Genomic DNA, 56607 nt, shown 5'->3' with positions numbered 1-56607 from the left:
TCGCGTTGCAGCGGGCAGTGGATGGACCAAATGCTTCCTTCGGTCGCACCGCCGAGGCTATTGATCGACGCGTTCGGGAACATGGCCATGGCGCGTGCCGGAAGCCCCGCTGCGATGCGATCGCCGCTGAGCAATACGGTGCGCACATCCGGGAACACGTCGTCGTCCGCCGCCCGGACCAGGGCGAGCTCCAACAGGGCGGGCGCGGAGTTCCACAGCGTGACCCGCTCTTCCCGCAAGACGTCGAGGATTTCATCGGCGTCGCGTTCGTCTCCGACCATCGTCACCGTCGCGCCTGCCGCGAACGCACCGAACACGTCGTAGACCGACAGGTCGAATCCCAGCGACGACAATCCGATGATGCGATCGGCGGAGGTGACTCCATACCGCCGGTTCACGTCGAGGATGGTGTTGACGCAGTTGCGATGACTGATCCGCACACCCTTTGGACGGCCCGTGGTCCCCGAGGTGAAGATGACGTAGGCAAGGTCGTCAGGGGCAGTGCCGGGCGAAGAGTGCGCACCCGCGCTGCCCGCGCGGTCGCAGACTTCCGCGGCTGCGGGCTTGCCGACGCCCCCCACTCCGCTTTGGTCCAGTTCATCGATCACGCCGGTGTCCAGAATCGGGCCCGCCGCACCTGAGGCTTCCACGACGTACTCTTGTCGCTGGGTCGGCATGCCCGCGTCGACAGGCACGAATGCGGCTCCCGCACGCAATACGCCGACCATGTTGACGATGTCGTCGGGATGCTTGGTGTAGCGCACGATCACCGCATCCCCCGCCCCGACGCCGGAATCCGAGAGTTGGCGGGCGATGCGTCCGGCCCGGGCCCAGACCTCGGCGTAGGTGTACGAGATGCCCCGGGCAGCGAGGCGCACGGCCGGTGCGTCCGGAGTCGCCGCGCATGCGGCTTCGACAAGCGAAACCAGGGTGTCATCGTGGATCGGTCCCGCAGCGTCGTTGTAGCGGGCGACGGCCCCCTCCGTCTCCGCATGACGGATGGGCAGAGCCTCTCCACCCTCCGCCACCACGTCCAGGGCCTCCGCAACGGCCCCGAACATCGCATCTACCGCAGGGAAGTAATCGTCGACCACGTCCCACGACAACGCCATCCCGCCCGATGCCGGCATCACCTGAATGTCGAGGCACACCTGCGCGGTTTGCGTGTAGACGCGTTCGATGACCGGGCTGCGCCCGCTTCCCCGCTCGCCGCCGAGGTAGCTGGTGAACACCACCGGAGCAGTGGCCTGGGACTGATTGGCCGCGTCCCGAAGGAATCGCTGTAGCACCTCCACACCGGAAACGCCACGGTGGGACAGCCCTTCGCGGATGTCCAGGTCGATCACCTCCGCCAACCCGTCGATGGTCGCGGCTCTCCCGGCGTCGACGCCGACGAGCATCGATGAAGTGAAATCTCCCATCACCCTCGTGCCCGCAGCGAGGCCGCTGCGTTCGCTGACAGTCACATTGACCGTCAACGCGGATTCGGGCAGCCACCTGCAGACGACGGCGGCGTTGACGGCCATCACCAGCGACGACAGGGTAACTCCAATGCGGCGGGCACGTTCGCCGAGCTTGGCGGTGACCTCCGCGTCAAGCACCGTGCCCAAGCGCCGGGTCGACCAATCGTCGCCACCCTCCACGGCCGCCGGGAACTCCGGGCGCCGCGGCAGATCTGCGGCCTTCTTCTCCCAATAGGCGAGGTCCTCGGGCCGTTTCCCGTCGCGCCGGCGCGCGGAGATTGCCGCCACGGCATCCCCATATCTGGAAGCCGGAGCCGGCGACTCCCCGGCCAGCAGGGATTCGAGCTCGTCGAAGAACAGGTACACCGAACCCGCATCCATGACGATCATGTTGAAGTAGATGAACATCCTGCACCCGCCCGCATCTGCGAGCAGCCTCGCGGCGACCATGGGACCGTCCTCGTTCGACGATCGCGCCGCGGTTCTCATGTCCCGACGGATCTCCCCCACCGCCGCGTCGACATCGTCGCCGGACCCGACTACCTCGACGGTGGCGAGGCACGCGCCGGTCGGGCTCAAGACCCCGGCATCGACGTCGAGCCGATGGAACAGCACGTCGTGACGCCCGAAGACCGCCTGCACGGCCTCCTCCACCTGCGGCAACGGATGGTCGTGCCGGGATTCCGCGTAGATGTACGTCGCTTGGCCGCCAAGCTCGATGTCCTCGTCCGCGCCGAGCAGATAGGCGGTCTGGATCGGATTGAGCGGGACCGCATCCGCGGGATCGGCCCCATTTTTGCCGGCCCCGCCGTCATCCGACTCATCCGTCGCCGCAGCGGGGTCGGCAGCGGCGCCTGCGGCAGATCCGGCATCAGCGCCACCCCGGGCCGCGTCGATGGTGGCCGCCAAATCAGCGACCGTGGCCCCGGGGTCCATCGCCGCGTAATCGATGCTGACCCCGTACTCATCCTCCAGCGCCAGCAGCATCTGGAGGAAAGTCAGGGAGTTCGGGATGTGGTCGCGGAGTTTCACGTCCGCCGAATCCAGGTGCACGCCGATGGCGTCGGCGATGGACTCCGACAGCCGTTCGGGGGCGACTCGGGCCCCGGTGCGGGTTCCTCCCACGGCGGTAGATGCGACGGCCGGCGCGATCGTTTCATTGGTCATGGTCATCGCCTCAGAGCAGAGCCTCGAGCTTGCGGCGGAGCTTCTTGCCGTTAGACGCGACGGGCAGCTCGTCGACCCACAGAACCCGGGAAGCGGGCACCCCGGCGACGCGCATCAGCTCGGTCATCGCGGAACGGGCCACCGCCTGTTCATCGATCGGAGTTTCATCCGCGTCCGATTGCCCGACACCGGTCGCACCGTCGGCCGCACGATCGGTCGGGGTCTGCCTGGCCAGGAACACGGCGATCTCCTCTTCGCCCGTGGCTGGGTTGCTCCGGCCGAGAACGGCGACATCACGGTCAAGCACATTCTCCAGCACGGCTTCCAAATCGGCCGAATAGTAGTTCCGGCCGTTGACGAAGATGATGTCCTTCTTCCGGCCGAGGACGAACAACTCGCCGTCGCGGAGAATGCCCATGTCCCCCGTGGCGAACGCCCCGTCATCGGTAAGCTCGTGCTCCACGATCCCCTCTGCCGTGATCGCGGCGCGGGTCATCGGAGCGCCGGCGATGTGGATTTCACCGACGGTGCCGTCGCCGAGGACCCCGCCCCCGTCATCGCGGATGGTCAACGAGATCCCCGGGACGGCCTGGCCCAAGGCGACGAACTCAGCTCCAGACTCGCTCTTGATGTCCTCGAAACGCTGCCCCGTGGCGATGCCCGTCCGGTCAAGCCGCACCGTGGACAGACCCGAGTAGATGTCCCGGGTCGTGACCAGCAGGCAAGCTTCGGACATTCCGTAGGCAGAGGTCAGGGCATCCTCCCGGAGGCCCATGGCGGACATCGCCGCGAGGAACTTCCGGGCCAATGGAGCGTCGATGGGTTCAGAACCGCTCATCAGCTTCTGGACGTTGGAGAAGTCGTAACCGTGGTCGTGCCCGAGGGGCCGGCGCTCGAGATGGCGCAGGAAATGCTTGAACGCGAAGTTCGGGCACACGGTCACCGTCGGCCGGTGCCTGGTCACGGCCTCGAACCAACTCCGGGGATCGGCGATCACCTCGGAAACCGGCAGCAACACCTGGTCGTACCCACGGAAAAGGGCGTAGACGTGGAAGCCGATCAGCGAAAGGTTGTGGGTCAAAGGCAGCCACGTGAGCATCTTGTTCTCGTACCGGTGCGCGTGGCGTGGGATCGTCGCGCGCAGACCGTTCAGCACGGACTCGTTGGTTACGATGACGCCCTTCGGCGATCCCGTGGAGCCGGACGAAAACTGGATAAGGGCTTCGCCGCCCGTCCCACCCCGCACCGGGAACGCGGGGACCGCGCCGGCGCCCTCCCCGGAATCCACATCCCCCGGCTGAGAGAAGTCCGATTCAGCATCACCCGACATCGCCGTCCCCGGCTCCGCGGCGGCGTCATTGACTATGGACACGTCGAGCAGCCGGTCCTCGTCCACGACCACGGCACCCTTTGCGCCGGTGAGCAGCGTGTGACTGCGTTCATCGACCAAGATCGGGGCCCCGGGCATCATGTCCAAGAGCGTCCGCACCCTGTCGACGTCAGCCGGGCCCGACACCGGCGGCGCAAGCGCCGGAACCGCGCCGACGTAGACGCAGCCCCAGAACGCCCGGATGAGCCCGCGGTTCTCCGAAACCTGGAAGATTACGCGGTCGCCGGGGCCGATGCCGGCTTCGGCCAACCGAGTCGCAGCCGCCACCGCCTCCGTATGGACCCGGCCGTACGGGACGAAGACGTCCCGCCGATTCTCGACGAAGGTGATCCCCTTCTTCGTCTCATCGGCCTTGTCCCGAAGCGCGTCGCTGATGGTCCGGATCGTGTTCACTGGTACCTCTTTCGGTTGTCGGCGCCATGCCGGTGCCGGGCGGACCGGGCCCGCATGGCGCGACCCGGAGAATGTGTCTGAAGGGTTGAAGCAACTGGGTGGGGCGCGTCTCCGTACAGGCTCGGAAACGCTCGCGGGCTCGGGGCCCGCCGGTTCCGGGTGCCCGTCAAGTCACTGCGGACACCAGGGCGGCAACGAAGGCCGCGGCGGACGCTGCGGCCGCGAAACCGTCACGCACTCGCCAGGGGTGATCGGTGCGGAAGGTACGCCGCGGATGGCGGCCGAAGTTGCGCATCGCCAGGGTCAGGGACAGCTTTTCGGCGCCGCGCACGGCGCTGACGAACAGGGGAAAGGCGATGCGCGCGGGCGTCGTCGCGCGAATGAAGCCGGAGCGGAAAGACTGCCCTGGTTGCATCGAGCGCAATCTAATCGCCCATGTCAGCTGGGGGATTTCGCTGCGCAGGAACGCCGCGATGCTCACCCCGGAAATCGCTATGGTGCACCATGTGTAGGGCACCCGGAGGCGTTGCACCATGGCGTCGAAAAGCTCCTCGACGCGCATACACGCGGAGACCAGGACCGTCCCCGCAAACACGGCCGTCAGCAGCAGTCCGTGATGGATGCCGTGGCGGACAGCCTCCGTCGGATCCCCACTGCCGTAGAACTCGGAGCGCCACCCGAGCAGGCCGAAGAACACCCCGATCAACAGGACGAGGAGGACCTTCCCCGCCGTCGCCCGAACGTCGCGTTCCGCGATCGCAGCGAGTGCGAGGAACGCGACCACCGTCAGCGCGACAACGGCGTCTCCACCGGAGAGCAGCCCGGCGGCGACGACGAGCATCACCGCCCCGACAATCGTGATGGCGTTCAACCCTGCGCGCCTTCGAGAGGCGGATTCACTGGTCCAGGGGCTTTCATTCCCGGACGTCCCTGCGCCGGCCGCGGGCAGTGCGCGATCCCGCCGGGACGACTCCGGGGCAGCCGGCACGTCGGCCGCGGGACCAGACCAGGCGACCTTCCCTTCGGCGACGATGCTCGCCCGATCCGCCCACGTTCGCGCGGCACGGCGGTCGTGGCACGTGAACACAACGGTTCCGCCGGCCCCGGCGTATTCCGCCAGCGTATCCAGTACGATGCGCGAGCTCGGCGAATCCAGGTGCGCCAACGGCTCGTCGAGAAGCAGCAAACGGCGATTGGCCGCCACCGCCAGGAAGATGCCCAACCGTCTTTTCTGTCCGCCCGACAGGACGAACGGCGAGACAGGGTCAAGTGCCCGGGGGCACAAGGCTTCCCGCAGTTTCCTCAGCTCATCGGCGCCGAGTGGTCCGTGCGGGTCCGTGCCGGCCAGCGCGGAGGCGATTTCCGCGGCGACGGTCGCACGGGTGAACTGGTGCTCGGGGTTCTGGAACGCCCACGACGCGAAGGCGTCGGGGGCGCGCCGGGCGGACTCGCCGTCGATCCGTATGTCCGCTCCCGCCTTCATCTGGCCCGACAGCACCGCCAGCAAGGTGGACTTACCGGCTCCGTTGGCGCCGACTAGAGCATGGATCTCGCCCCGTTCCAGTGTCAGATCAGCCCCGTTCAGGATCCGCTCCCCGCCCCGGGCCACGTTGGCTCCGGTCAAGGCCAGCAGCGGAACGGCATCCGCCTCCGATTCCGGATCGGCGCCATTCCCGGCTCCCCGGGACCTTCGCCGCCAGTCCGGACTGAGACGGTCCGGTGCCCCCGTGCCCGGCGTACTGGCGTCCGGCGCTCCGGCGGTCGCGGCCGACGTCGCAATGCCCTTCACCGCGATGTCATCCGGCGCTCCGTGGGCGGCGACGCTCCCGTCCGCATCGAGGATCGTCACCGTGTCGACCCACCCGTCGAACGGGCGGAGGTCGTGCTCGATGAGCAGGATGACGCGCCCCGGGGCCCGCAAATCACGGATAGCGGCGAACAGCGACCGGCGACCATCCTCGTCGACGTGGGCCGCGGGCTCGTCGAAGATCATGACCTCCGGCGCACTGGCCACCGCGCCGGCGATGGCCATCCGCTGGCGTTGCCCGCCCGACAAAGCCCACGGATCCTTCTCCGCGAGCTCTGACAGCCCGAGCTCTGATAGGGCCGCGGCTGATCGCTTGGCGACGATGTCGGCTTCCACGAGGGAAAACTCGAGGGCCATGGATACGTCATCGACGACTCGAAGCGTGAGCACCTGCGTCGCCGGGTCTTGCCCGACGAAGGTGACCCGGTCCCCGTCCACGGGGCATTCGGTGCCGTCGACATCAACGATATGCACGGATCCGGCATGGTCGATGGGGATGTGCGAGGGGATCAGTCCAGCGATGAGGTGGGCCAGGCTCGTCTTTCCGCATCCCACGGGTCCCGTGATGACATTGATCGTACCGAAGTCGAAGGAGAGATCCACCATGTCGGGTGCCCATCGCCCATCGGCGTGCCGCACGCCAGCGCCACTGACCCGTAACCGGGCCGGGGCCGTCCCACGTGTCGCACCGGCGCACGCAGGTGCTCCGCCGGTCACCGGGTGACCTCGCGGCTGCGAAGCCCCTTTGCGACGGCAAAGCCCAGGACCAAAAACACCAGGCTCGATGCCAAGGCTACGGCGAAGCTGATCAGGGTCATGGGCGTGGTCGGCGAGTCGACGCCAACTGCGCGCGGGGCCATCGTTCCCATCATCGCGGAGAACAACATCGCCGACGCCACGAACTGGGTACGCGTCCACCGCCGGTACAGGGTGACCATGAATGGAAGCTCGATGAGCAATCCTTCCATGATCAGCGCCCCGATCGCGGCGACGCCGAACGGGGTGGTCGCCGCGGACACGACGCCCATGGCAAGGCACGCGATGAGGCTCGCGCCAGGCTTGCGGACGACGATGAGGGGAACGACGCACTGCAGGAACCACAACCCGAGCGTCGCCGCGACGAGATAAACGTGGGCGATGCCGGCGAACACCTGCAGGTAGGTCAGGGGCACGACGACGAGAGACCCCGCGACGCCGATCGCGGCGGCGACGAGCATATCGCGGGTGGATGGTCGGCCACCCGCTGCGACCGGTGCGACGTGTACCAACCGCCCGTCGTCCGTCTGCGACGCCACCGCGTCGCCGTCGCCCGTCCCGTCCGGGCCCGCGTCCCCGACTCCCCCTCCGGAGAGGGGTTCTCTGGTCGATCCACGTTTTCTGTTCATCGTCGCCGCCTCGCTTCCGTTGCCGATTCCCGATCGGGAACCTAACTTGAAACAGTATTAGGTTAGGCAATCCTTAGCAACTTATGCCAGACTCGAATTATTGACTTTGCCCCCGCTCCCCCCATTACGTTGTTAGCAGTTCCACCTCAGGGCACCGAAGATTCATAACCTGTCCGCCCGATTGGGCTGGTTATGTTTATTTCCGTTCCCTCCGTCTGAAAGGACAGTGGAACTAGTCGCTGGCTTCGGTATGGCTTATTCCCGCCCCTGTCTGAAAATGATCCGGGGGTGATGCCGCCGAAGACAGTGACATACTCAAACTGCTAATAGGAACCTGACCCAGCCCAGGTGGTATGAGGTCTCACAGTAATGTGGATGCCAGCGCAAGCTTGTCCGACAACCCCAGCGATGAAGCTTAAATAGTCCAACTTCTAATTCATCGCTAGGAGGCATACACCCATGGCCTATGACTTCGTCATTGGCGTAGACGTCGGCAAATACTTCCACCACGCCTGCGTCCTCGATCCCCAAGGCAGGCAAGTCCTGTCCAAACGCATCAATCAGCATGAAGGCTCGCTACGCAAGCTCTTCGGCCAATTCCTCGCCGACAACGCCTCGGTCCTTGTTATTCCCAACAACATCGGCCGGTTGACCGTCGCAGTGGCCCAAGACATGGGGGCAGATGTTCGCTATCTACCAGGGCTTGCGATGCGACAGCTCTCTCGCATCCACGTCGGCAACTCCAAGACCGATGTACGCGACGCCTACGTCATCGCCCATGCCGGTCTTAACCTTCCAGATTCCCTGCGCAGTGTCGACCGCGTTGAGGAAGTCTTTATCCAGCTGATTTAGGCCGTGACAGCGGCATCCTCCGAGATAGGCTCGATACCCAGGCGGTTGAGCATGTAGAGCACTCGGGCGCCGAGGTCATCGGCCAACTCGCGGGTCTCTTCCACCGTTTCAGCGGTAGCAATATCCCAAATCTTGATGTCCTTGCCTGCCTCATCGCGTGGGAGGTCGCGGCCAAGGTACACAATGTAATCCGGGATGGTCAGCAGACGCAGGTCCTCGAGGTAGCGGTCCGGATGCTCAGCCATACCGCGCTCCTGGAGCACGTGGGCCATGTGGGAATCGGACTCGTTCTCCGGGTGTGCCACGGCAGCGTCCACCAGCAGGGCATCGCCGGCGTACTTCTTCGTCAACGCCACTGCTGCCTGGGCCAGCGCATGGTCGGCGCCGGCAGCAAAACGCACGTGGATACGGTGGCCACCAAAGTGCTCACGCACCTCGCGCTCCACCATGACGGGCACAAAGTCCTCGAGAGTAGCGCCTTCCTCGTGGCGCTTAATGGCAGCATCCAAGACAGAGTTGATCTCGTCGGTGCTGCATTCGTGACCGTAGTCGGCCTGAAGATCCTGGCGCAGAGTATCGAAACGACGGGAATTCGGGGAGGTCATTTTAAACTCACTTTCTGTTCGCCTATTGTTAACCTGGAGTTTACTTTAGCGAGTTGTTGTCCCGACCTCAAGTTTTACTTTCACACCGCTCATGATTGGCGCCGGCGATGGTCTTCGGGGCCCACAAAGGCCAAAGGCCTGCCGGGTGTTCCGGCAGGCCTTCTTTGCTTGCTGCTTTTTCTTATCGGGAATGCGGGTCGCGCGACTACGTAGCTTGAGATGTTCCTCAAGCCGCTCCGGGGACATCTTCCACATGCTGCGGTCCGCAGCCCCGGGCGCGCGCTTCCTCTTCTTGCGCTGGGCCATGCCGTCACCTCCTTCCATCGAGGTGTTTCAGCATAGCGCGCCGTGCCGCACTATAGGGAGCGGCCGGGGGGCAGCACTGCGGCCTAGTGGCCGCGCTCCTGCTCTAGGGCCTTGCCCTCGTTCCAGAACGGAGCCAGCTTGTTGTCGAACATGCTCAGCGCGGAGGCGATGGCCATGTGCATATCCAGGTACTGGTAAGTGCCCAGGCGGCCACCGAAGAGGACGTAGTTCTCGCGGGCCTCAGCAGCAGCGAGCTTGCGGTAGGCTTCCAGCTTGGCGCGGTCCTCCGGAGTGTTAATCGGGTAGTACGGCTCATCGCCCTTCTCGGCAAAGCGCGAGTACTCTTTCATAATGACCGTCTTATCGGCAGGATATTTATCCTGCCGCTCCGGGTGGAAGTGGCGGAACTCGTGGATACGGGTGTAATCCACATCCGCATCGTTGTAGTTCATCACCGGGGTGCCCTGGAAGTCACCGGTTTCCAGCACCTCCAGGTCGAAGTCCAGCGTGCGCCAGCCCAGCTCGCCCTCGGCGAAATCGAAGTAGCGATCCAGTGGGCCGGTGTAGACCACCGGCGCGCTTGGCGACGCCCCCCGCACCTCCTCGCGCACGTCGAACCAGTCGGTGTTGAGGCGGACGTCGATAAGCTCGTGCTCCGCCATCTTCTCCAGCCAGGCCGCGTATCCGTCGACAGGCAGGCCCTCGTAGGTGTCGTTGAAGTATCGGTTATTGAAGGTATAGCGCACCGGCAGGCGAGTGATGTTGCCAGCCGGCAGCTCCTTCGGGTCGGTCTGCCACTGCTTGGCGGTGTAGTCGCGGATGAAAGCCTCATAGAGCGGGCGGCCAATCAGCGCGATGGCCTTCTCTTCCAGGTTCTGCGCCTCATCTACGGCAAACTCACCGGCCTGCTCCTTAATAAGCTCGCGCGCCTCATCCGGGGAGTAGTAGCGACCAAAGAACTGGTTAATCAGGCCCAGGCCCATGGGGAACTGGTAGGCCGTGCCATCGTGCATGGCGAAGACGCGGTGCTGGTAGTCGGTGAAATCCGTGAACTGGTTGCAGTACTCCCACACGCGCTTATTCGACGTGTGGAAGAGGTGCGCGCCATACTTGTGGACCTCGATGCCGGTCTCCGGCTCGGCCTCCGAGTAGGCGTTGCCACCCAGGTGCTCGCGGCGCTCCACGATGAGCACCTTCTTGCCCAGCTGGGAGGCTGCGCGCTCGGCCACGGTTAAGCCAAAGAATCCAGATCCAACAACGATGAGGTCATATGCAGTCATGGGCTCCAGCTTAAAACAGCGCTACCCCTGGTGCCGCGGATGACGAGCACGCGCGTGTCACACCTCCGACCCCACACGCAACTGTCGTAACATGTGTCCCGTTAGTTAACTTTTTGCGCTCTTTTTAACCTGCAGATAGCCCCTAGGGAGTAACAGTGCAACAGAAACGTCGTCTCGTCCCCGCGAAATCTCGGTGGTCTACGCCGATTATCGCCGCGGTCACCTCCATCGCCGTGGTCACCACCGCCGCCTTCGGAGGGCATACCATTCTCCAGACCCAGGAGGCTGGCAACGGGCCGATTGAAGTTTCGTCCCACAGCGAGTCCTTCGGTTCGGGCGAAGCGGTCGTCGTCGATGACCCTGCCATCGCCTCCCAAGGTGACGGCTCTGGGCCGCGCGCGGTGAAGCAGTTCCACCGTGACGAAACCTTTTCCTCCTTCGCCGTGACGTGGAAGGGCCCGCGCGATGTCGCCGCCTTCGTGCGCGCGAAGCAGCCGGACGGGTCCTGGTCCGAGTGGTACGACATGGACGCGATGTCCTACTCCGGCGATGACCCCTCTGCCACGAACGGTACTGAGCTCATCTTCGTGGGCGACACTAACGATGTGCAGGTTTCCATCAACAATGTCGATCTCGTGACGGGGTCCAACCTCGATGAATCCTTCGAGGAGACGGAGGTTGAGGAGGACGCCGCGCTTGACGACGTCTCCCCCTCCCTCGCCGCCGCCAATGCTGCCGCGGAGCGCTCCGCGAACCCGCTGCCGGCGCCTATTGCGTCCAATGTCGGTGACATTGCGCCAGTAGCGGACGTCGAGAACACCGCCAGCATGGAGGGCCTTGAGGCCGTGTTTATGGACGGCAATGCTCAGGAGGGCGAGGTTATCGAAGCCACTGCCGATACTGACGGTATGCCGCGCGTGGTATCTCGTGCTCGTTGGGGCGCGGATGAGAGCCTGCGTTGTAAGGACGCTGATTACGATGATGGCGTGAAGGCTATTGCGCTGCACCACACTGCAGGTTCCAATGATTACACCCGCGCGCAGGCAGCTGCACAGGTCCGCGCGGCATACCAATACCACGCACAAAACCTGGGCTGGTGCGATATCGGCTACAACGCCTTGGTGGACAAGTACGGCACGATTTACGAAGGCCGCTATGGTGGCCTCGACGAGGCCGTGCAGGGCGCCCACATCGGTGGCTTCAACGAAAACACGTGGGGCATCTCGATGATTGGTAATTACGAGAAGACTCAGCCGACCGCTGCCCTGCTGAAGTCAGTCACGGACCTGGCGGGCTGGAAGGCCGCTATCTCTGGTGTTGATCCGGAATCCCGCGTGAACCTTCGCTCGCAGGGCTTCTCCGGTTCGAGGTACCCGGCCGGTGCTTATGCCCCGGTCTACGGCTTCTTCGGCCACAGTGACGCTCACTTCACTGCATGCCCGGGCCGCTACACCATTGCGCTCTGGCCGCAGATTCGTGCAGCAGCGCATAAGAAATACAAGGCCATCAGGTCTGGGGCATCTGGCTCAATCGATTGGTCTGATGACTTCGAAGGGTCCACTGCAACCGACACAGCGACAGTCACCGATGAACCAGCACCGCGCCCGAACAAACCGGCAGCGCAAGAGCCGATGTCCTCGATTGGTGATTCCGAGATTCCGCTCAGCACCATCACGGCACTCCTCGGCCTAGCTGCCACGGTCTTCGGCATCATGTACAGCCGCTCCGATAAGCAGATTGACATGGACCAAAAGGTCGGCGGACTGCCGGTCGAGCAGATTCCGGGCATCGTGACCAAGGTGGTGTCCTTGAGCAAGAATGAGGGCCTCAAGGAGACGTGGACCGCGGTGCTCAACAACTTCGGGCCGGTCCTGGGGCTAGCCGTGGGCGGCCCGGATGAGACGTCGGGTATCATTTCGCAGCTCTTCCAGAACGGCGTGGTCCTCTACTCCGAGGAGACTGGCGCCCACGCACTGGTGGGCCAGATTGCCAAGGAGTGGGCAACCGGCGCTAACGCCGCCAAGCTTGGCTTGCCGACGTCCGACCAGATCCTCACCGGCAACGGCAAGGAAGTCCGCGTTCATTTCCAGGGCGGTTCCATCGTCTACAACCCAGATACCGAGCAGATTCACGTCTTTACGGACTAATCCTCAGCTCGAGTGAGGCTCTGCACAGCGCAGGGCCCCGCGTTGAGGATCGCCAACGCCGCGGAGGCCCTGTGGGGGCGTCCGCGTGGGCGGTGTGGTGCTTGGGGGGTTTAGCCTGGCCGGGGGAGGTTGTTCTGGGCTTGTTGGTAAGCCGCCTGGGCAGTGATCGGTTCTGCCCAGGGTGGGATGTAGCCTACTTCACCGCGGAGGCGGAAGACGTAGCCGGCCCCGGTGGGTTTATCCGGGTCATCATCGTTAATACCGTTGTGGTAGGCACACAGCATCGTTAGATTCGGCGGGTCGGTAGTCCCGCCTGCTTTCCACGGCACCAGGTGATGCACGTGGGCATAATCAGCCGGTTTGTTACAACCTTTCCTGGCACAGGTCGGGTGCTCAGCACTGGCCATGATGCGCTGCTCAAACCCGGCGAGGCGTTTCATGCGGTGCAGCCATACCGGCCCGATGGTGGGGTGGATGAGGGTGACGTAGCCGATCTCAGCAAACTTGTAGTTCAAAAACTGCGTGCCGGTCATACGCCCACCATTGGTGAGCTCCAGGACGATGTCATCCCCGTCGCCGGAGATAATCTTGTCGAGCTTGTCTAAGGTTACGACCACGCTGGTGAATACGGCGGGTTTGGTTCCGCCGTGGGACTTGTTGAAGAAGACCTGTTTGGCTGCTTCCAGCAGGTTGTTCTGGTTGAGAGATTCTAGAACGCCGCGCATTTCGGTGACGGTCATGGGGTCATCGGTAATCGTGAGTGAATGCGGCCCATCAGCACGATAGGTCATGCGTACCCCAGGTTTCGGCACACGTTTAGGTTTGAGTTCTTTTAAGCGCTTGGCTGCTACGGCTGGGATGTTGTGTGCTGGGGTGCCGGCAAGCTTGAGGCGTAGGTTCCAGGCATGCAGCTGATTGTTGAGTTTCTTGGTGTAGGACTCAATCAAGCTTAATGTGGCTAGGTCGTGGCGTTGCTCTGCGGCCCGGTGGCGGGCTTGTCGTTGTTTGCCCGTGAATTTCGTGGCGCCGAAGTAAATGTGGTTCAGGCGTGCCAGTTCGGTGGCGTCGGCAGGTGAAGCGCCGAGTGCGCGTAAACGATTCTCGCCTCCTACCGCTTGCTCCACCAACGTGATCCCCGAGTTGCGGTAGGAGAAATAGGTTTCTAAATCCCCCATGACCCAGAACCCTAAAACACCCCAACCAACCCTGCAACCGGAAGATTAAAACCAGTGCTCAAGCACCTTAGCCACCCCGGCCTGGTGATGGGGCAGGGTGGTGGCATCGGAGACGTCGGCAAGCGCGGGGTGTGCGTTTCCCATTGCGACGCCGCAGCCTGCCCACTCCAGCATTTCGAGGTCATTGGGCATATCGCCGAAGGCGATGATGTCTTCGCGTGAAATACCGTGATGTTCCGCCAACCACTGAACCCCGCGGCGCTTGGTCACGTTCGGCGCAGCGACCTCGAGCACGCCCTCCGACATCGAGTACGTGACGTGGGCAAGCTCTGGATCGATGTGCGGGGCAACCAACTCATAGAGCTCCGGGGCCGAATAATCAGTATTGCGGATCAGCAGTTTCACGGCTGGTTTCGACACCAATTCCCCCACGCTGACCAGGCCGAATCCCTCAAACATCGCGTTCTCCGAATAATGCGATTCCACCACGAAGAGTTCGTCCACGGGATCCAGCAGCGAGCCGCCAGCGCGCTCTGCACCGAAACCCGCGCCACCTAGGGGCTGGAGGGCTCTGGAGGCGACGTCGACAGTTTCGGCCAAAGCCTCCGGGGACAACTCGTGGGTAGAAAGGACGCGGTCCTCGGCAGAATCATAAATCACCGCGCCATTCGAGGTCACGCACACCGGACGCACCGTAAGCTGCTCCAGCACCGGCATAATCCAGCGGAAAGGCCGACCCGTGGCCAAGGCAAACTCGGCTCCGGTGTTGACAGCCCGGGAAATGACCTCCCGATTGCGCTTAGGCACGCGGTGATTGCGGTCCAACAAGGTTCCGTCGATATCGCTCACGATGAGGCGCGGGGCGTGCTCCGGGAAAGTCATAACCTTGAGTCTACGTCAGGGGCTGCAGCAAAAAGGCGGCCGCAACACATGTTGTCACGGCCGCCGTGGGGAAGACGTTAGAGCTTAAGCGATGACGTCATCATCGTCGACATCTTCCCAGTTGAGGGAACGCTTAATAGCGCGCTTCCAGTCGCGGTAGAGAGCCTCGACCTCCTCCTTTTCGCGCTGCGGCTTCCAGACCTTGAAGTCGCCCTGCTGGGAGCCCAGCACGCTGAGGTCATCCCAGAAGCCGGAGTCAAGGCCGGCGGCGAAAGCCGCACCGGTGGCGGTGGTCTCCACGTTCTTCGGGCGGTGGACCTCGACGCCGAGCATGTCTGCCTGGAACTGCATGAGTAGCTCGTTCATGGTCATGCCGCCGTCGACGCGCAGCTCGGTGATCTCCACACCGGAGTCGGCGACCATGGCATCGGCGACGTCACGGGTCTGGTACGCGGTGGATTCCAGGACCGCGCGGGCTAGGTGCTTGCGGTTGGCGTAGCGGGTCAGGCCCACGATTACACCGCGAGCGTCCGGGCGCCAGTACGGAGCGAAGAGGCCGGAGAAGGCCGGCACGATGTAGACGCCGCCGTTGTCCTTGACCTCGCGGGCCAGGTTCTCGATGGACGCGGAGTTCGGGATGAGTTGCAGGTTATCGCGCAGCCACTGCACCAGGGAACCACCCATGGACACGGAACCCTCGAGCGCGTAGACCGGACGCTCGCCCTCGCGCTGGAAGCACACGGTGGTGAGCAGGCCGTTGTCGGAGAACTTCGGGGTGGTACCGGTATTGAGGAGGAGGAACAAGCCGGTGCCGTAGGTGTTCTTCGCAGAACCCGGGCGGAAGCAGCCCTGGCCGAACATGGCGGCCTGCTGGTCACCAAGGATGGCGCGAATCGGCACGCCAGACAGGGAGCCGCGCTCACGGACGGTGCGGAAGTCACCGAGGGAGGGACGAATCTCCGGAAGCATGGAGGTAGGAATACCCATCTCCTTGCACAGATCCTCATCCCACTCGAGCTTCTCGATGTCCATGAGAAGGGTACGAGAAGCGTTGGTGACGTCGGTGGCGTGGAGGGCTTCTTGGCCGTTGTCGCCGTCGGCGCCGCCGGTGAGGTTCCACAGCAACCAGGTATCGATGGTGCCGAAGAGAAGCTCGCCAGCCTCGGCGCGCTCGCGAGCACCCTCGACGTTATCGAGGATCCACTTCACCTTCGGGCCAGCCGGGTAGGAGTTGATGATCAGACCGGTGCGGCGGCGCCACTTGTCCGCGCCTTCGTCGCCAGCCAGTTCCTTACAGATTTCAGTGGTGCGGGTGTCCTGCCACACGATGGCGTTGTAGACCGGCTTGCCGGTCTTCTTGTCCCATACAACGGTGGTCTCACGCTGGTTGGTGATACCCAAAGCGGCGATGTCTTCAACGTTGATGTCGCCGTTGGCCAAGGCCTCACCCACCGCGCGGCGGGTATTGCTCCAGATTTCCTCTGGGTCATGCTCGACCCAGCCCTTCTCTGGGAAAATCTGCTCGTGCTCGAGCTGGCCGACGGACACCTGCTCGCCGTCGTGGTCAAAGATGATGCAGCGCGTGGACGTGGTGCCCTGGTCAATCGCTGCAACGTAGCTCTTGGTGGACATAACTTTCTCCTTGTCGGGGGTGTTTTAAAGGGCTATGGACAGCAGGCCAACGGCGACGGCCGACAGCATCGGCGCGACGACCGGAACCCAGGCATAGCCCCAGTTTCCAGTGCCCTTGTCCTTGATGGGCAGGACGAAGGCGTACATGATGCGGGGACCAAGGTCACGGACCGGGTTGATGGCGTATCCGGTGGGGGTACCGAGGGACAGACCGATAGACACGATGACGAAGGCAACACCGAAGTAGCTCAGCGGGCCGAGCTCGCCGCCGGTAGGACCGAAGGCGATGAACATGAGCAGCACAGTGGTAGCGATGAACTCCGTCACTGCGTTCCAGCCGTTATTCGGGTGCGCCGGGTTCGTGAAGAAAATACCGCCGGTGTTCTTGTTGGCTCCGGTGACGTTGCCGGCTTCGTCGACATTGTTGGCGTCGAAAAGCTGCTTAAACGTTGCCCACGCCAGGAAGGCACCAAGCATGGCGCCCAAGATCTGACCCAGGAGGTAATAAGGCACGAGGCTCCATTCAAGAGAGCCGTTGACAGCGAGCATGATAGTCACCGCTGGGTTAAGGTGACCGCCAGTGGGGTCCGCGATGCTAGCGCCCAAGTAGACGCCGAGGCCCCAGCCCATTGCGATAACGATCCAGTCTGCACCACGCGCCGCGGAGGTGCGGAGGTTTACAGTGGCGCAGACGCCGTTACCCAACAGGAGCAGCACTGCCGTGCCAAGGAACTCCCACAGGAATGCATCAGTTCCGGTCATAACTTGTCCTTTCTCTTTTGCCTAGGCCAAAGGCCCAGCGAGAGACAGCAAACGTCCTCGCTGGGCCCGTGATGCTTAGGCTTCTTCCTTAGTGGCTCGTGCGCTGCCAGCGCGCTCGAGAATGTCATTTGCCTCACGGTCGGTGAGGGCAGCCTCGGCGGCAAGTTCCGCCTCGGTGTGCTGCTTGAACTGGCTAACCTCGCGCTCAATGTCGCTCTGGTCCCAGCCCAGCAGAGGCGCAACGAACTCAGCGATAGGCTGAGCAGCGGCAACGCCACGGTCGGCGAATTCGATAGCCACGCGCAGACGGCGGGTAACGATGTCGTCGATGTGCAGAGCACCCTCGTGGGTGACGGCATAGCGAACCTCAGCCCAGATGTAGCTCTCAGCGCCCGGAATCGGCTCAAGGAGGGAAGCGTCATCGGCGGCCGGAGCCAGCACCTCGCTGATGAGCGAACCGTAGCGGCCGAGCAGATGCTCGATGCGCTCCTCGCTGAGGTTGTAACGGCGAGCGAGCGCCGGAACCTGGTTGGCCAGCGCGTGGTAGCCGTCCGCGCCCAAGATCGGGGTGCGCTCGGTGACGGATTCTGCCACCTTGAAGCCCAGTTCCTTGGCGGCCAGGTCCACCGCATCCTTACCGATGACGCGGTAAGTCGTGTACTTACCACCAGCAACGGAGACGAGACCCGGGGCTACGCGGGCAACGGCGTGGTTGCGGGAGAGGTTGGTGGTGGAGTCGGACTTACCGGACAGCAGCGGGCGCAGACCGGAGTAAACACCGACGATGTCCTCGCGGGTAATCTTGTTGCGCACGCGCTGGTTGACCTGGTCCAGGATGTAGTCGATATCTGCCTTGGTCGGGGCCGGGTCCGGCAGGGACAGGCCCTTTTCCCAGTCAGTATCAGTGGTACCGATGATCCAGTACTCGCCCCACGGGATGACGAAGAGCACGGACTTTTCAGTGACGAAGCACAGAGCGGCGTCGGCATCGAGGGCGTCCTTCGGGACAACGATGTGCACACCCTTGGAGGCGTGAACGGTGAACTTGCCCTCCGCGCCGGCCATCTCCTGAATCTTGTCGTTCCAAACACCCGTGGCGTTGATGAAGACCTTGCCCTTGACGGTGGTCTCGCGGCCGGTCTCGAGGTCACGGACCTGCGCAGCGGTGATGCGGCCGCGGTTATCCTTCTCGAAACCGATGACCTCAGTACCGGTGCGCACACTTGCGCCGTATTCAGCAGCGGTACGCAGGACGGTCATGGTGTGGCGGGCGTCGTCGACAAGCGTGTCGTAGTAACGCACGCCACCAACGACGGCATCCTCCTTGAGGCCCGGGGTGACCTTGAGCACGCCCTTGCGGGTGAGGTGCTTCTGCATCGGAACGCTCTTAGCGCCACCCATGAGGTCGTAAAGGGTAAAGCCACCGAACATCATGACGCGCTCCCAACCGCGGTGGGTAAGGGGGAAGATGAACTTCAACGGCTTGACCAAGTGCGGGGCCAGGGTCGACATGTTGAGCTCGCGCTCCTTGAGGGACTCCGCAACGAGGCGGAAGTCAAACATGGCGAGGTAGCGCAGGCCACCGTGGAACATCTTGGAGGAACGCGAGGACGTTCCTGCCGCAAAGTCTTGGGATTCCAACACGGCCGTCTTCAAACCGCGGGTGGCTGCATCCACCGCAGCACCAGCACCTACTGAGCCGCCGCCAATAATGACGACGTCATAGTCTTCAGTGGAGTAGTCGTTCCAGGTCTGTTCAAAATACTCGGGGTTAAAGCTGTGGTTACTCGTCGTGGTCATGGTTGACCGAATCTCCTCTCTCGCTGCTTACCACTGCGCGGAAAAGATTTGTTCACATGACAAAGGCGCAGCTCAAGCAAATGTGCTCACCCACCGCGCGAGCAACGATGCCTCGGCATTGTCCACCACGGTCATTGCTGTGCGGCTGAGATGAAGAAGAAGTTATCTCCCAAACCCCATGCTATAGGTCACGCCTTTTTCGTTCTGGAGACACTACTCACACGTAAGTTCCGGAGGGGTAAGCAGGACTTTTTCACACCACTCAGTAGGCGCACAAAAAGAAAACCACCCCCATCAGGGGGCAGCAAAGAGGCATGGGGAATCTCCCAAAAGTGGGAGATGTAGCGACTTATTTCTTCTTCGACTTCTGCAGGCGGGCCATCGCCTCAAGCACTTCTGCCATACCGAAGCGCTCGGCGGAATACGTCACGGCCCGAGCCGCCTTAATCACCTCGATGGGGGCGGTCTCTAGAGCCACCATATGCACGGCAACATTCTCGTCGCCTTCGGCAAAGGTTTCATCACCGGATTCGTTCGCAAAGAAGAGAAGGTCCTTCGGCTCGGCTCCAATCTTCTTCACCACCGCGGCCAGCCCCTCGGCCGGAGAGGCGGCGGTCGCGACGGGACCACCGGGAGCGTCGTTAAACTGCACGCCTTCAGCACCTTCGGCACAGGCAATGCGCCAGACGTTCTGCGGGATGTCCTCCACGGCAGCGGCATCAAGTACTGTGCCCTGCTGCGACATAATCACCAGATGCTCAACCTGGGGATGCAACTGCGCCAGTGCTCCCTGGAGGCGCTTGGACACTTCGCCGCCCTCCATGCTCATCGCGCTCTGATCCGCCACAACAATGCGCGGCACAGCGGAGTATTCCGCCTTGATGCGGTGTGGCAGACGGGAAACGATGAGGCGAGACTGCGTGGCGGCCGAGAGCAGGCCCTGCTCCACGACGGACCCCGCGAAGATCTCCTTACCGCTCGCCGTCATCGACGCCTGCGCCTCGGCGACGTCCGACTTGAGCTGCGCCATAACCTCCGTCACCTTGTCGCGACCCTCCTCCAGGCCACGAGTTGCCTCCTCCACCACGGAGTTGAGGTTCTCCTTGATCCATTCCAGGGTTTCCGGCGCGGTACGCGGCCGCTCCTTGAGCTGGTCGGCGTCGGTGGTGCTGTCGGCGCTGTCGGTACTGGGGACGTCGGCAAGCACGGCGTCATCGTCAGCCTCCGGCGCGGCCGATTTTTTAAGCATCATGCGGTCACGGACCAATTCTATGGTGGCGGCGGAGACATAGCCTTTGAGGTGGGCCAAGTCATCGCGCAAACGACGCACGCGGTAGCGCTCGTCCTCCACCACGGCGTCCTGAGCCTCAGCCTCCTCCAAGGTCGGCGCACCGCCGCCCTTGCGGGCAGGTACCCAATACTCGCCCGCGGGCATCGGCCCGAACTCGGACTCATACTGCTTCCACAGCTCCTCGAGTGCTTCCTGCATGCGGCGACGCACTTCCGCGATATCGGCATCGGGGTCACCCGTGGTGTAGTAGGGCTCCAGCGCCGTGATGAGGATCGGAGTATTCGTGCGGCCCAAGTGCTTCTTCTGCCCCTTGGTCCAGAGGCGCTGGGAGCCAAAAATAATCTGCGGGATAATCGGCACACCCGCCGCGTGGGCAATGCGCGCAGCACCATTGCGCATGGACCTGATTTCGAAACTGCGGGAAATGGTGCCCTCCGCAAAGACGCCGACCAGCTCGCCATTCTTGGCCAACTCGGTGCCCTTCACAATCGACGCCCCACCATCAATGCGATCCACCGGAACGTGCCCCATCACTTCGAAGAGGCGGCCCACCATTGGAGCCTTGAATACCGAGGCCTTGGCCAGGTAACGCACAAGGCGCTTCTTCTGGTACGCCAAGTACGCTCCGAAAAGGAAGTCCATATAGCCCGTGTGATTGCACACGATGACCGCGCCGCCCTCATCCGGAATGTTCTCCACGCCCGACAGGCGCATCTTCAAACCTTGGGCCACGGTGACCCCACGGCCTACGTGTGTGATCTGCCGGTAGACAAAATTGGTCACAGCGCTCATGGTGCTCCAAACAGGTAAGAAACCTCGCCGCCTGAAGGAGGCGGCGAGGAGGGACAAGGGAGGGCGACGCGGGTGAAACCCCGCGCGTAGCGATCTACTGGGAGTTTACGGGGTAAAGCACATCCTTGCCCACGAAAGGACGAAGAGCTTCTGGAACCACGACAGAACCGTCCGCCTGCTGGTGGTTTTCCAAGATGGCCACGAGCCAGCGGGTGGTGGCGAGGGTGCCGTTGAGGGTAGCGGCGTACTGCGTCTTGCCGTTCTCATCGCGGTAGCGAGTGGAGAGGCGGCGGGCCTGGAAGGTCGTGCAGTTGGAGGTCGAGGTCAGCTCGCGATAGGTCTGCTGAGTAGGAACCCATGCCTCGTTGTCGAACTTACGGGCAGCGGAGGAACCCAGGTCACCACCGGCGATATCGATGGTGCGGTACGGCAGCTCCATAGCGGCCAGCATGTCCTTCTCCATCGCGAGCAGCTTCTGGTGCATCTCTTCGGCGTCTTCCGGCTTGCAGTAGATGAACATCTCCAGCTTGTCGAACTGGTGCACGCGCAGAATGCCGCGGGTGTCCTTACCGTGTGAACCGGCCTCGCGGCGGAAGCAGGAGGACCAGCCAGCGTACTGAATCGGGCCGTTGGACAGGTCGATGATTTCGTCCTTGTGATAACCGGCCAGAGCCACCTCAGAGGTACCAACGAGGTAAAGGTCATCTTCCTGGAGGTAGTAAACCTCATCCGAGTGCTGGCCCAAGAAACCCGTGCCCTGCATGACGTCCGGACGCACAAGCACCGGCGGGATCATGAGCTTAAAGCCAGCCTCACGGGCCTTCTGCGCGGCCAACATGAGCATGCCCAGCTGCAGGAAGGCGCCGTCACCAGTGAGGTAGTAGAAGCGGGCACCGCCGACCTTGGCGCCCCGTTTGACGTCGATAAGCCCCAGCGTCTCACCCAACTCCAGGTGATCCTTCGGCTCGAAGTCGAACTCCGGCTTCTCGCCTACTTCCTCAATCAGCACGAAGTCATCTTCGCCACCGGCCGGCGCGCCTTCGACCACGTTGGAGAGCTGGTACTGCAGCTCCTCCACCTTGGCCTCAGCGGCAGCCGCTTCCTCGCTAGCTGCCTTCACCTTCTCCTTGAGCTCATTCGAGCCCTCCAGAAGTGCCGGGCGCTCCTCCGGAGAGGCTTGGCCAATCTTCTTGCCAAAGGCGTTCTGCTCAGAACGCAGCTGGTCCGCCTTCACAATCGCCGCGCGGCGCTGCTCATCGGCGGCAAGCAGCTGGTCCACCAACTCGGGATCCTCCCCACGGTTAACCTGGGAAGCGCGGACTACATCGGGGTTTTCGCGAAGAAACTTGAGATCAATCACGCCTCATAGTCTAGCGCATGCACTACCCTTTGCGGTGGTAATAACCAGCGGCCTATCATAGTGTTATGGCGCCTCACATCATCACCGACGGCCCCGTGCCTAAGCACGCGCAGCTGCGGGATATTCTCTCGGAGCTCTGCCGCACCACGCTCAAGCCGGGCGATATCCTGCCTGGCGAGCGCATTTTGGAAGAAACCTATGGCGTTTCCCGCATCACGGTTCGTCGCGCCATCGGGGATTTGGTGGCGGAGGGCCGCCTGCGCCGCGTGCGTGGCAAAGGCACGTTCGTGGCGCCGAACCCCCTGGTGAGCCGCCTGCACCTAGCGTCATTCTCCGATGAGATGGGGATCCAGAAGGTCACGGCATCCTCCAAGATCCTGCTCGGTGAGCGCAGCACCGCGCCGGACGAGGTGTGCGAATTCTTTAATACCGCTCCCACCGTGGCCCATACCCACCTGCGCCGCCTGCGCTTGGGCGATGGCGAGCCCTATTCCATCGATGATGGCTGGTACAACTCCACCTTCGCGCCGACGCTGCTGGAAAATGACATTTACAAGTCCGTCTATGCCATTTTGGGCTCGACCTTCGACGTCCCCATTACAGAGGCCGAACAAACCGTGACGGCCGTAGCGGCAGAGGAAGAGATCGCCGCGCTTCTCGACGTCTCCCCAGGCACCCCCCTCCTCCACATCACACGTTTCGCCCGCTCGGGGGACCGGCCGGTGGAATGGTGTTCCTCGGTCTACCGCACCGACCGCTACCGGCTGACCTCCCGCGTCGCCCGTGCTTCTCAGTAAATGTCACGGTGGGCCGTAGGAAGCGCCTAGGAGCCGCTAAGGCTAAGGGGGTACTATGAAGAGTTCTATGAGCACTACTTCTGCCTGGCGCTCCGCCTCCTCCATCCGCGTCGTCCTCGTTGCCGCCTTGGCTGCGGCCGCCTTCATGGCTGCCTACGGTGTGTTCAGCGGCGATTCTTCCAGCAGCGACACCACCGCGGGCAAGTCCACCGCTCCCAGCGTCGACGGTAGCCAAGCCGCCGACCCCTCTGCCCCGGACGCAGCGGCAGCATCCTTCACATCCGCTTCCGCGGGGGCATGCGTGACGTGGGATATTGCGCCGGATGGCACCGCCACCGGATTCGAGCAGACCAGCTGCGATAAGCCACACCGCTTTGAAATCTCCGCGCGCGAGGACTTGAGTGCCTACCCCACCAGTGAGTTCGGCCGCAATGCCGAGCGCCCGGACATTACCCGCCAGAATGCGCTGCGCGATGAGCTCTGCGAGGCACCAACGGTGAGCTACCTCGACGGCAAGTGGGATCCCCATGGGCGCTACGACATTGCTTCTATCCTGCCGCCGGCGGCCTCGTGGGAGAAGGGCGACCGTACCCTGCTGTGCGGGCTGCAGACCACGGACGCTGCGGGTGTTCCGCAAGAGTCCACAGGAAAGGTGGCGGAGGTGGACCAGGCGGTCGTCGCCAAGCCAGGCGAATGCCGCAAGGTCGATGAATCACAGGTGGTCAGCACCGTGCCGTGTACCGAGCCGCACCAGATGGAGACCGTCTCCGTCATTAACCTGGCGGAGCGTTTCCCCGATGGCTACCCCAGCGATGAGGAACTGGACAAGCACCTTTCGGAGACCTGTACCCAGAACGCCATGGATTACCTCGACGGCGAGGAGAATCTTTACCAGTCCACTCTGCAGCCCTTCTGGGATGCCCTATCGCGCGAATCCTGGGAAGGCGGATCACGTTCGGTGAACTGCTCCTTGATCCACGTCAACCGTGGTTTCTTCTCCACCGTGACGGGCTCGGCCAAGGACGGGCGTGACGGTCTGATGATCGATGGCGCCCCGCCTACCGAGCAACCCAAGCGCAACCCTCTGCGCGATCCGAATGAGCAAGGCGGTGGCGAGACCCCTGCCGCTCCTACCGAAGACCCGGCTGCCGCGCCAGCACAGTAGGCGCCCGAACCACAAAAGGGAACAGCAATGTATGAGGTCAGCGAGGAGCGCTTTGAGGAGCTCGTAGGCGAGGCCCTCGACAAAATTCCGGACAGGTTCGTCGATCAGATGCGCAACGTCGTCATCCTCGTCGAGGACCAGAATCCAGAAAATCCCCACCTGCTGGGCCTCTACGAGGGAGTCATGCTGACGGAACGCACCGCCTCGCACACCGGCTACCTGCCGGATGCCATATCCATTTACCGCAAGCCGCTGCAGTCCATCTGCAACTCAGAGGAAGAGCTAGCGCACGAGGTCATGGTGACCGTCTTCCACGAGGTGGGTCACTACTTTGGCTTCGAGGAGGACCGCCTCCACGAGCTGGGCTGGGGGTAGGCGCCCCGAGACACCTACGCTGGCTATAACGAATTAGACGTCGGTATCGGCCCAGCGCTTCAGGGTCCACTGACCAAAGTGCTGGCCGTGTGGCTCCATGAGGGTAAAGCGGCAGTTGGGCATATAGCCGGTGTAGGCAAAGTCCGGGTCCACGCCGCAGGCATGGGTCGTGACCACGCGGATAGCCGCGCCGTGGCTGACAACGATGACATCTTCGTCGTCGCCAAGCTCCGCGGCAATATCCACCAGCACCGGTTGATAGCGCTCCAGCACGTCGGTGTAACTTTCGCCGCCCGGCATGCGGGCTTCCGGATCACCATCGACCCAGCCGCGCAGGGCCACCATGTATTCGCGGTGGGTATCCTCGCTGCCGCTCATCTCGTGCTCGCCGGCGAAGACCTCGTGCAGACCCACGCGGACCTCGACGGGAACGTTGCGTTCATCGGCAGCCTCGGCATAAGCCTTGGACGCCAACATGGCCGTCTGCTGGGCTCGCAGCGCAATGGAGCAGACGAAGCGTACGCGGCGGCCTTCACACAGCTCGGCCAACTCCCGGCCCACGTCCTCTGCCTGACCGCGGCCGCGCTCGGTCAGCTCGGCGCCCGGCGGGCGAGTATCCATGATGCGGTCAATGTTGGAAAAGGTCTGGCCGTGGCGCAGGAGAATGATTCTTCCGGTCATGCTTCACACATTATTGCCCGGTGCGCGCCTTCGCTACCCATTCATCAGCCTGCTTAAGACGGACCAGATCCAGCTGGGCCTTCGGTGTTGCCGCAGCGGAGGGCCACGAGCCTACGAAGACCACCTCTTCTGCGCGCAGCCACAGCGCCCGCAGGGCCTCGGCCACCGGCTGGTCATCAATGTGCCCGATAAGATCCGCGTGGAAACGGTAGTTGCCAAAGACGGTACGCAGCGGACGGGACTCGATGCGGGTGAGGTCCACGCCGCGGTGCGCAAACTCCTGCAAGGCGCCCACGAGCGAGCCAGGTTCGTTGGGCAGGGTAAAGATGACGGACGTGCGGTCGTGGCCAGTGCGCGCGGTGGGTTGGCCGGCGGGGCCTACTAGGACGAAACGAGTGGTGGCGCCCTCGACGTCGGCGATATTGTCCGCTAGTGCATCCAGCCCAAAGACCTCCCCGGCACGGGCGGGGGCTGCTGCTGCATCCGCCTCGCCGCGCGCCACAGCCTGGGCAGCCGCGCCATTCGACGCCGCCGGGACGTACTCAACGCCCGGCAGGTTCTCCTCCAACCAGCCGCGAACTTGCTGGTAGGCCACCGGATGAGTCGAGAAGGTTGTGATCTCCTGGGCGCTCTTGCCCCGAGTCAGGATGGAGAAGGACACCGGAAGGTCCACTTCGCGGTAAATCTGGACCGGGGAACCATCAGCCAGCGCATCGAACGTGGCCGTAACTGGGCCGTCCACCGAGTTTTCAATGGCCACGCAGGCATAATCGGCGTCGCCTGAACGCACCGCGGCCAGCGCTTCCTTCGGCGAACCAACGGGAAGCGGTGTCGTTTCGCCCAGTTCTGCGGCAAAACGTTGCATTGCCGCCTCCGTAAACGTCCCGGCTGGTCCCAAGAATGCGATGGTGGTGCTCATGCAGGCAACCTTAGCCCACTAGACTGGGCCGCCATGGACGTTAGCGAGTTCACCCTGGAGAAACTGCGCGAGGATCTTGCGGGGCTAAGCCCCGAGGAGCACGGTTTCACGCACATTGATCTGGAGCGCCGGCCGCAGCGCCACGGGCGCTTGAGCGGGTGGATTCTCTCTGCCAAGGATCTCAATGACGTCGCCGGTATGCCCACTACCCACGGCCACGCTGAGCGCACCTACCTCGCCGAGGAGACAGATCCCTTCCTGCAGGAGCTTATCGACGCCGGCGCGGTCATCATCGGCAAATCCGCCGCCCCCGAACTGGGCTTGCGCGTCGATACGGAACCCGTGGGCCTTCCTCATCCAGATAATCCCCACTACCCAGGCCATACGCCGGGCGGTTCCTCCGGCGGGGCTGCCGTGCAAGTAGCGCGGGGTTTGCTGCGCGCGGCCCATGCCTCCGATGGCGGCGGTTCTATCCGCGTTCCGGCTGCCGCCTGTGGAGTCGTGGGCTTCAAACCTGCCGGCGAAGATCTCTCCGTGCCCGGTTTTATTACCCGCTCCGTGGCTGATAGCGCTACCCTCCATGGGCTAACTCCGCGCACACCGCGCGCCCGCGTTGGAGTGCTCACTGATCCTCTTTTCGCTGAGGTAGAGGTGGCTCCGCACATGCTCCGCGCCGTCAGCGAGGCCACTGCCCGGTTGGAGGGCGCCGGGTTCGAGACCGTCGCCATCTCGCCTTACCCGCAGGCAGCCGCAACGTTTGAGGCCTTCCAGCACATCTTTACCCACCGTCTGGCGGATCTGGAGTTCGCTGAAGGCTACGCCGAATGGATTCGCACCCAGGGCCGCCGTGTCACAGAAATGGAACTCTTACTCGCGCGCAGTCATGCCATCGTTCTGCCTGGCGTTCTTCGGAAGTTCTGGCAGGTCGACGCCATCCTCTCCCCCACGCTGGCCTTCGATCCGCCGCGTCGTGGGCACTTCCTTGACCGCGACCATCAGGAGAATTTCGACGAGCAAACCCGCTGGTCGCCGTGGGGATCACTGTTCAATGTAGCCAAGCTTCCGGCGATCTCCGTGCCGTGGCCGGTGCCCAACCACCCGCCAGTCGGCGTTCACCTAGGCGGCATCACGCTGGACGACGCCTCCCTTCTCGGCCTGGCCCAGGTGCTCCACCCATGACCATGACGCGCTCTCGCCTCCGGGCGGAAATTCTCATCGTCCTCACCATCACGTTCGGCATCTCCGGGGTACGCGCCGTCCTTCGGCTCGCGGATTCCCTCCTCAACCCTACCCCGCTCAACGAGCAATCCGTCACCATCAACTCCTCGCAGTCCACGACGACTCTGCTCGACCTCGCCTTCCAGCTGTGCAGCACCGCCATCTTGGTGGCGTGGGGCGCGCTCGTGCTCTACCTCCTTGCCTGGCCGCCGCGGCCCCGTTGGCGCGATGGCCTCCATGGCGCGGCATTAGCCGCTATCATTGGCCTGCCGGGGCTGGTGCTTTACTACGCGGCGCTGCACTGGGGCTGGACCAAGGAGGTCATTCCGGGCGCTTTTGATACCTGGATTGAAATCCCCGTCTTGCTGCTCAAGTCCTTCGCCAACGCCTGGGCAGAGGAGCTCGTCGTGGTCTATTGGCTCATGACCAGACTCAAGCAGTGCGGCTGGGCTCTTCCTGCCTCGCTAGCGGCGACGTCCCTCCTGCGCGGCTCCTACCACCTCTATCAAGGAATCTCGGCCGGGTTTGGCAATATCATCATGGGGCTGCTCTATGGCTGGTATTTTCACCGCACTGGACGGGTATGGCCGCTGGTCATCGCGCACTTTCTTATCGACGCCGTCGCGTTCGTCGGTTACGCTGCCCTCTTTGGCGCTTAAAAAATAGCTGGAAAAGGCTCCGCGCACGCCCTGTGAACTCTGGGGCAGGAGTGATTAGGCGGTACAGTGTTCCCCATGACCTATCAAGGACGCGATCCAGAGCGCGAGGCGCGCCGCGCGGGCAAATCCCCCGGCGATTACCGCCGCGCGGGTTCCGGCAGCTCGGCTCAGTCTGCTGGCGCCCATGCCAGCGATGCCGAGCTGGGCGATTACGTCCTCGGCGCCGATGGCCAGCCCCTGCGTGACCGCTATGGCCGCCCAGTGCGCCGCCGTCCCCAGTCCTCCCAAGCACGCCGCCCCGGCGCGCGGTCCGCAGAGCCCTACCGCGGCCGCCCAGCAGCGTCGCGCCGCGAGGAAACTCGTTTCGACGTCGATGCCTACATGGCCCAGAACCCGCCGCGCCAACAACCGCGCCCCTACGCGGACCGCGCTGCGCAGCAGCAGTACCAACCCCGCACTGAGCAGCCACCTCGCAGCTATAACCCCGATGATCTGGGGCGCGTCTCTCGTCGTCGCGCTGAAGGCCGCCCGCACAGCCGCCGCAAGAAGGTCAACCCCCTCAAGCAGGTTTTTGGCTGCGCGGGCTGGCTCGTTGCCATCGCGCTCGTCTTCACCGTGGTGTTCACCTTGTGGACGGATAGTCGCTTGACCCGCATCGATGCGCTGCCTGAGGAGCAGGTGGCGTCGACCTCCGGCACTAACTGGCTACTCGTGGGCTCCGACTCCCGCCAGGGTCTTACCGAGGAACAGCAGGCAGAGTTGGGCACCGGTGGTGACGTGGGCGCGGGCCGTACGGACACCATCATGCTCCTGCACATCCCGAAGTCCGGCAAAGCCAAGCTGGTCTCCATCCCCCGCGATAGCTACGTGGACGTCCCCGGCTTTGGCATGGACAAGATCAACTCTGCTTTTACCTACGGCGGCCCTCAGCTGCTGGCTCAGACCGTGGAGCAGTCCACCGGCCTGCACATCGACCACTATGCGGAAATTGGCATGGGCGGCCTGGCCAACGTGGTGGATTCCGTTGGCGGCGTCGAGATCTGTGTGCAGGAGCCCATCAACGATCCGCTGGCCGGTATTGACTTGCAGGCCGGCTGTCAGAAGCTCCGCGGGCCGGATGCCTTGGGCTATGTGCGTACCCGCGCTACCGCGATGGGTGACCTTGACCGCGTGCAGCGACAGCGCGAGTTCTTCGCCGCCCTGTTGGAAAAGACCACATCCCCGGCGACCATCGCGAATCCCTTCAAGGCCATCTCCTTGGTCAACCACACCGCGGACTCCTTCATCGTGGGCCGCAAGGACCACGTCTGGCACTTGGCACGCGTGGCGCTATCCATGTCCTCTGGAGTAGAGACAGAAACTGTACCGATTGGCGGTTTCCAGGACACCGTGGTGGGCAACGTCGTCCTTTGGGATGACGCCGGCGCCCAGGCCCTGTGGGATTCGATGCGCTAGGACTTCGACTGGTCGTTTCTAGCGCAGGGTCACCTGACGGGACTTGATGTTCTGCAGCTGCTTGCGCTCGTCAGCGTTGAGGTTGACATCGTTGGAGATTTCTTCCTCCAATGCCTTGTTCACGCGGGAGAGCTCGGCCTCGTAAGAGTCGTGCGCAACGTCCGGATCAAGGTCGAAGACCGGAGCGATAAGGCCGTGGGTGCGGAAGACACCGGCGAACTTGGTACCTTCACCCAAGTTGAGTTCACCGCGTGCGGCAACGCGGGACAGGGCGTTAAGGAAGGCATTCTCATCATCGCACGGGCGGACCCAGCGGATGTGAGCCTTGCCGCCACCAGCATTAGCCCAGAAGGCGGTGCCGATGAGGCCCTCAGCGTCCTGGCCCACCTGGTAGGACTCGATGACGGAATCATTGGCGCGCTGCAGAGCCTGTGCCATGTGCGGCGGGACCTGTGCACCCTCCGGCATCCACCAGGAGAAGTCCTGGTAGACGGTGATGTCGAGCTCAGCAGATTCGTCCAGAAGCTCGGACAGCTCCGGCTGGGATCCGTCGGCAGCAGTAGACTCCAGGGTGGACCCCGGCGCGTTGTTCTTTACCCAGTTGAGCGCAAAGGCCAGGTCGCGGCCCGGGTTGTGGGTATGGGACTGCACCTGCAGACCCACGAAAGCATCTCCGCCAGACTCCTCATCACGGATGAGCGCTGCAGAGGCACCCGGCAGCACGGTCGCAACGTAAACGTCCTTGTCAAAGCCCTTGACGGAGAGCTTCGCCGTTGCGGAAGGAACGAATTCCTGCAGGGCAACGAGGCTAGCCTCAGCGGCGAGACCACCAAACGGGCGGGGATCCTTTTCCAGGGCAGCGCGCTCGGCGGCGCGGGCAGCGAGCTTAGCTTGGCGGCGGGACATACCCTCCGGCAGCTGTTCGTTCTTCTTTTTCTTCTTTGCCATACCCAACAACTTACCTGTTCGCTACAGCTCAATGGCGTGCAGGGCCACTTCAGGTTCATTCGTCGCGAGAATATCTACCCCGTTGGCCCACGCCCACTTCATGTCTTCCGGCTTATCGATGGTCCACATGTACGTCGGCAAGCCATGCGCACCGATGGCATCAGGTTGGATTTTGCCGCGGAGAATCGACATCCCCAAGCCCGTGGGCTGGGATAACAGGAAATCCGGCCGGTTGACGTGACGCTCCCAATCGCGGCGCAAATAAACGCGGTCGATCTGGGGAGCAAGCGCGGTCATGCGGCGGATGGCGCGGTGGGAAAAGGAAATCATGTGGATACGGGGGTCGTCGATAAGCCCCGCGTAGCGCAGCCGCAGCACCATCTGCTCCTCAAGGATGTCGCCCTGCCCCGAGGGGTGTTTGGTTTCGACGTAGAGGTGGTGGCTCTTGCCGTCGAGCATTTCCAGGAGTTCGTCGAAAAGCAGCATTCGCTGGCCGCCCCCAATGTTGAGGCGACGCAGGTCCTCCCACGTTTGGCGGGACACACGGCCCGAACCGTTCGTGGTGCGGTCCAGCGTGGGATCGTGGTGGACCACCACTTTGCCATCGCTGCTCAGGCGAATATCGCACTCGATGCCATGGATGGGCAGCTCGAGCGCTTTCTCAAAGGCAAGAGGGGATAACTCCGGATATTTCCCGGAGTATCCCCTATGGGCGACAATCTTCACTATCCGAAGATTTCTTCCTTAATCGTGTTCAGCGTATTGAAGGAGTGGTCGAAGCGCTCCTGCTCGTGCTCATCCAGCTGCAGTTCGATGACACGGTTGACACCGTTGCGGTCAACGATGGCCGGGGTACCGATGAAGACATCTTCCTTACCACCGTATTGGCCCTCCAGGTAAGCAGAGACCGGAAGGGCGACGGCCTGGTTCTGGATGACCGCGCGGGTAATGCGGGCCAGGGCCATGCCGATGCCGTAGGAGGTGGAACCCTTGGCGTCGATGATGTGGTAGGCGGCATCGCGAGTGTCTTCGAAGATCTTCTCGATGCGCTCGTTGTATCCCGGGTCCTTCTCAGAGCGGCGGGCCAGGGAGACACCAGCGATGTTGGCGGAGGAGACGACGGGCAGCTCGGAGTCGCCGTGCTCACCGATGATGTAGGCGTGGACGGAGGTCGGAGCGACATCGTCCATCTCTGAAAGCATGTAGCGGTAGCGAGCGGAGTCCAGCACGGTACCGGAGCCGATGACGCGCTCGTGCGGGAAGCCCGAGGCCTTCCATACAGCGTAGGTGAGCAGATCCACCGGGTTGGAGGCAACGAGGAAAATGCCGTCGAAGCCGTTCTTCATAACGTCGCCCACAATGGAGTTCATGATCTTGACGTTCTTGTCCACGAGCTGCAGACGGGTCTCACCCGGCTTCTGCGCAGCGCCGGCGCAGATGACGACCATGGCGGCGTCCTTGCAGTCCTCATAGGTGCCCTTGGTCACGCGGGTGCGGGACGGGGCCCAGACGACACCATGGTTGAGGTCCATGACGTTGCCTTCGAGCTTCTTCTCGTCGATGTCGATGATGGCCAGGTGATCAACAGTGCCCTGGTTCACCAGAGCGTAAGCGTAAGCGACTCCAACATCGCCTGCGCCGATGAGTACTACTTTGTTTCCAACATGATTTCCCATGACTCCTATTCTGCCCCCAATGTCCGAATTTTGCTCGTTATGCGCCCGACTTCACAGGTTCAATAGCCTGATCTCACATTTCCCTGCCCGATCGGACATCCCTTGACGGCCATCTGCACGGCAGCGTTAAAGCTGGTTCAATGGCGACCATGCGCACAGTCCTTCGCCGCATCGCTCTCAAGACCACCCAAAATGTTCTTCACGCTGCAATTTTTGGCTTGGAGTTGGTCAGCGATCTTACCCCGGGCGTGCGCATGACGGGGAGGAGACGTCTGCCACAAAACATGTGGCCCGGCCTCTTCGGCGCCGAGGTTGCCACGTGGGCAGCCGTCTCCCCATCGCTTCTTCCGCGCCCGTGGTGGGTCACGGCGGCCAACGTGGCCATGGGCCAAGGCGCAGGCCACCTCGCCGCAACGACCGCAGCCTTCGCTACGAAACAAGCACTGCGCCTAGTAGGACGCCGACCCCAAGACCATGTCGGCCCTACTACTCGCCGCTATTCCTACTACCTCCTCGGGCTGGGCACCTTCGTGGCAGGTCTCCGGTCCCTCCGCAACCAGACGGCGCAGGCCCGGTTGGTCAGTAAGCTCAATGACCGCGGGCCCCAAACTGCGGCACTTGGCATGCTTGTAGGTACCGCTGGTTATGGTGCGCTCTTGATTCTTGGCGAAGCTACCCAGCTCACCGTCACGCAGCTTTCCCATCAAGTTCAACGTTGGCTTCCCCGGTGGATTGCCTGGCCACTGGCGGGCGGCGTGGTGGGCTTTGCCGCTGCCGTCCTCAGTGACCGGATGGTGTGGCGCCGGATGCTGAGCTCGGCGTCCATCAACGCACTGGAGCTCAACAGGTTGGTCTACCCTGGCTCCTCCATGCCGTGGGAGCCGGAGCGTTCCGGAAGCCCGTGGTCCCACGAGCCGTGGACAGCAGTTGGCTCACAGGGCAGGGCTTTCCTTGACCGCGGCCCGCGTGCCAACGACATCCGGGAGGTCATGCACTTCGAGCGAGCCCGCGAGCCAATCCGCATCTACATTGGGCTGATTCGCGGCCGCGGCCCACAGGCAGCTGCGCGCCAAGCCGTGGCGGAGATGGATCGCACGGGCGCTTTCCACCGCAACACCATCGTGGTGCAGCTCCCCTCTGGTTCGGGCTGGATCAACAACTACTCAGTGAGCAGCTACGAGTTCCTCACGCGCGGAAATTGCGCCACGGTGGCGCTGCAGTTCGATTATTTGCCCTCGATGTTTTCCTATCTCGTGGACAAGGACCTTTCAACCACCTTTGCCCGCGAGCTCATTACTGCTGTGCGGGAGCGCCTTGAGCTCCTCCCAGAGGACAATCGCCCCAAGTTCTACCTCAGCGGCGAATCCCTGGGGTGCTATGCCATTGTTGAAAACTACGAGAACCTCGAGGACCTCCTCGCCGATTGTGACGGCGCAGTCTTCACTGGACCACCCCGCATGACCAGCTTCATGCGCCGCCTGCACCGTGAGCGCGGCTCCCTAGAGCGCCTGCCGCTTATCGACGGCGGCCGCCACCTCCGCTTCGCTGCCGTCCCCGAACACATGGAGCACGACGCGTTCGGCGAACCTTATGGCCCGTGGGAGCGCCCGCGCGTAGCGGTGGGCCAGCATGCCTCCGATCCCATCGTCTGGTGGGATAAAACACTCATCTATGCCCGCCCCAATTGGATTCACGAACCTACCCCGAAGACGCTGTATGCCGATACTTTCGAGAACCTCCACTGGCACCCCTTTATTACCTTCTGGCAGGTAGCCCTTGACCAGATCAATTCACTCAACGTGCCCGGCGGTCACGGCCACAACTATTTCGAGGAAACCTTCTGGTACTGGGATGCCGTCCTCGGCTCACAAACGCGCGCCCAGCTCACCCCCGAGCTAGCCGAGCGGATGCGCGCTTTTGTCGAGCGCGACCAGCTCAACAAACCGACTGACTTCCGGACGCAGGTACGCGCGCAGCTCTAGTCGCACTTCACGCCAGTGCTGTGGTGCGGACAATAACCGTTGGGTACCTTGTGCAGGTACTGCTGGTGTTCGTCTTCCGCCAAGTAGTACTCGCCTGCGTCCGTCTCACGGAGAAGGGTGATTTCAGTCGTGGTGTCACCAAAGTTGGCTGCGGCAAGCTTGGCGGCATAGTAATCCACCAGCTGTTGAATCTCCTCGCGCTCCTCTTCCGTCTCTGGATAGAAGGCGGAGCGGTACTGGGTGCCCACGTCGTTGCCTTGGCGGAATCCCTGGGTCGGGTCGTGGGCCTCAAGCGCCTTGACCACGAGGTCACGCAGGCTAATGCGCTCCGGGTCATAGGTGATTTGGACAACCTCTGCATGGTTGGTCAGGCCGCGGCAGACTTCGTAATAGGTGGGGTTCGGGGTCGCGCCGCCGGCGTAGCCCACGGAGGTGGACTCCACGCCCTCGGTTTCCCAGTACATTTTCTCAGCACCCCAAAAGCATCCGATAGCAATGAGGAGGGACTTCTGACCTTCCTTCCACGGGCCGGTAATCGGCGTGCCAAGCACGGCATGGGGCTGCGGATTGGTCAGGACAGGCTCTGCTCGCCCGGGGAGTGCGTCGCCCTTCGAAACGAGCGCGGGCTCTGGTTTGTAGAGGAACATGCAGGATTCTCCTTTACGTGTCGATGCATCCTCTTATACCCCTCGGCCCTGTGGAGGAGCCACTTTTTGTTCAGGGTGGTCCGCGCCCGGACAACGCTGCAGGGTGTCCACCCTGCAGAAAATATTGTGGCCAAATTCTCAATCTGCCCCTACCATGGGCCGCGAACCCAATAGAAAGGATTGTAACAATGGCTGTTTACGAACTTCCGGAACTCGACTACGCATACGACGCACTGGAGCCGCACATCTCCGCTGAGATCATGGAGCTGCACCACTCCAAGCACCACGCCGGCTACGTTGCTGGCGCTAACGCAGCGCTCGAGGCTCTGGAGGAGCAGCGCAACGGCGAGGCTAACGCTGACGCTATCCGCGCGCTGTCCAAGAACCTGGCCTTCAACCTGGGTGGCCACACCAACCACTCCATCTTCTGGAAGAACCTTTCCCCGAACGGTGGCGGCGAGCCGACTGGCGAGCTGGCTGAGGCTATTAACCGTGACTTCGGTTCCTTCGAGAAGTTCAAGGCTCACTTCTCCGCTGTTGCTACCGGCCTGCAGGGCTCCGGTTGGGCAGTTCTGGGCTACGACCACATTGCTGGCCGCCTGGTTATTGAGCAGCTCTCTGATCAGCAGGGCAACATCTCCGTGAACTTCACCCCGCTGCTCATGCTGGATATGTGGGAGCACGCTTTCTACCTCCAGTACAAGAACGTGAAGGCTGACTACGTTAAGGCTGTGTGGAACGTCTTCAACTGGGAGGACGTTGCTGAGCGTTACGCTGCCGCTACCAAGTAAGCAGCTCACCGGCTTTAATTAAGGCCAACTAGCACGACACCGCGCCGACACCCTCGGACTTTCTGAGGCTCTCGGCGCGGTGTCGTCGTTTTTTCTTCGACCACACGGCGCACCCCCTCCTGCCCCACCCATCACATCTTTCCCTATAGAGGTTTAGAAATTAATGCCACCTTCGCAATTAGGCTATGGCATAATTCACACCACCTGCACATGTGGTGACGCATCACTGGCGTGATTTCTAGGAATGTTAGCTCCGATTCGTCACCATTGCCTGTGGTGCTATCTCTGGCTTCCACGGTGTGGTGAGCTCTGGTACCTCATCGAAGCAGCTGGACAAGGAAACAGATGCCCGCTTCGTCGGCTACTTTGGTTCCGTTGGTGAGGGCCTCCTGGCACTTGGCACCATCGTGGCTACCACGTCTGGTTTCAAGACCGCCGCTGACTGGGAGAACATCTACAACGAGTGGAACGCCGGCGGCGTTGGCGCCTTCGTCCAGGGCGGTGGCTCGCTCCTGAATGAGGGCCTGGGTATCCCCACCTCGCTGTCCGCCACTATCTTGGCCACCATGGCCGTTCTCTTCACCGCCACCACGATGGACTCCGGAGTGCGCCTGCAGCGCATGGTCGTCTCCGAAGCCGCCGAGCTCATGGGCCTGAAGCTCAGCGGCCTCGTTGCCACGATCATCGCCGTGGGCTGCGCGTTGGGCCTGACCTTCTCCACGGGTGTCGATGGTTCCGGCGGCATGCTCATCTGGCCGCTGTTCGGTACCACGAACCAGCTCATGGCTGGCCTGACCTTGTCCATCATCGTGGTCATCCTGACGCAGTTGCGCCGCCCGACGTGGCCGGTCATCATCCCGCTCGTTTTCGTCACGGTCATGTCCCTGTGGGCAGCGGTGCTGCAGCTCAAGACACTTTTCCAAGCAGAGAACTGGCTGCTATTGGCCATCGATATCGTCATCATCGTTGCTGCCGTGTGGGTCATCGGCGAAGCCATCGCCGCCATCTCCCGCGCACGCAAGGCGCCGCAGGTGACCTGGGACGACGAGGACGTCGAGCCTCCACTACCGGTTAATGCTCGATAAATTCAAGGCCTTTGGGCGCGGACTTACCGAGTTCTACTCCGCGCCCTACCGACGGTCCTTCGCCAAGGCACAGCAGGAAGAAGATGACCTCTTCATGCTGCTCGTCATGTCGGAGGCCCTCGGCGTGCCAAACCCAGCCAGCTATTACACCCTGGAGTTGCTGCCGCTTATGTACGAGGATTTCCATGCCTGGCACACGCGCAAGGGCATGGAGCGCTCACCGTTGAACGGAATTTCATGCTGTTAGCCCCCATCATGTTCTTCGGCGGCAAAGGTGGCGTGGGCAAGACCACGCTGGCCACCGCCACCGCGCTGCGCCTAGCCCAGGAGGGCAAGAACGTCCTGCTCGTGTCCACGGATCCGGCCCACAACTTAGGCCACATTTGGGACGCCGCGCTTTCCGACGTCCCCACGACCGTCCGCCCCCACCTCTCCGTCGTGGAGATCGACCCGGCGCGGGCCACGGAGGAGCACCTGGGGGACGTCGGCAAGCAGATGCGTCGATTCATGCCCGAGCGCCTACACCGCGAGGTCGATCGGCACCTAGACCTTGCCCGGCACTCACCTGGCACGCATGAGGCGGCGATGCTGGAGCGCATCGCGGAGCTCATCGAGGACCGTGCGGACTACGATCACATTGTTTTCGATACCGCGCCATCTGGGCATACCTCGCGGCTCATGGCGCTACCGGACATCATGGCGGCCTATACCGATGGGCTGCTGGCGCGGCGCGAGAAGTCCGATAAGTTTGGTGCCGTGGTGAGGGGGATGACCTCGGCGGAGAAGTCGGTATCCGCCAGCTCCATGGACCCGGTCGATCGCCGTAACCAGGAGATTCGCTCCACGCTGTTGAAGCGCCGCCGCCGCTTTGAGCACCTGCGCACAACACTGACGAGCGCCTCGGTGACCTCCTTCTATCTCGTCCTCACCGCCGACCGCACCCCGGTGCTGGAAACAACCGAGTTCTTCGAAGAGCTCACCGCCAACGGAGTACATGTAGGCGGGCTCGTGGTCAACCGCCGCACGCCGGAAAGCCAGGATGCGTTCTTGGCACAGCGCCGCGCCTCCGAGGACGAGGCTCTCGCACTCTTGGCACAGGCGTTGCCTGGTCAGCCAATCGTGGAAATCCCTTGGCTGCCACACGAAGTGTCTACGCCGGAGGCGCTAACTGCACTGGCGGATTCCCTACCACAAAGTCTTTGAAGCGTTCCACGGGTGGTGCCTCATCGCCGATGCGCCACACGAGGCCGAGCTCACGGTAGGCCGCGGGCTGTAGCGGGATGAGGTTGCTGGTCTGCAGGTACGGATCATCCAGCGGCAGCAGCGCCGAGCCGAGCCCAGCCGCGACGAGCCCCGCGACGGTTGTGAGCTCCATCGACTCGAAGACGAGGCGCGGGCTAAACCCGGCGTGGGCCGCGAGGTCATCGAGAAGCATGCGCGTTCCGTACCCCGGCAACATGCCGATGAAGGGCTCATCAGCAAAATCTTCGAGGCGCACGTTGTCTCGGCCCGCCGCCCAGTGGCCCTCCGGCACCGCTAGGCCAAGGCGCTGCAGTTTGAGCTGGTGCCAGCCCACCGCAGCGTCGGGGTCTGGGCGCGGACCTACCAGGGCCAAGTCCGATTCGCCTGCGCGCACACGGTCCACCAGCACGCGCGCAGCTCCCTGGTGCAGGCGAATATCCACGTGGGGATGCTCAGCGCGATAGGCCTTGAGCAGCTCCGGGACCATCCAGGTGCCCAGCGAGTGCATAAAGTCGAGCCGCACCGTACCGCGCTCTGGATCCATGAGGCGCGCCACGGCATCGCGTGCCGCAGTTTCGGCGGTGAGCATGCGGCGAGCTTGTTCGACGAAAACGCGGCCACGCGAGTTGAGCCGCAAGCGCCGGCCACTTCGTTGGAATAAGCTCGCGCCGATGTCGGCCTCTATGCGCTGTACGCGGCGGGTCAAGGCGGGCTGGGAAAGCCCAAGCGAATCCGCCGCCGCTCCCACCAGTCCGTGGTCGGCCACGGCGACGACACCGCGTACATCCTCCAGGTTCATGCACACCTCGCATGGTTTATGTCATTTCTGAACATTTTACACATAACCGCGGGCAGGCCATGCTTAAAGGCATGACGAGAACCCGGCGCGCCACCATCGCCATGCTCTTCGTGGGCTTGGCGATTTTTTCCTGCCTTTACCCCACCCAAGCCATGCTGCCCACGCTGGTCGAGGACATGGGCATGTCCTCCACTGAGGCCGCCATAACTATTTCCGCCGCGACCGGCGCGCTGGCCGTCTGCGTCATCCCGGTCTCCATCATTTCCGAGCGCATTGGGCGCGGAAAGCTCCTGCTTGTCTCCACGATTGCCGCCACACTCATCGGCATGCTCGTACCACTTGCTCCGAATCCGGAGATCCTCATTGCTACCCGCGCGCTTCAGGGCGCCGTTATTGCCGGCGCGCCCGCCACCGCCATGGCCTGGATTTCGGAGGAACTAGAATCCAACTACGTTGCCCGAGCCATGGGCCTCTACATTGCCGGCACCACCATTGGTGGCCTAACCGGCCGCCTCATCCCCACTGGCTTGCTCGAGCTCACCTCCTGGCGCTGGGCGCTGTTCGGCTCCAGCTTGGTCACTCTCATCCTGGCCATCATTGCGGCAATCCTGCTGCCCTACCAGCAGAATTTCACTCCGAAGGAAACTCACTTCCGCTCAGAGCTCAGCGCCATCTTCCGCCACGGGCGCGATACCCGCCTCATCCCGCTGTTCATCGTGGCCTTCGTGGCCATGGGCACCTTCGTTTCCCTCTATAACTTCTTAGGATTCAGGCTTATCCACCATTTCCACCTCTCGCCCGGTCTGGCTGGCTTGGTTTTCCTCTTCTATCTCACGGGCACATGGTCCTCAGCCCGCGCGGGCCGGCTCGTCACGCAGGTAGGCCATGCCAACACGTTGCTGCTGTCCTGTGCGTTGTTTGCCGTGGGCATCGCGCTGTGCGCGGGATCCCTTATCCCTACCTTGCTTGGAATCGTCCTGCTCACTATTGGTTTCTTCGCCGCGCATTCGACGGCTTCGGGCTGGGTAGGCCACATCGCAACGCATGACCGCGCAGAGGCTTCGAGCCTGTATGTCTTCTTCTATTACCTGGGCAGTTCCGTCCTGGGTGCGCTGTCTGGCATGCTTTTCGACGCTCTCCCCTGGCCCGGTTTCATCGCCACCTACGCCTTGCTGGCCGTGGGTATTGCGGGCATGAGTTGGGTTGTGAGAAAAACCGGATAAAATCGTGTTTTATGGACAAGTGGTCAACACGTACATGGCATAGGAAAGCCTCCCGCCCAGTCAGCATCTGGATGATGGTCTTCCTCCTCGCCGGTGTCTCCCACATTCTTATACCTAATTACCGCTGGGTGCTCATCCACCTCTTTACGCTGGGTATCCTCACCAACAGCATCGTGGTGTGGTCCCAGCACCTCACCGAGAAGTTTGTGCAGCTCAAGCTCCCTGATTCCGCGCGGCCGCAGCAGCTCGCGCGCATCTATCTGCTCAACGTCGGCGTCATCTGCGTGCTGATTGGTCAGCTGCTCATTGAGGCATGGGAGCCTCACTGGATTCTGACGCAGGTGGGCGCTACCTTCGTTGCTGCCGCGGTGCTCTGGCACGGCGCGGTGCTCTTCGGCCTGTGGCGACAGGCGGAATCGAAACGCTTCCGGCCGGTCGTCGCCGCCTACGTGGCCTCGGCGGCCTTCCTCGCCGTGGGCGCGGCCCTCGGCGCGCTTCTTGCGGTATTCCCTGCGCATCCGCGCCTGCTCATCGCACACGTAGCCGCCAATGTGGGTGGCTTCGTGGGCCTTGCCGCGGCAGGGTCACTTACTATCTTGTTCCCTTCCATCTGGCGGACCAAGGGCGTCAACCCACGCATGCGCCTCAGCTTCACGCTGCTGGGCCTCGGCGTGCTGGCCACCCTCATCGGTTCCGCGTGGAACGTCCCTGAAGTGGGTCTTATCGTCTACTGCGTGGGCTGGTTGGCGAGCCTACAAGGCTGGCTGGTCAATGTGCTCACCGTGGCCGAGGATCCCCGCGGGCGCATCACCTTCCCTGCACTCTCCGCCCTTTTCTCGGCTTTCTGGCTGGTTGGCGGCCTAACCTACTACACCGCGCAGCACTTCTTGAGCGACGAGCCGAAGATTCCCATGCTCGCGCTCGTCGTCGGCTTTGCCGCCCAACTGCTCACCGGCGTCATGAGCTACCTCATGCCCACAACCATGGGCGGCGGCCCTTCCGCGGTGCGGGCTGGCCTGCGCGAATACAACCGCTGGGGGATTGGGCGCTCCGTCTTCATCAACGGTGGCCTGGCATTGTGGCTGGCCACGTCCAGCTCTATCACTATGGTCCTCGCTTCTCTGCTGAGCCTCGGCTCCATGGCGCTCTTCCCCGTCCTCACCACCCGCGCAGTCAAGGCCCAGAAGGCAGTGCTCCAGAAGAAGGCCGAGGGCCCGGCACCAGAGACCACCACGGACTGGAACCAAGCGGTGATTGCCCTCGCGATCCTCGTCCTTGTCGGAGCCCTGAGCTTCTTTATCTAGCTCCTTCGACCTCAAACCTGAGAGACGGCGCGTTTAGGGGTCCAGCGGCGGGATGCCCGGCGCGCCGGCAGTCATCCATTCGCGGACCACGTGAGTAGCGGTGACATCACCAGCGTTATAGCGCAAGATCTGCTCGCGGGCGGTAACGTCGCCGGCCAGTGCGGCGCGGCGAGCATTGACGGACTCCTCACCGTCGAAGTCCTCCGGCCATTCAAAACCCGCGACGGGTGCGACGGTCTTGAGACTCAAGCCCGACGTACCGGCGAAGCTGCGTTTGACGTGGACAAACATGTCGACCCACTCCTCAGAGGAAATAAACTCCTCCACTTCCTGTAGAGCAGGACGGTGAAAGCGCTCGGCGGAGCGCCGCATCCAGTGGTTTTCGCCGTGGGCAGAGTAACAGTACGCGGCAAACGTCTTACCCGCTTGGTGCGCCTGGGCCCGCAGGTTCATCAGCCACTCCCAGAACTCGGCGAAATTCTCCGCCTCGGCGCGGCCACCCAACGGCTCCCACGTGGCGAAAGGAATGTAGTCGCCATTCAGCCGCGCGCCCCAGAGGTAGGCGCCTTGGTCGAGGTACGCCTCCATATCGACATCCACTTCGACGTCGGCGCGGGGAACGCTGACCTGGCTACGGCGCAGCAACGGAATACCTTCGCGCCAGGCGGCGGCGAGGGTGGAGGGGGCGCCGAGGGAGGCGTCGATAAGCGCCTGCACCGTCTCAATCCCCCGCTCGCGGTAGGGGTTCGCGCGGTCGCCCGGGAGGAAGAGGGAGATGTCATCGCGAGCCTCAAGCTGGGGCTCGCACAGATGCCAGAAGCGACACGACGCGCACTCTTTGACGCGGCGCGGGCTGTCCGGGAGAGGCTGGGCAAGTGCAGCATCGATGGGATAACGCGAGGTGTCGGTCACAAAAGCCTGGGTTCGATCCTGACCAATCGTCGCCCCGCGCCCAGAATTGAGGCCCACCTCTTCCAGGCCGCGCGCGGCGAGGGCAAGGCGGTAGCCGTCGACGGCATGGTGCTTAATTTTATACTTCGCCGGCAAAGGCTCGCTTAGCCCCAGGCGATGCGTGGGCACGACCACGGCGCGCGATTTTTCATTCGGACGGGCGACACGATGATCGGAGACGATGACTGGGGTGTAGCTCTCGCCCTCACGGATAAGGAGTTCCACGCGGACCATCCACTCGTTGGTAGAAAACACCGCGTTGGTGATGTGGGTATAGCCGTACGCCAGGGCCTCCAGCGTGGCCATAGCGCGTTCAAAGTCGGTGCCTTCAAGGTCGATGCGCCGAAAGCTGCCGGGACCTTTGCGGGGAACGAGGGCTAGGGCGGCCTCAATGGCTGCGGCATGGCGCTCCGCGCGGGCCTGGCCCGTCGGGGTGCGCGGGATATCTGGATGTGCGCGGCGCTGCACGAGGCGATAGCGGCAGCCCACGAGGTCCGTGGCGACGAGCACATCTTTCACACCAGGTGAGCTTAGTAGACCACCTTGCTAAAGTTGTAGCGAGACCCTACCGATAAAAAATAAAGGACGTTTCAATGAGCTTGATCAAGAAGATCCGCAAGGCCCGCCGCGAAGCCCGCGCCGAGATCAAGGCCGCCAAGACCCGCGCAAAGGCCGAGGTCAAGGCAGCAGATAAGGCACGGCACCGTCAGCAGAAGCTACTGGCCAAGCAGGAGAAGGCCCTCATCAAGTCCGAGGAGAAGGGTCTGAAGAAGCGCCGCAAGCACGAGTACAAGATGGCGCAGAAGGAACTCGAGCGCATCAAGGAAGGCCGTTTTAATAAGAACAACGTCAAGCGTTACGCCGGCGCCCTGCGCACCGCAGCCCCGCTGCTGCTGCCGCTGATTTACCGCGGTATTACCGCCGCGCAGCGTGAGGTAGAAAAGAATCGCGCTAAGAAGGCAGGCGTCTCCGCTGACCAGCTCGCGTCCTTTGCTGGCCACGGCGCACCACTCAAGGCCCGCACCGCCGGCATTCGCAACTCCCTGAAGGACGCCAACGTGCCGGTCGGCTTCAAGCGTGACGTCAAGGAGCGCCTCAATGAGCTAGACGCCGCTATCGAGAACGCCGAGTACATGACCGAGCAGCAGCGTCAGCGCGCGCACCGCTCCATCTCCGGTGAGATTGACTCCATTAACGCCGACATCCAGGCCAAGCTGCGCGCTTAATCCACCCAGCGTTCCTGTGCCGCGACCTGTGAGAGGTCGCGGTTCTCATGTTTTCGGCGCCGTGCACCGCCTCGCTCTAGACCTTTTAAAAGCGGATTTAAAAAGAGAATCATTTCCGACATCGATTTCTCAAATGTCACGCGAAGTATCCAGTAAGGAATATCGCCCGTTTTTCGTCACTCTCCGCTTATTTTTTCGTGTTCTGCAGTGTAGATAAATCTATTTCTCCTATATAGTCGAAGACGAGGATAAACAGCGCCTAAAGCCGCCCCTCAAAAGATAGCTTCTTTTACGAATCGCCTTCCTGCCCAGCGCACAGGGCTGGAAGAGCATAACCCTACCGTATGGAGAATCATGGCACGCCGAGAAGTAACGCAGTTCTTTGATGACCTTGACAATAGCCCGCTTACTGAAGAAGAACTTACCGTCATCCGTTTTAGCGTTGACGGGAAGGATTATCTCCTGGATGTTTCCAAGGAGAATGCAGAGAAGTTTCACGCCGCAATGGAACCTTTTGTGAAGGCTGCTCGCCACCCCATCAAGAAGGAAACCCGCAGCTACAAACCCGCTGATGTCCGCGAATGGGCAGCCAAGCACGGCTACGAGGTAGCTGAGCGCGGCAAGATCCGCAACGACGTTATTTTGGCCTACCGCGACGCCAACAACCTTTAAAGGACTCCCTGCTCGCGGGCAGCTGCCACGGCAGAGGTGCGCGAGCGCACGCCCAGCTTGTCGTAGATATGAACAAGGTGGGACTTCACCGTGGCTTCTGAGAGCATAAGCTCCACGCCAATTTCACGGTTGGAAGAACCTGCAGCCACCAGCTTGAGAACCTCCAGCTCGCGTGGGGTAAGCGACGTACGCGGGGTGCGCACGCGGGTCATCAGCTTGTCGGCCACGATGGGGGACAGTGCCGAGTCACCCTCGGCAGCGGACCGCACCGCGGCGAGCAGCTCGGCCGGCGGAGCGTCTTTCAGCAAGTAGCCGACCGCACCTGATTCGATGGCACCGAGAATATCCGCATCGGTATCATAGTTGGTGACCACAAGGACTTTGGGGGGATTGTCCATGGAGAAGCGGATAGCGGCGGTGGCTTCCGCACCGCTCATCACGCGGGTGCCTTCAATGCCGGCACCAAAGCGCAGGTCCATGAGGAGGACGTCGATTCCGCCTGCTTGGGCGGCAGATACCGCGGCTTCAGCCGTGGCGACCTCACCTACTACCTCGATGTCCTCGGCGCCCTCGAGCACCGAGCGTAGACCCAGGCGCACGATCTCGTGGTCATCGGCAAGCAAGACCCTAATCACGGGCTTCCTCCTCATTGGTACGGTGTGGACAAATTCTTAATCTACATCGTTATTTAAGGGCACACTAACTGAGACCGCCGCACCCGCGCCTGGTGTGGATTCAATCACGACCTCGCCCCCGAGCTCTTCCGCACGCCGACGCATGGCCGCGAGCCCAATATGGCCTAGTCCGGCGGGTTTATTCTCCACGGCCTCCACATCAAAGCCCTGGCCGTTATCCACCACGTCCACGCGCACCTCGTCCGGCGCATACGTGACGGTCACTCGGGCCTTGGAGGCGTGAGCATGCTTGACGACGTTGCCCACCGCGCCCTGCGCAATCCTCAACAACGCCGCCTCCACCTTCATAGGCAGCTGCTGCGCTTCGCCTTCCACATCCACTGAAACGTCCACGCCCCCGGTGGCCGCGAAATTATCCGCCATGCGGGTCAGCGCTGCCCCGAGGGACGTTTCGGACAGTGCGGCCGGCTGCAGTGCCGCAATCATGGCGCGGGCTTCATGGAGGTTATCCGCTGCGGTGCGCCGCGCCAGCTCAATGCGTTCTTGAGCCTTGGGGATATTCTCCGTCGCGAGGTCACGGTCAGCAGCATGGAGCAGCATTTGAATCGAGGACAAGCCCTGGGCCAGGGTGTCGTGGATTTCGTGCGCGATGCGCTGGCGTTCGGCGGTCATGCCAGCCTCGCGTTCGGACTCCACTAACTGCGAGCGGGTTTCCATAAGTTCGCGGTTCATTCTGCTCAAGGCAGAGAAAGCATAGGTGATAGCGATAGTCACCAAAGCTGAGACTGCCGGCCCCATAATGCCGCCAAAAGTCAGCCCGCCGGGAATCTGCACAACGATGGTCACCACCGTGGCAACGAGCACGCAGATAATGCCGGGAATCATCTCCAACACGTAGAGATACACAAAATACAAAGAAAAGACGAGGTAGATGGCCGCCGGGGCCACCGCCATATCCGCAAGCCACAGCACCGAAAGGATGGCCAACCAGCCATATTGCGCGATGCGAGGCAACGACTCGACGTAAGCAGATCCACCGAAGTAGACCACCGCGAAGGACACGAGCAGCAGCAGGTTGAGCACACCCTGCCACAAGGGCAGGCGCACCGTGGTGAAGATAGCCACCACCAGAAGCGTCGCGGTCAGGATGTGGATACCGTTGCGCAGTGCATCCGAGTCAACCGAACGCTGGTCTAGTGTGGAGGTCATGCGCCACAGCCTACTTCCCTCTCTTGCTGCCTGTCTGATCGGTATCGGCTTGGTTAGCACCGGCTGCACCGACTCCGGTCAGCCCGCAGACCCCACACCGAACGACACCCACGACAGCGCCCCCATTACGGACGGTTCCCTCGCCGACTCTCCGGAAAGCCCTGCTGCCGGCGGCGATGGACTGCCCATCGACGCCTCCGCTGAGGTCACCGACTGGGAAGACTGCCCTTACCTGGATACCCAGTGGGTCGCAGATACGAATGGGCAGAGGATGACCCGGTGGGGCGTCGACAAGCGCTTTAGCACCCCTGCCTGCGTATTCTGGTCCTACCCGGAGGAGCCGCAGGCCACCGTCATCGTGCGGGAGATGCCCAGCGTGGAGGAGGCGCGCGCGGTTGTCGATGCCGCCGCCCCCATCAACGACACCGAGCTGGCGGAATTCGACGGCTGGTCAGGCGGGCGTGGAGTTTTTGAGGATCACTCCGTCTTCGCCGTGCAGAAGGACACCCACGCGGTGCTCGTGTGGTCAAACCAGTTACAAACCCTGAAGCCGCAGCTCATTGCGCAGGAGACTATTGCACACCTTGGGCTCTAAAGCGCCCAGCGCTGCTACACGGCGACGTCGTTGTAGGGCATCAGGGTCGATACCCACGGGAACACGACCTCCATGAGCAGGAAGAACACGGCGACGATGAGGGCCACCGCCAGGACAGCTTTTACCACAGTGGGGCCGGGCAAAAGGTTCCAGAGAGCGCGATACATTAGTTCTCCTCCAAGACGGCGGGGCGGTCATTCTCGTGAGAGTCGGGGGTTTTCTCTTCCCGTTCTGTCTCCATGGCATGGATAATCATGCGCTCCGCATTGGAAAATTGCGGGTGGCATGTGGTGAGCGTGAGCAGCCCCTCACTGGCCTCAATGCCCGCGTCCGGCGGGGTGCCCGGTATCGGATCCAACACGCTGACATCACCCGGAAGCGTAATGTGGCGTCCCTGAATCTGCCGGTACTCTGGCTTTTCTCGCTGCTCAGGCGTGAGACACTCGGCTGGGGCTCCGTCACTGGGCAGCACGCGGTAGGTAATCCACTCCGTCGAGGTCTCAATCACAATGGCATCGCAGGTCTGCAGGTTATCCAGGTCATTAAACGGCGCGCCTTTGCCCACGCGATGCCCCGCGACGGCGAAATTCCCCAGCTCACCGGGCATCTGCGTATCCGTATACCGTCCGGGACCGCGCAGCAGGTCATCTTCATTCGTGCCTTCCAGCACCGCAAAAGCGAAGTCAGAACCAAACGCCGGGATATAGAGGCGCGCAAAGGCCTCACCCAGCTTCGGTGCCTGGCCCTGTCCACGCGGGTTGTGCCACTCCTCCTGCAGGGTTTCGTTGGCTTCCTCCTGCAGGTGGCCGGATGCGATATTGGTCCAATAGGACTCATAGAACGCGAAGAGCAAGAGCAGCACGCCGGCTGTCAACATGAGCTCCCCAACGACGGTGCTCACCGTTGTTCTTCGTCGCGAAGTGGGCTGTGGCATGTTCTCTACCCTAGCCCCTGTACCGTATAAGTACCCCACTCAGAGGACGGAGAGGAGTCCACGATGCTCGAGATTTTCATGTACCCCGTCTCCGGGATCATGAAGCTGTGGCATCTGCTGTTTAGCTCATTCCTTGACGGTTCGATGGCATGGATCCTCACCATCGTCTTCCTTGTGCTGACAGTACGCGGCATCATTGCCCCACTGAACTGGCAGTCAGTCAAGCAGGGCCGCATCGCTGCGCTCATGCGCCCGGAGATGACGGAACTCAATGCCCAGCTGCGCCACATCACTGAGGTCGATGAGGCCGTCGCACTCCTCACTCAGCAGCGAGAGTTGAAGAAGCGCTACAAGCACAACCCAATGCTCGGCTGTTTCCCGTCCTTCATCATTGTTCCCGCGTTTATTGGCCTTTACCAGGTGGTTCTTCGGGTCTCCGGTTCTGCCCATGAAGCGGTGGGGATGCTGACGCTTGCCGACGTCTCCTCCTTCCGCACCTCCACCGTCTTCGGCGTCCCCCTCACGGATTTCGCCCGCGAGCACCGTGATCTGGTTCTGCCCATGCTCGTGGCTGCGCTCGTGTTTACGTCTTTGAACACCCTCATCATGCTCTACCGCGGCTTCCTCACCACGCAGTTTGATCAGAAGATTCCACGCCGACTGCTCTGGTTCATGGCGGTCATGGTAGTGCTCATCCCCTGGATGCTGTGGAATGTAGCCTGGCACGGACCTATCCCCGTGACCATCATTTTCTACTGGGGCTGTTCCTACCTCTTCTCGCTAGTGCAGACCATCGTCTATGAGTTGATCTTGCGCAGACGCTATCCGCTTCCGGAGGCCGTTCATGAGCAGCGCCGCGCGAGCATTCAGCGCTGGCGAGCGAAGGAAAACCAGAAAAACAAGAAGGCCCTGAAGGCCCAATTCAAGGCCAATCCGGAGCAGAAGGAAGAATACGAGGCTTCCCGGAAGCGCCACTCAGCACTCCTTGCTGAGGCAAGGAAGATCGTTAAATCGAATAATCAGCAGGAGGGGCCGACAACAGCTGAATAGCCAGCTGCTTCGCGGTGACCAGCGGCGCCGATTCGCGGGTCAACCGCGCGCCGGCAAGACCGCCATCCAAGAAGATGAGGAGCTGGCTGGCCTGTTCCCCTGAAGGGTAGCCATTCTTGGCGTTGAGCAGGGCTGTAATGGTGGAATGCATCCAGGTGCGGTGCTCTACACAGGCAGCCACGATGCCCCTCTCGGCATCTGTCTCTGGGCGCGGATACTCGCCCGCCGCATTGAGGAAGTGCGAGCCGCGGTACTCGATGGTGGGCTGTTCCTCAATGGCTTTATCGAAGAAGGCGAGGATCTTGCTTTCTGCATCGGTAGCGTCCTCGGTACGTTCCTGCCAATCGGCACGATACTGCTCATCAAGCGCCTCAACATAGGCAATGACGAGGGCATCCTTCGAGCCGAAAAGCGAGTACAGCGAGGCCTTGGCTACGTCGGCCTCGCGCAGGATACGGTCGATGCCGATGACGCGAATACCCTCAGTGGTAAAGAGGCGCGTCGCTGATTCGAGCAGTCGGCTGCGCGGGCTCGGGCGATTGCGCCGCGACTTCTTTTCGGCCATTTCTTCTCCTCACATGACAAAACCGGTTCATCTACACAATATAGACAAACCGGTATGTATGTGAAATTTTACTTCTTGCGGCCAGTTATTGCGCCCACGATCCACAGCAAGATACATGCGCCGACCGTGGCGGTAATGATCATAAGGAACCAGCTATCGCCCACGTTCTTGTTGAAGAGGGCTAGCAGGCCACCGCCGATAACACCGCCGATAACACCGACGATGAGGTTGGTAAACAGACCCTGATCGCGCTTCATAATCTTCTCTGCGAGCCAGCCGGCGATGATACCGACGATGATCGAACTAAAGAAACCGAGACCAAGTCCCATAATGTACTACTCCTCGTTACTCATAAATTGATGCGTACGTGCACGAGTGTACGCACAAAACCACGAAACGATCCGGCTGCAGCGCATTCAGAGGCTACTGCAGCCGAATCGTTATTGCGAAGTAATAGAACGGTTACTCAGAATCTGGGCGAACCACCATCATCGGGCACGGAGCCGACTGCAGGAGCGCACGGGAGGTGGAACCAAGGAGCATGCCCTTGAAACCACCGCGGCCGTGAGAACCAACGACCAGTAGCTGCGCACCTTCGGAGGCATCCGTCAGCGCACGGACCGGGCGGTCACGGGCGATAACCTTCTTGACCGGCACATCCGGGTACTCCTTCTGAAGATCAGCGAGGCGTTCAGTAAGCAGCTCTGCCTGTTCCTTCTCCACCTCTGCCCACTCAGCCTGGGCCGCGGACAACCCAGCGAGGGAGGCCTGGACCTGCATATCCATCCAGGTGTGTACGGCGATGAGTTCAGCGCCGCGGGCATCAGCCTCCTTGAAGGCGTAGTCCGTAGCCTTCTGGGACACCTCAGAGCCATCCACGCCAACGACTACCGGTCCGTACTTGGTGGAATCAGTGACGTGGTTGTCCTCGCGCACAACCACGACGGGGCAGGACGCGTGGGAGACCACGGATGCGGAGACAGAACCCATGACCATGCCGGACAGGCCACCCATACCGCGGGAGCCCATAACAATCATGGTGACGTCCTTGGACATCTCCAGCAGCATGTCAATCGGGGAACCCTCAGCCACAGTGTGGCCGATCTTCAGCTCCGGCGCCACCTTGTGGGCTTCAGCGCGGGCAGCCTCAATTTTCTCGAGGGTTTCTGCCTGGAGGTCGTCGAAAAGCTCCTTCGGCGGAACCATGCCCTCGGCGTAGAGGAACTGCGGCATCGTGTAGCTCGATGCGATACGAAGTGGAATCCCGCGCTTCATTGCAGTGTTAGCAGCCCAACGGACGGCGTTCTTCGACGCTTCCGAACCATCAACGGCTACGACGACAATGTCTTCCTTGGCCATGACCTTATCCTTTCGACGTGCTTACACCTCCAGTCTAATACCTATAGGCCGGCCTGTGGGGTGGTAGCAGCATCCGCATTGGCGGGGAAGAGAACGTTGTACAGGGTCACCGCAATGTCACGAATGACCGCACCGATACCATTGGAAAAGAAGTCAATGACGGGCGCGAGAATAGAGTTGAAATCCATGGGAGAAAGAATAGTCCAAAAAAGGCGTGGCGCAACCCCACTTCCTATCCGTGATGGTCTAAACCCCACCCAGGCTCGAGTATCTGAAGGACCAATTAGCGCATGGAACTTCGTACACAATCTCATCAGCACGCAGCGTCATCGCCACCCCGACGACAACGAGCAAGCCTTGCAGGCCCGCTTCGACGCGAACAAGGTTGTGGCTCAAAGCGGTACGGCCCTTAGCCCTGACAGTATCCTGGACACTAATGCCGTGGTGTATTTCTATCGCATCCCTGCGCCAGAGGTCCCTGTTCCTTACGACATACCAATTCTCTTTGAAGACGAACACCTTCTGGTCGTGGATAAGCCACCCTTCATGGCCACGATGCCGCGGGCCCGGCACATCACAGAGACTGCGACCGTGCGCCTACGCCGCAGCACCGGCAACAACGAACTCTCCCCCGCGCACCGCCTCGACCGCCTTACCTCAGGAATCCTCGTCTTCACCAAGGACCGCTCCGTTCGGGGCGCGTACCAAACGTTGTTTGCTGAGCGCCGCGTGAACAAGACCTATGAAGCCATCGCCCCGCTTGCCGACGTCTCCCCCGGCACCCTCTGGCACTCCCGCATGGAGAAGACCCCGGGCGAACTCCAAGGGCGCATCGTCGACGGTGAAGTCAACGCCATCACCGAAGTAGCCGACGTTGCTCCCGTGGACAAGGCCCCCTACGAAGCCCTTCACGGCCCACTTCCGGACCTTGCGAAGTACACTCTCAAACCTCACACCGGAAAGACCCACCAGTTGCGCCTCCACATGCTTCAGGCAGGAATTCCCATTATTGGGGACCCCATCTACCCCGTAATATTCCCCGCAGAAGCCGAAGACATGCGAGTTCCCATGCACCTAACGGCCACGCACATTTCCTTCACCGACCCCGTTACCGGCGTAACCCGCGAATTTAGCTCACAATTACCGCTTGAAACCCATCATTTGTTGCGCCCGTAATTCTCCCCATCGAAATAGTCTCCAGCTTTCGACCACCACGTATCCGTATCACGCGCGGATTTCCACCCCGCAACGTAGGCCAGCACCAAGCCGGCGAGGGGAACGGCCACCGCACCGATCGGACTAAATCTACTACCTCGTCGCGAAGACCGTGCTGGGAATCTAAGAAGTTTCCGGGGGGATACACCCCGTTTGATTCACGCCGCAATCCACCAAACCATAACTTGGCTCACATGTCACAATCCCACTATGAGCCCGCCTTCGGAACACCGACGGAACGGTTCGAGCACGCTGTACGCCTCTCGTTCCACAGGGATAAAAGCCTGGAAGCACAAGGCGTCGAGTCCCTCACCTTCTTCATCATTTGGCAGCGTGACCAAGGGTTCACCGCAGCCAATGTGGCAGAAATCAAAGGCTCTCAGCCCTTCGATAGAAGCGTCAACTACGATCAGGCGGAACAACTCACCCACGGCAACCTGCTGCGCAATCTCTTCCCACCGAATTTCGCGGGCGAAATGCATCGGCCATTCGAGGCAAGAAATACTGAAATGGCGAGGAACATCCTTTCCACTGTTCTGGCAGTCCGCTATGACCGCGCTCTGGACAGCTTTTGCTATGACCGCAAAGACTACTTCGACAACTACCAACTGCCGAGTAGCCTTGACGACCTTGTACCCACTGCGCAGGACCTAAAAGCGCGGTGCGAAAAGAACGCGCAAACAGGTGCACGCTCCTATCCAATCCTCGATCACGCAGCTCCCACCGAGGCCTTCGGCAACGGCACCGGTGCTGATAGCGAAGCCGTGGTGAAGAAACTCATCGATCAGATCGACAACGATATCCAGGTGTTTAACCACACCATTTCTTCACCGTGGGATGGCTTCGCCATCAATTTCCTGGTTCGCAACACCGCCGACGGTATCCAGCTCCGCCAAGTTGACGCACTCTTCTGTTGGCAAGACGGCACGTACCATGTCGCCCCAATTGCACGATCCGCTGTGGAACAAACGGCGGTTGCGCTCGTTGAGGACCAGTCCTACGGGCAGAAGTTTGACCTAGCGGTGATTCGCCTGAAGTACCGAAACGGCGATGGCTTCGCCCTCCGCATCGAATGGAATGAAGATGCAATCCCCCATGTTGCCTCGCCGCACACGGCGCCAAGCTTTGTCCGCACCGAATGGCCGCTCTAAAGCGAGTGAAGTGGCCCAGGTTTTGTTCCGTTTGAGTAGATGGGAAAATCTGGAACATGCCAAGAAAATTTGATCAGGATGCGAAAGACCGTGTCGTCCGCCTCGTTGAGGACCGCATCTTGGCGGAGAACATGTCGATGCAGGCCGCGTACCAGGCAGTGGCGCCGAAGCTAGGCGTCTCATGGCACACGGCCCGGCTGTGGACACAGGCTGCCCGCCGCGAGGGACGTGTTGCCGAACCGATGTCCGAGGATTTGGCTGTTGAAGTTGTCAGACTCCGCCGTGAAGTTCAGGAGCTGCGGGATACTAACGAGTTATTGAAAGCTGCCTCGGCTTTTTCGCATCCGAACTCGACCCACAACGTCGGAAATGATCCGGTTCATTGATGAGTATCGTGATCGTTTCTCGATCGAGTTCATTTGTTCGACGTTGCGAATCAATCGTGAGGGCGGTTTTATCACCTCGCGCGGGTATCGCCAATCAAGAGCTCGTGGACCCAGCGCCCGCAGGCTTCGTGATGCTGTTCTTGCAGAACACATTCGCGAGGTTCATGCTGATAATTACGGCGTGTACGGCATCCGTCAGATGTGGCACGCGCTGCGCCGCGAAGGAATCGACATTGGACGTGAGCACACTGCTCGCCTAATGCGCCTTGCTGGAGTCAGTGGCAAAGGTAAGGGTCGGTCACCTGTGACTACTCGTAGATCTAAGTGACCGGACACTCGCCTTGATCTGGTGAATCGTGAGTTCAAGGCCCCTGGGCCGAACAGGTTGTGGGTGGCTGACATTACGTATGTACGTACCAGGAAAGGATTCGTGTACACCGCTTTTGTCACCGACGTGTACTCCCGCAGAATCGTTGGGTGGGCGTTGTCTGATTCGATGCGAACTGAAGTCTTGCCGCTGCAGGCGCTTAACCAAGCGATTGTATGTGCGAAGGAAACAACGGGCTTGGTTCACCATGCAGACCATGGATCTCAATACGTCAGCATTGCCTATAACGAACGCCTTGCTGAGTATGGAGTTATTGCGTCGACCGGCACTGTTGGTGATTCTTATGACAATGCGCTGGCTGAGAACGTCAACGGTTCCTACAAAACGAGCTCATCCATACCCGCACATGGAACGATGTTGTCGACGTGGAAATCGCAACCTTCGAGTGGGTGACGTGGTGGAACGAGTCACGGCTTCATCAGAGCCTGGGCTACTGTACGCCGACCGAGGTGGAGACCAAGTTTTGGGAACATAACCCAGACCACGGGATAATGGAAAACAAGGCACATGCCTAGGAACAAAACCGGGGCACTTCACCACCATCTTGTTGAGGCCAATGGCTAGGGTAAAAGCGGATTCCGTACTTTCCACCCTGCAAAATGGAAATCTCCATCCTAATACATGATTCTGCTGTTGAATCTGCCAAATAGAAGGGCTGATCAGGTTCGTAATACCACGTTTCAGGCCCTCCAGCGATGCACACACCAGTGGAGCGCCCTCATATGAGAAAACAGAAAGACAAAAGCATCAAACGTTGAGTACTAGTTCAACACTTGATGCTCTTTCTGTGAAACATTCAGTCAGTGAGCTGAATGGTCAGAGTAGGTTTTCCGAGTCTATTTCTTTCCATCGTTGAGCTGCCGTGCCACGTTGTTTAAATGCGCTTACGAGGTCGCGAGCTACTGCGGGATGTCCTACGATGTGGCTTACTTTTGATAGTAGTTCGTTACTATCAGTCGCTTCTGAGTTGAGGAAATCTAGGATTTCTTGTCGAGTCCTGTATTCTTGTTCGAAAGTGAGGTCATGGCGTAGGCACGCTTTATCCCACGCTTTATGCTCTTCGGGGGCTGAGCTGAGTAGGATTGCGAGCCGTCCTTGGTTAAGTTCTAACTGGGAAATGCGATGCTCGATATTGTCCATGTTTTTATAGGGCCAGCCAAGCAATAACGTCTGCGACAACCATGGCGGCGATGCGGTGTTGTTGTTTTTGCATGTTAAATATGGTTTCCGTAGATATTGGCAGTGGTGCTAATAATGATAACTTCTACCGAGCTATCGCGCAGGCCGAATTTCGGCGATCTAAGATTGCTTCGGTAACCAACCTTCAACTTCCTCACACCTAGTGAACGGGGTGAAGGAAGTCAATTGAAGTGCCCCAGATTTTCCCATCTGCTCAGACGGAACAAAACCTGGGGCACTTCAGAGTGTGTAATCACCTGTAAAACGGTAGTGGTATTTATAACGAGGTAAAGGCCCTAGACACCTTGATGGGTCTCTAGGGCCTTCAGGTTTGTATTGAGTTGTTTGTTGTTGTTTGGTGTCGGCGGTTTCTTACTCTCCCACAACCTCCCGGTTGCAGTACCATCAGCGTTAGCAGGCTTAGCTTCCGGGTTCGGAATGGGTCCGGGCGTTTCCCTGCTGCTATAGGCCACCGACAAACACTTAGAGCATACTCTGGTTGCTGGTGTTGTGTCAGATACTGTGTAGTGGACGCGAGCAACAGTGATTTTTTGTCTTGGTGTTTGTTTGTTCTCCAATACCCTGGTTGGGTTTGGTGTGTTTGTTTTGGTCTATTAGTACCAGTAGCCTTCACACCTTGCGGTGCTTCCAGGTCTGGCCTATCAACCCCATCGTCTGTAGGGGACCTCAAATGAAACCTCATCTTAAAACAGGCTTCCCGCTTAGATGCTTTCAGCGGTTATCCCTTCCGTACGTAGCCAACCAGCGATGCTCCTGGCGGAACAACTGGCACACTAGAGGTACGTCCGTCCCGGTCCTCTCGTACTAGGGACAGCCTTCTTCAAGTTTCAACGCGCGCGGCGGATAGAGACCGAACTGTCTCACGACGTTCTGAACCCAGCTCGCGTGCCGCTTTAATGGGCGAACAGCCCAACCCTTGGGACCTACTCCAGCCCCAGGATGCGACGAGCCGACATCGAGGTGCCAAACCATCCCGTCGATATGGACTCTTGGGGAAGATCAGCCTGTTATCCCCGGGGTACCTTTTATCCGTTGAGCGACACCACATCCACAAGTAGGTGCCGGATCACTAGTCCCGACTTTCGTCCCTGTTCGACATGTCTGTCTCACAGTCAAGCTCCCTTGTGCACTTACACTCGATACCTGATTGCCAACCAGGCTGAGGGAACCTTTGGGCGCCTCCGTTACATTTTGGGAGGCAACCGCCCCAGTTAAACTACCCACCAGGCACTGTCCCCAACCCAGATCATGGGCCAAGGTTAAGGTATCCAATCCGATCAGAGTGGTATTTCAACAACGACTCCACGCGTGCTGGCGCACGCATTTCATAGTCTCCCACCTATCCTACACAAACCGAACCGAACACCAATACCAAGCTATAGTGAAGGTCCCGGGGTCTTTTCGTCCTGCCGCGCGTAACGAGCATCTTTACTCGTAGTGCAATTTCACCGGGCCTGTGGTTGAGACAGCAGAGAAGTCGTTACGCCATTCGTGCAGGTCGGAACTTACCCGACAAGGAATTTCGCTACCTTAGGATGGTTATAGTTACCACCGCCGTTTACTGGGGCTTAAATTCTCAGCTTCGCAGTCAAAGACTACTAACCGGTCCTCTTAAC

52 protein-coding genes, 2 rRNA genes and 3 pseudogenes (2 of these 57 running past the window's edge) are annotated in these 56607 nt (G+C 61.4%); 25 read left to right on the top strand and 32 right to left on the bottom strand.

The annotated features are described in order from the left end of the window. The 4 genes from I6J72_RS12350 to I6J72_RS12335 all read right to left on the bottom strand — a co-directional run. Positions 1 to 2630, bottom strand: the start of a protein-coding gene (locus I6J72_RS12350; RefSeq protein WP_204099396.1) for a non-ribosomal peptide synthetase. It extends 3697 nt beyond the left edge of the window; 2630 of the gene's 6327 nt are visible here — the first part of the coding sequence; the start codon lies at positions 2628 to 2630; its stop codon lies off the left edge, out of view. Between the two features lie 10 nt (positions 2631 to 2640). Beyond that, a complete protein-coding gene (locus I6J72_RS12345; RefSeq protein ID WP_204099395.1) occupies positions 2641 to 4413 on the bottom strand; it encodes an AMP-binding protein in 1773 nt (590 codons plus the stop codon). 166 nt (positions 4414 to 4579) lie between these two features. Beyond that, positions 4580 to 6826, bottom strand: a complete 2247-nt coding sequence (locus I6J72_RS12340; protein WP_239107371.1) for an ATP-binding cassette domain-containing protein — start codon at positions 6824 to 6826, stop codon at positions 4580 to 4582. Positions 6827 to 6933: 107 nt separating this feature from the next. After that, on the bottom strand, positions 6934 to 7437 hold the full coding sequence (locus I6J72_RS12335) for an ECF transporter S component (RefSeq protein WP_239107369.1): 504 nt from the start codon (positions 7435 to 7437) through the stop codon (positions 6934 to 6936). Between the two features lie 627 nt (positions 7438 to 8064). On the opposite strand from I6J72_RS12335, the pseudogene I6J72_RS12330 reads away from it, so the two are divergent. Continuing rightward, positions 8065 to 8451 (top strand): annotated as a pseudogene (locus tag I6J72_RS12330) (IS110 family transposase); the annotation flags it as partial. Positions 8452 to 8453: 2 nt separating this feature from the next. Here I6J72_RS12330 and I6J72_RS12325 read toward each other — a convergent pair. The 3 genes from I6J72_RS12325 to glf all read right to left on the bottom strand — a co-directional run bounded on the left by I6J72_RS12325 (position 8454) and on the right by glf (position 10648). Next, entirely contained in the window at positions 8454 to 9062 is a 609-nt protein-coding gene (locus I6J72_RS12325) for a three-helix bundle dimerization domain-containing protein (RefSeq protein ID WP_204099393.1), read from the bottom strand. A 45-nt stretch (positions 9063 to 9107) separates the two neighbouring features. After that, positions 9108 to 9368 carry a hypothetical protein gene (locus I6J72_RS12320; RefSeq protein ID WP_144792409.1) on the bottom strand — a complete coding sequence of 87 codons (261 nt, stop codon included), beginning with the start codon at positions 9366 to 9368 and terminating at the stop codon, positions 9108 to 9110. Positions 9369 to 9451: 83 nt separating this feature from the next. Then, positions 9452 to 10648, bottom strand: coding sequence for a UDP-galactopyranose mutase (gene glf / locus I6J72_RS12315; protein ID WP_204099392.1), 1197 nt, complete (start codon positions 10646 to 10648; stop codon positions 9452 to 9454). Positions 10649 to 10803: 155 nt separating this feature from the next. Between glf and I6J72_RS12310 the strand changes: the two genes are divergently transcribed. Then, the gene (locus I6J72_RS12310) at positions 10804 to 12795 is read left to right on the top strand and encodes an N-acetylmuramoyl-L-alanine amidase (RefSeq protein ID WP_204099391.1); all 1992 of its coding nucleotides are present in this window, start codon (positions 10804 to 10806) and stop codon (positions 12793 to 12795) included. A 110-nt stretch (positions 12796 to 12905) separates the two neighbouring features. Here the strand turns inward: I6J72_RS12310 and I6J72_RS12305 are convergent, their stop codons facing one another. From I6J72_RS12305 to serS, 7 genes are all read right to left on the bottom strand, one after another. Beyond that, positions 12906 to 13970, bottom strand: coding sequence for an HNH endonuclease signature motif containing protein (locus tag I6J72_RS12305; RefSeq protein WP_204099390.1), 1065 nt, complete (start codon positions 13968 to 13970; stop codon positions 12906 to 12908). Positions 13971 to 14015: 45 nt separating this feature from the next. Further along, positions 14016 to 14852 (bottom strand): HAD family hydrolase, encoded by an 837-nt coding sequence (locus I6J72_RS12300; protein WP_204099389.1) that lies wholly within the window; start codon positions 14850 to 14852, stop codon positions 14016 to 14018. An 84-nt stretch (positions 14853 to 14936) separates the two neighbouring features. Next, positions 14937 to 16484: a glycerol kinase GlpK gene (gene glpK, locus I6J72_RS12295; RefSeq protein WP_204099388.1), complete on the bottom strand. Its 1548-nt coding sequence runs from the start codon at positions 16482 to 16484 to the stop codon at positions 14937 to 14939. 24 nt (positions 16485 to 16508) lie between these two features. After that, positions 16509 to 17246 (bottom strand): MIP/aquaporin family protein, encoded by a 738-nt coding sequence (locus tag I6J72_RS12290; protein ID WP_204099387.1) that lies wholly within the window; start codon positions 17244 to 17246, stop codon positions 16509 to 16511. A 75-nt stretch (positions 17247 to 17321) separates the two neighbouring features. After that, a complete protein-coding gene (locus I6J72_RS12285) occupies positions 17322 to 19046 on the bottom strand; it encodes a glycerol-3-phosphate dehydrogenase/oxidase (protein ID WP_204099386.1) in 1725 nt (574 codons plus the stop codon). Positions 19047 to 19395: 349 nt separating this feature from the next. Next, entirely contained in the window at positions 19396 to 21129 is a 1734-nt protein-coding gene (locus I6J72_RS12280; protein ID WP_204099385.1) for a 1-acyl-sn-glycerol-3-phosphate acyltransferase, read from the bottom strand. A 94-nt stretch (positions 21130 to 21223) separates the two neighbouring features. Then, positions 21224 to 22489: a serine--tRNA ligase gene (gene serS, locus I6J72_RS12275; protein WP_204099384.1), complete on the bottom strand. Its 1266-nt coding sequence runs from the start codon at positions 22487 to 22489 to the stop codon at positions 21224 to 21226. 65 nt (positions 22490 to 22554) lie between these two features. Here serS and I6J72_RS12270 point away from each other — a divergent pair, with 65 nt between their 5' ends. The 3 genes from I6J72_RS12270 (at position 22555) to I6J72_RS12260 (ending at position 24826) form a co-directional block, all read left to right on the top strand. Beyond that, on the top strand, positions 22555 to 23286 hold the full coding sequence (locus I6J72_RS12270; RefSeq protein ID WP_115023922.1) for a GntR family transcriptional regulator: 732 nt from the start codon (positions 22555 to 22557) through the stop codon (positions 23284 to 23286). Positions 23287 to 23353: 67 nt separating this feature from the next. Then, complete coding sequence (locus tag I6J72_RS12265; RefSeq protein WP_204099383.1) at positions 23354 to 24451, top strand: septum formation family protein; 1098 nt, start codon at positions 23354 to 23356, stop codon at positions 24449 to 24451. 27 nt (positions 24452 to 24478) lie between these two features. After that, complete coding sequence (locus tag I6J72_RS12260; RefSeq protein WP_204099382.1) at positions 24479 to 24826, top strand: metallopeptidase family protein; 348 nt, start codon at positions 24479 to 24481, stop codon at positions 24824 to 24826. Positions 24827 to 24859: 33 nt separating this feature from the next. Here I6J72_RS12260 and I6J72_RS12255 read toward each other — a convergent pair whose 3' ends face one another. Then, positions 24860 to 25507, bottom strand: a complete 648-nt coding sequence (locus I6J72_RS12255) for a histidine phosphatase family protein (RefSeq protein ID WP_204099381.1) — start codon at positions 25505 to 25507, stop codon at positions 24860 to 24862. 10 nt (positions 25508 to 25517) lie between these two features. Then, positions 25518 to 26426, bottom strand: a complete 909-nt coding sequence (gene pheA, locus I6J72_RS12250; RefSeq protein WP_204099380.1) for a prephenate dehydratase — start codon at positions 26424 to 26426, stop codon at positions 25518 to 25520. 33 nt (positions 26427 to 26459) lie between these two features. Between pheA and I6J72_RS12245 the strand changes: the two genes are divergently transcribed. The 3 genes from I6J72_RS12245 to I6J72_RS12235 all read left to right on the top strand — a co-directional run bounded on the left by I6J72_RS12245 (position 26460) and on the right by I6J72_RS12235 (position 29758). Continuing rightward, positions 26460 to 27605, top strand: coding sequence for an amidase (locus tag I6J72_RS12245; RefSeq protein ID WP_204099379.1), 1146 nt, complete (start codon positions 26460 to 26462; stop codon positions 27603 to 27605). Between the two features lie 2 nt (positions 27606 to 27607). Next, on the top strand, positions 27608 to 28303 hold the full coding sequence (locus I6J72_RS12240; protein WP_204100524.1) for a CPBP family intramembrane glutamic endopeptidase: 696 nt from the start codon (positions 27608 to 27610) through the stop codon (positions 28301 to 28303). 75 nt (positions 28304 to 28378) lie between these two features. Further along, positions 28379 to 29758, top strand: coding sequence for an LCP family protein (locus I6J72_RS12235; protein ID WP_204099378.1), 1380 nt, complete (start codon positions 28379 to 28381; stop codon positions 29756 to 29758). An 18-nt stretch (positions 29759 to 29776) separates the two neighbouring features. Here the strand turns inward: I6J72_RS12235 and I6J72_RS12230 are convergent, their stop codons facing one another. The 3 genes from I6J72_RS12230 to I6J72_RS12220 are packed head-to-tail and all read right to left on the bottom strand — an operon-like array spanning position 29777 to position 32382. Next, a complete protein-coding gene (locus I6J72_RS12230; protein WP_039672623.1) occupies positions 29777 to 30706 on the bottom strand; it encodes a DUF5926 family protein in 930 nt (309 codons plus the stop codon). 21 nt (positions 30707 to 30727) lie between these two features. After that, the gene (locus I6J72_RS12225) at positions 30728 to 31432 is read right to left on the bottom strand and encodes a glycerophosphodiester phosphodiesterase family protein (protein ID WP_204099377.1); all 705 of its coding nucleotides are present in this window, start codon (positions 31430 to 31432) and stop codon (positions 30728 to 30730) included. Next, positions 31432 to 32382: an L-lactate dehydrogenase gene (locus I6J72_RS12220; RefSeq protein ID WP_204099376.1), complete on the bottom strand. Its 951-nt coding sequence runs from the start codon at positions 32380 to 32382 to the stop codon at positions 31432 to 31434. Before I6J72_RS12220 ends, I6J72_RS12225 begins: the two co-directional genes overlap by 1 nt. Positions 32383 to 32531: 149 nt before the next feature. Between I6J72_RS12220 and I6J72_RS12215 the strand changes: the two genes are divergently transcribed. After that, positions 32532 to 34364, top strand: coding sequence for an alpha/beta-hydrolase family protein (locus tag I6J72_RS12215; RefSeq protein WP_239107367.1), 1833 nt, complete (start codon positions 32532 to 32534; stop codon positions 34362 to 34364). On the opposite strand, the gene msrA is transcribed toward I6J72_RS12215, so the two are convergent. Further along, positions 34361 to 35011 (bottom strand): peptide-methionine (S)-S-oxide reductase MsrA, encoded by a 651-nt coding sequence (gene msrA / locus I6J72_RS12210; protein ID WP_204099374.1) that lies wholly within the window; start codon positions 35009 to 35011, stop codon positions 34361 to 34363. The two genes, I6J72_RS12215 and msrA, sit on opposite strands and share 4 nt — an antisense overlap. A 188-nt stretch (positions 35012 to 35199) precedes the next feature. Here msrA and I6J72_RS12205 point away from each other — a divergent pair, with 188 nt between their 5' ends. From I6J72_RS12205 to I6J72_RS12190, 4 genes and pseudogenes are all read left to right on the top strand, one after another. Next, on the top strand, positions 35200 to 35802 hold the full coding sequence (locus I6J72_RS12205; protein ID WP_070673390.1) for a superoxide dismutase: 603 nt from the start codon (positions 35200 to 35202) through the stop codon (positions 35800 to 35802). 251 nt (positions 35803 to 36053) lie between these two features. Then, positions 36054 to 36887: pseudogene (locus tag I6J72_RS12200) on the top strand (carbon starvation CstA 5TM domain-containing protein); the annotation flags it as partial. After that, positions 36877 to 37134 carry a cory-CC-star protein gene (locus tag I6J72_RS12195; protein WP_204099373.1) on the top strand — a complete coding sequence of 86 codons (258 nt, stop codon included), beginning with the start codon at positions 36877 to 36879 and terminating at the stop codon, positions 37132 to 37134. The pseudogene I6J72_RS12200 and the gene I6J72_RS12195, both read left to right, overlap by 11 nt. Then, on the top strand, positions 37125 to 38090 hold the full coding sequence (locus I6J72_RS12190) for an ArsA family ATPase (protein ID WP_204099372.1): 966 nt from the start codon (positions 37125 to 37127) through the stop codon (positions 38088 to 38090). Before I6J72_RS12195 ends, I6J72_RS12190 begins: the two co-directional genes overlap by 10 nt. On the opposite strand, the gene I6J72_RS12185 is transcribed toward I6J72_RS12190, so the two are convergent. Next, on the bottom strand, positions 38038 to 38928 hold the full coding sequence (locus I6J72_RS12185; protein WP_204099371.1) for a LysR family transcriptional regulator: 891 nt from the start codon (positions 38926 to 38928) through the stop codon (positions 38038 to 38040). The two genes, I6J72_RS12190 and I6J72_RS12185, sit on opposite strands and share 53 nt — an antisense overlap. Positions 38929 to 38999: 71 nt before the next feature. Between I6J72_RS12185 and I6J72_RS12180 the strand changes: the two genes are divergently transcribed. Further along, positions 39000 to 40151, top strand: a complete 1152-nt coding sequence (locus tag I6J72_RS12180) for an MFS transporter (protein WP_204099370.1) — start codon at positions 39000 to 39002, stop codon at positions 40149 to 40151. A gap of 11 nt (positions 40152 to 40162) precedes the next feature. Further along, positions 40163 to 41455, top strand: coding sequence for a copper oxidase (locus tag I6J72_RS12175; protein WP_239107365.1), 1293 nt, complete (start codon positions 40163 to 40165; stop codon positions 41453 to 41455). A 33-nt stretch (positions 41456 to 41488) separates the two neighbouring features. Here the strand turns inward: I6J72_RS12175 and I6J72_RS12170 are convergent, their stop codons facing one another. Then, on the bottom strand, positions 41489 to 42925 hold the full coding sequence (locus I6J72_RS12170) for a TM0106 family RecB-like putative nuclease (protein WP_204099369.1): 1437 nt from the start codon (positions 42923 to 42925) through the stop codon (positions 41489 to 41491). A gap of 74 nt (positions 42926 to 42999) precedes the next feature. Here I6J72_RS12170 and I6J72_RS12165 point away from each other — a divergent pair, with 74 nt between their 5' ends. Together I6J72_RS12165 and I6J72_RS12160 are read left to right on the top strand one after the other, a co-directional pair. Beyond that, complete coding sequence (locus tag I6J72_RS12165) at positions 43000 to 43632, top strand: DUF6474 family protein (protein WP_204099368.1); 633 nt, start codon at positions 43000 to 43002, stop codon at positions 43630 to 43632. 354 nt (positions 43633 to 43986) lie between these two features. Beyond that, positions 43987 to 44304, top strand: coding sequence for an Lsr2 family protein (locus I6J72_RS12160; protein WP_115023972.1), 318 nt, complete (start codon positions 43987 to 43989; stop codon positions 44302 to 44304). On the opposite strand, the gene I6J72_RS12155 is transcribed toward I6J72_RS12160, so the two are convergent. Together I6J72_RS12155 and I6J72_RS12150 are read right to left on the bottom strand one after the other, a co-directional pair. Beyond that, positions 44301 to 44939, bottom strand: a complete 639-nt coding sequence (locus I6J72_RS12155) for a response regulator transcription factor (protein WP_204099367.1) — start codon at positions 44937 to 44939, stop codon at positions 44301 to 44303. The genes I6J72_RS12160 and I6J72_RS12155 overlap by 4 nt on opposite strands. A gap of 36 nt (positions 44940 to 44975) precedes the next feature. Further along, positions 44976 to 46148, bottom strand: a complete 1173-nt coding sequence (locus I6J72_RS12150) for a sensor histidine kinase (RefSeq protein ID WP_204099366.1) — start codon at positions 46146 to 46148, stop codon at positions 44976 to 44978. On the opposite strand from I6J72_RS12150, the gene I6J72_RS12145 reads away from it, so the two are divergent. Next, a complete protein-coding gene (locus I6J72_RS12145; RefSeq protein ID WP_204099365.1) occupies positions 46147 to 46743 on the top strand; it encodes a DUF2020 domain-containing protein in 597 nt (198 codons plus the stop codon). The genes I6J72_RS12150 and I6J72_RS12145 overlap by 2 nt on opposite strands. A 14-nt stretch (positions 46744 to 46757) precedes the next feature. Here the strand turns inward: I6J72_RS12145 and I6J72_RS12140 are convergent, their stop codons facing one another. Together I6J72_RS12140 and I6J72_RS12135 are read right to left on the bottom strand one after the other, a co-directional pair. After that, on the bottom strand, positions 46758 to 46910 hold the full coding sequence (locus I6J72_RS12140) for a hypothetical protein (protein ID WP_181815411.1): 153 nt from the start codon (positions 46908 to 46910) through the stop codon (positions 46758 to 46760). Further along, the gene (locus I6J72_RS12135; RefSeq protein WP_204099364.1) at positions 46910 to 47677 is read right to left on the bottom strand and encodes a class E sortase; all 768 of its coding nucleotides are present in this window, start codon (positions 47675 to 47677) and stop codon (positions 46910 to 46912) included. Before I6J72_RS12135 ends, I6J72_RS12140 begins: the two co-directional genes overlap by 1 nt. A 63-nt stretch (positions 47678 to 47740) precedes the next feature. Between I6J72_RS12135 and yidC the strand changes: the two genes are divergently transcribed. Then, positions 47741 to 48727, top strand: a complete 987-nt coding sequence (yidC, locus tag I6J72_RS12130; RefSeq protein WP_204099363.1) for a membrane protein insertase YidC — start codon at positions 47741 to 47743, stop codon at positions 48725 to 48727. Here the strand turns inward: yidC and I6J72_RS12125 are convergent. The 4 genes from I6J72_RS12125 to I6J72_RS12110 form a co-directional block, all read right to left on the bottom strand. Next, positions 48684 to 49292, bottom strand: coding sequence for a TetR/AcrR family transcriptional regulator (locus tag I6J72_RS12125; protein ID WP_204099362.1), 609 nt, complete (start codon positions 49290 to 49292; stop codon positions 48684 to 48686). The genes yidC and I6J72_RS12125 overlap by 44 nt on opposite strands. A gap of 68 nt (positions 49293 to 49360) precedes the next feature. Continuing rightward, positions 49361 to 49621 (bottom strand): GlsB/YeaQ/YmgE family stress response membrane protein, encoded by a 261-nt coding sequence (locus I6J72_RS12120; RefSeq protein ID WP_204099361.1) that lies wholly within the window; start codon positions 49619 to 49621, stop codon positions 49361 to 49363. Between the two features lie 133 nt (positions 49622 to 49754). Further along, the gene (locus I6J72_RS12115; RefSeq protein ID WP_039672662.1) at positions 49755 to 50651 is read right to left on the bottom strand and encodes a universal stress protein; all 897 of its coding nucleotides are present in this window, start codon (positions 50649 to 50651) and stop codon (positions 49755 to 49757) included. Between the two features lie 41 nt (positions 50652 to 50692). Continuing rightward, positions 50693 to 50839 carry a hypothetical protein gene (locus I6J72_RS12110; protein WP_168165583.1) on the bottom strand — a complete coding sequence of 49 codons (147 nt, stop codon included), beginning with the start codon at positions 50837 to 50839 and terminating at the stop codon, positions 50693 to 50695. Here I6J72_RS12110 and I6J72_RS12105 point away from each other — a divergent pair. The 6 genes and pseudogenes from I6J72_RS12105 to I6J72_RS13270 all read left to right on the top strand — a co-directional run bounded on the left by I6J72_RS12105 (position 50775) and on the right by I6J72_RS13270 (position 54306). Further along, positions 50775 to 51827, top strand: coding sequence for a pseudouridine synthase (locus tag I6J72_RS12105; protein WP_204099360.1), 1053 nt, complete (start codon positions 50775 to 50777; stop codon positions 51825 to 51827). The two genes, I6J72_RS12110 and I6J72_RS12105, sit on opposite strands and share 65 nt — an antisense overlap. A 233-nt stretch (positions 51828 to 52060) precedes the next feature. Next, positions 52061 to 53017: a hypothetical protein gene (locus I6J72_RS12100; RefSeq protein WP_204099359.1), complete on the top strand. Its 957-nt coding sequence runs from the start codon at positions 52061 to 52063 to the stop codon at positions 53015 to 53017. Positions 53018 to 53027: 10 nt separating this feature from the next. Further along, positions 53028 to 53217: pseudogene (locus tag I6J72_RS13285) on the top strand (hypothetical protein); the annotation flags it as partial. A gap of 169 nt (positions 53218 to 53386) precedes the next feature. Next, positions 53387 to 53731, top strand: coding sequence for an IS3 family transposase (locus I6J72_RS13280; protein ID WP_370552146.1), 345 nt, complete (start codon positions 53387 to 53389; stop codon positions 53729 to 53731). A gap of 102 nt (positions 53732 to 53833) precedes the next feature. Then, entirely contained in the window at positions 53834 to 54184 is a 351-nt protein-coding gene (locus I6J72_RS13275) for a transposase (RefSeq protein ID WP_370552145.1), read from the top strand. Continuing rightward, entirely contained in the window at positions 54157 to 54306 is a 150-nt protein-coding gene (locus tag I6J72_RS13270; RefSeq protein WP_370552144.1) for a hypothetical protein, read from the top strand. The genes I6J72_RS13275 and I6J72_RS13270 overlap by 28 nt, the downstream gene beginning before the upstream one ends. Positions 54307 to 55329: 1023 nt before the next feature. On the opposite strand, the gene rrf is transcribed toward I6J72_RS13270, so the two are convergent. After that, positions 55330 to 55447 (bottom strand): 5S ribosomal RNA (gene rrf, locus I6J72_RS12090). A 118-nt stretch (positions 55448 to 55565) separates the two neighbouring features. After that, positions 55566 to 56607 (bottom strand): 23S ribosomal RNA (locus I6J72_RS12085); it runs 2033 nt beyond the window's last position.

This window comes from Corynebacterium sp. FDAARGOS 1242 (genome assembly GCF_016889985.1).
Lineage (GTDB): Bacteria > Actinomycetota > Actinomycetes > Mycobacteriales > Mycobacteriaceae > Corynebacterium > Corynebacterium minutissimum_B.
Note: the sequence above shows the minus strand (reverse complement) of the source record. Positions and strands in the feature narration are given on the sequence as shown.

Bases quoted from the DNA above. Each gene is read 5' to 3' on its own strand.
- I6J72_RS12340 (WP_239107371.1), bottom strand. From the start codon at position 6,826: ATGGTGGATCTCTCCTTCGACTTCGGTACGATCAATGTCATCACGGGA.
- I6J72_RS12335 (WP_239107369.1), bottom strand. From the start codon at position 7,437: ATGCTCGTCGCCGCCGCGATCGGCGTCGCGGGGTCTCTCGTCGTCGTG.
- I6J72_RS12325 (WP_204099393.1), bottom strand. From the start codon at position 9,062: ATGACCTCCCCGAATTCCCGTCGTTTCGATACTCTGCGCCAGGATCTT.
- I6J72_RS12320 (WP_144792409.1), bottom strand. From the start codon at position 9,368: ATGGCCCAGCGCAAGAAGAGGAAGCGCGCGCCCGGGGCTGCGGACCGC.
- glf (WP_204099392.1), bottom strand. From the start codon at position 10,648: ATGACTGCATATGACCTCATCGTTGTTGGATCTGGATTCTTTGGCTTA.
- I6J72_RS12305 (WP_204099390.1), bottom strand. From the start codon at position 13,970: ATGGGGGATTTAGAAACCTATTTCTCCTACCGCAACTCGGGGATCACG.
- I6J72_RS12300 (WP_204099389.1), bottom strand. From the start codon at position 14,852: ATGACTTTCCCGGAGCACGCCCCGCGCCTCATCGTGAGCGATATCGAC.
- glpK (WP_204099388.1), bottom strand. From the start codon at position 16,484: ATGTCCACCAAGAGCTACGTTGCAGCGATTGACCAGGGCACCACGTCC.
- I6J72_RS12290 (WP_204099387.1), bottom strand. From the start codon at position 17,246: ATGACCGGAACTGATGCATTCCTGTGGGAGTTCCTTGGCACGGCAGTG.
- I6J72_RS12285 (WP_204099386.1), bottom strand. From the start codon at position 19,046: ATGACCACGACGAGTAACCACAGCTTTAACCCCGAGTATTTTGAACAG.
- I6J72_RS12280 (WP_204099385.1), bottom strand. From the start codon at position 21,129: ATGAGCGCTGTGACCAATTTTGTCTACCGGCAGATCACACACGTAGGC.
- I6J72_RS12270 (WP_115023922.1), top strand. From the start codon at position 22,555: ATGGCGCCTCACATCATCACCGACGGCCCCGTGCCTAAGCACGCGCAG.
- I6J72_RS12265 (WP_204099383.1), top strand. From the start codon at position 23,354: ATGAGCACTACTTCTGCCTGGCGCTCCGCCTCCTCCATCCGCGTCGTC.
- I6J72_RS12260 (WP_204099382.1), top strand. From the start codon at position 24,479: ATGTATGAGGTCAGCGAGGAGCGCTTTGAGGAGCTCGTAGGCGAGGCC.
- I6J72_RS12255 (WP_204099381.1), bottom strand. From the start codon at position 25,507: ATGACCGGAAGAATCATTCTCCTGCGCCACGGCCAGACCTTTTCCAAC.
- pheA (WP_204099380.1), bottom strand. From the start codon at position 26,426: ATGAGCACCACCATCGCATTCTTGGGACCAGCCGGGACGTTTACGGAG.
- I6J72_RS12245 (WP_204099379.1), top strand. From the start codon at position 26,460: ATGGACGTTAGCGAGTTCACCCTGGAGAAACTGCGCGAGGATCTTGCG.
- I6J72_RS12240 (WP_204100524.1), top strand. From the start codon at position 27,608: ATGACGCGCTCTCGCCTCCGGGCGGAAATTCTCATCGTCCTCACCATC.
- I6J72_RS12235 (WP_204099378.1), top strand. From the start codon at position 28,379: ATGACCTATCAAGGACGCGATCCAGAGCGCGAGGCGCGCCGCGCGGGC.
- I6J72_RS12230 (WP_039672623.1), bottom strand. From the start codon at position 30,706: ATGGCAAAGAAGAAAAAGAAGAACGAACAGCTGCCGGAGGGTATGTCC.
- I6J72_RS12220 (WP_204099376.1), bottom strand. From the start codon at position 32,382: ATGGGAAATCATGTTGGAAACAAAGTAGTACTCATCGGCGCAGGCGAT.
- I6J72_RS12215 (WP_239107367.1), top strand. From the start codon at position 32,532: ATGCGCACAGTCCTTCGCCGCATCGCTCTCAAGACCACCCAAAATGTT.
- msrA (WP_204099374.1), bottom strand. From the start codon at position 35,011: ATGTTCCTCTACAAACCAGAGCCCGCGCTCGTTTCGAAGGGCGACGCA.
- I6J72_RS12205 (WP_070673390.1), top strand. From the start codon at position 35,200: ATGGCTGTTTACGAACTTCCGGAACTCGACTACGCATACGACGCACTG.
- I6J72_RS12195 (WP_204099373.1), top strand. From the start codon at position 36,877: ATGCTCGATAAATTCAAGGCCTTTGGGCGCGGACTTACCGAGTTCTAC.
- I6J72_RS12190 (WP_204099372.1), top strand. From the start codon at position 37,125: ATGCTGTTAGCCCCCATCATGTTCTTCGGCGGCAAAGGTGGCGTGGGC.
- I6J72_RS12185 (WP_204099371.1), bottom strand. From the start codon at position 38,928: ATGAACCTGGAGGATGTACGCGGTGTCGTCGCCGTGGCCGACCACGGA.
- I6J72_RS12180 (WP_204099370.1), top strand. From the start codon at position 39,000: ATGACGAGAACCCGGCGCGCCACCATCGCCATGCTCTTCGTGGGCTTG.
- I6J72_RS12175 (WP_239107365.1), top strand. From the start codon at position 40,163: ATGGACAAGTGGTCAACACGTACATGGCATAGGAAAGCCTCCCGCCCA.
- I6J72_RS12165 (WP_204099368.1), top strand. From the start codon at position 43,000: ATGAGCTTGATCAAGAAGATCCGCAAGGCCCGCCGCGAAGCCCGCGCC.
- I6J72_RS12160 (WP_115023972.1), top strand. From the start codon at position 43,987: ATGGCACGCCGAGAAGTAACGCAGTTCTTTGATGACCTTGACAATAGC.
- I6J72_RS12145 (WP_204099365.1), top strand. From the start codon at position 46,147: ATGCGCCACAGCCTACTTCCCTCTCTTGCTGCCTGTCTGATCGGTATC.
- I6J72_RS12150 (WP_204099366.1), bottom strand. From the start codon at position 46,148: ATGACCTCCACACTAGACCAGCGTTCGGTTGACTCGGATGCACTGCGC.
- I6J72_RS12140 (WP_181815411.1), bottom strand. From the start codon at position 46,910: ATGTATCGCGCTCTCTGGAACCTTTTGCCCGGCCCCACTGTGGTAAAA.
- I6J72_RS12135 (WP_204099364.1), bottom strand. From the start codon at position 47,677: ATGCCACAGCCCACTTCGCGACGAAGAACAACGGTGAGCACCGTCGTT.
- yidC (WP_204099363.1), top strand. From the start codon at position 47,741: ATGCTCGAGATTTTCATGTACCCCGTCTCCGGGATCATGAAGCTGTGG.
- I6J72_RS12125 (WP_204099362.1), bottom strand. From the start codon at position 49,292: ATGGCCGAAAAGAAGTCGCGGCGCAATCGCCCGAGCCCGCGCAGCCGA.
- I6J72_RS12120 (WP_204099361.1), bottom strand. From the start codon at position 49,621: ATGGGACTTGGTCTCGGTTTCTTTAGTTCGATCATCGTCGGTATCATC.
- I6J72_RS12115 (WP_039672662.1), bottom strand. From the start codon at position 50,651: ATGGCCAAGGAAGACATTGTCGTCGTAGCCGTTGATGGTTCGGAAGCG.
- I6J72_RS12105 (WP_204099360.1), top strand. From the start codon at position 50,775: ATGACCGCACCGATACCATTGGAAAAGAAGTCAATGACGGGCGCGAGA.
- I6J72_RS12110 (WP_168165583.1), bottom strand. From the start codon at position 50,839: ATGGATTTCAACTCTATTCTCGCGCCCGTCATTGACTTCTTTTCCAAT.
- I6J72_RS12100 (WP_204099359.1), top strand. From the start codon at position 52,061: ATGTCACAATCCCACTATGAGCCCGCCTTCGGAACACCGACGGAACGG.
- I6J72_RS13280 (WP_370552146.1), top strand. From the start codon at position 53,387: ATGATCCGGTTCATTGATGAGTATCGTGATCGTTTCTCGATCGAGTTC.